47 protein-coding genes and 11 pseudogenes (2 of these 58 running past the window's edge) are annotated in these 57,671 nt (G+C 60.0%); 27 read left to right on the top strand and 31 right to left on the bottom strand.

The window, feature by feature from the left end; genetic code table 11:
- The 8 genes from trbL to ACOIX3_RS28935 all read right to left on the bottom strand — a co-directional run.
- Positions 1–1,122 carry the 5' portion of a P-type conjugative transfer protein TrbL gene (trbL, locus tag ACOIX3_RS28900; RefSeq protein ID WP_420965378.1) on the bottom strand. The gene continues 231 nt to the left of window position 1, outside the view, so 1,122 of the gene's 1,353 nt are visible here — the first part of the coding sequence; its start codon is at positions 1,120–1,122; the stop codon falls past the left edge of the window.
- Positions 1,119–1,442, bottom strand: coding sequence for a putative entry exclusion protein TrbK-alt (gene trbK-alt, locus ACOIX3_RS28905; RefSeq protein WP_420965379.1), 324 nt, complete (start codon positions 1,440–1,442; stop codon positions 1,119–1,121). The genes trbL and trbK-alt overlap by 4 nt, the downstream gene beginning before the upstream one ends.
- 10 nt (positions 1,443–1,452) lie before the next feature.
- Positions 1,453–2,211: a P-type conjugative transfer protein TrbJ gene (gene trbJ, locus ACOIX3_RS28910; RefSeq protein WP_420965380.1), complete on the bottom strand. Its 759-nt coding sequence runs from the start codon at positions 2,209–2,211 to the stop codon at positions 1,453–1,455.
- The gene (gene trbE, locus ACOIX3_RS28915) at positions 2,208–4,646 is read right to left on the bottom strand and encodes a conjugal transfer protein TrbE (RefSeq protein WP_420965381.1); all 2,439 of its coding nucleotides are present in this window, start codon (positions 4,644–4,646) and stop codon (positions 2,208–2,210) included. The genes trbJ and trbE overlap by 4 nt, the downstream gene beginning before the upstream one ends.
- 7 nt (positions 4,647–4,653) lie before the next feature.
- Entirely contained in the window at positions 4,654–4,929 is a 276-nt protein-coding gene (locus tag ACOIX3_RS28920) for a VirB3 family type IV secretion system protein (RefSeq protein ID WP_420965383.1), read from the bottom strand.
- Entirely contained in the window at positions 4,929–5,270 is a 342-nt protein-coding gene (locus ACOIX3_RS28925) for a TrbC/VirB2 family protein (protein ID WP_420965384.1), read from the bottom strand. Before ACOIX3_RS28925 ends, ACOIX3_RS28920 begins: the two co-directional genes overlap by 1 nt.
- A complete protein-coding gene (gene trbB, locus ACOIX3_RS28930) occupies positions 5,267–6,265 on the bottom strand; it encodes a P-type conjugative transfer ATPase TrbB (protein ID WP_420965385.1) in 999 nt (332 codons plus the stop codon). Before trbB ends, ACOIX3_RS28925 begins: the two co-directional genes overlap by 4 nt.
- 442 nt (positions 6,266–6,707) lie before the next feature.
- The gene (locus tag ACOIX3_RS28935; RefSeq protein ID WP_420965386.1) at positions 6,708–7,112 is read right to left on the bottom strand and encodes a recombinase family protein; all 405 of its coding nucleotides are present in this window, start codon (positions 7,110–7,112) and stop codon (positions 6,708–6,710) included.
- Between the two features lie 139 nt (positions 7,113–7,251).
- Between ACOIX3_RS28935 and ACOIX3_RS28940 the strand changes: the two genes are divergently transcribed.
- Positions 7,252–7,710, top strand: coding sequence for a hypothetical protein (locus tag ACOIX3_RS28940; RefSeq protein WP_420965387.1), 459 nt, complete (start codon positions 7,252–7,254; stop codon positions 7,708–7,710).
- A gap of 300 nt (positions 7,711–8,010) precedes the next feature.
- On the opposite strand, the gene ACOIX3_RS28945 is transcribed toward ACOIX3_RS28940, so the two are convergent.
- The 4 genes and pseudogenes from ACOIX3_RS28945 to ACOIX3_RS28960 form a co-directional block, all read right to left on the bottom strand.
- Entirely contained in the window at positions 8,011–8,442 is a 432-nt protein-coding gene (locus ACOIX3_RS28945; RefSeq protein ID WP_420971817.1) for a CopG family transcriptional regulator, read from the bottom strand.
- 160 nt (positions 8,443–8,602) lie between these two features.
- Entirely contained in the window at positions 8,603–9,073 is a 471-nt protein-coding gene (locus ACOIX3_RS28950) for a HEAT repeat domain-containing protein (RefSeq protein ID WP_420965388.1), read from the bottom strand.
- Between the two features lie 284 nt (positions 9,074–9,357).
- Positions 9,358–9,522, bottom strand: a pseudogene (locus tag ACOIX3_RS28955) (4Fe-4S dicluster domain-containing protein); the annotation flags it as partial.
- Between the two features lie 15 nt (positions 9,523–9,537).
- Positions 9,538–11,216 (bottom strand): annotated as a pseudogene (locus ACOIX3_RS28960) (fumarate reductase/succinate dehydrogenase flavoprotein subunit).
- A 599-nt stretch (positions 11,217–11,815) separates the two neighbouring features.
- Here ACOIX3_RS28960 and ACOIX3_RS28965 point away from each other — a divergent pair.
- Positions 11,816–12,076: a hypothetical protein gene (locus ACOIX3_RS28965; RefSeq protein ID WP_420965389.1), complete on the top strand. Its 261-nt coding sequence runs from the start codon at positions 11,816–11,818 to the stop codon at positions 12,074–12,076.
- A gap of 22 nt (positions 12,077–12,098) precedes the next feature.
- Here ACOIX3_RS28965 and ACOIX3_RS28970 read toward each other — a convergent pair whose 3' ends face one another.
- A complete protein-coding gene (locus ACOIX3_RS28970) occupies positions 12,099–12,299 on the bottom strand; it encodes a hypothetical protein (RefSeq protein WP_420965390.1) in 201 nt (66 codons plus the stop codon).
- A gap of 433 nt (positions 12,300–12,732) precedes the next feature.
- On the opposite strand from ACOIX3_RS28970, the gene ACOIX3_RS28975 reads away from it, so the two are divergent.
- A complete protein-coding gene (locus ACOIX3_RS28975; protein WP_420965391.1) occupies positions 12,733–13,848 on the top strand; it encodes an NAD(P)/FAD-dependent oxidoreductase in 1,116 nt (371 codons plus the stop codon).
- Between the two features lie 443 nt (positions 13,849–14,291).
- On the opposite strand, the gene ACOIX3_RS28980 is transcribed toward ACOIX3_RS28975, so the two are convergent.
- Positions 14,292–15,443, bottom strand: coding sequence for an aminotransferase class V-fold PLP-dependent enzyme (locus ACOIX3_RS28980; RefSeq protein ID WP_420965392.1), 1,152 nt, complete (start codon positions 15,441–15,443; stop codon positions 14,292–14,294).
- 607 nt (positions 15,444–16,050) lie between these two features.
- On the opposite strand from ACOIX3_RS28980, the gene ACOIX3_RS28985 reads away from it, so the two are divergent.
- A complete protein-coding gene (locus ACOIX3_RS28985; protein WP_420965393.1) occupies positions 16,051–17,259 on the top strand; it encodes a pyridoxal phosphate-dependent aminotransferase in 1,209 nt (402 codons plus the stop codon).
- Between the two features lie 56 nt (positions 17,260–17,315).
- Here ACOIX3_RS28985 and ACOIX3_RS28990 read toward each other — a convergent pair whose 3' ends face one another.
- Positions 17,316–17,495 (bottom strand): hypothetical protein, encoded by a 180-nt coding sequence (locus ACOIX3_RS28990; protein WP_420965394.1) that lies wholly within the window; start codon positions 17,493–17,495, stop codon positions 17,316–17,318.
- 578 nt (positions 17,496–18,073) lie between these two features.
- On the opposite strand from ACOIX3_RS28990, the gene ACOIX3_RS28995 reads away from it, so the two are divergent.
- From ACOIX3_RS28995 to ACOIX3_RS29015, 5 genes are all read left to right on the top strand, one after another.
- Positions 18,074–18,688, top strand: a complete 615-nt coding sequence (locus ACOIX3_RS28995) for a CDP-alcohol phosphatidyltransferase family protein (protein ID WP_420965395.1) — start codon at positions 18,074–18,076, stop codon at positions 18,686–18,688.
- Positions 18,689–18,727: 39 nt separating this feature from the next.
- Complete coding sequence (locus ACOIX3_RS29000) at positions 18,728–19,885, top strand: PLP-dependent aminotransferase family protein (RefSeq protein WP_420965396.1); 1,158 nt, start codon at positions 18,728–18,730, stop codon at positions 19,883–19,885.
- Between the two features lie 67 nt (positions 19,886–19,952).
- Positions 19,953–20,462: a GNAT family N-acetyltransferase gene (locus ACOIX3_RS29005; protein ID WP_420965397.1), complete on the top strand. Its 510-nt coding sequence runs from the start codon at positions 19,953–19,955 to the stop codon at positions 20,460–20,462.
- A gap of 55 nt (positions 20,463–20,517) precedes the next feature.
- Positions 20,518–21,342 (top strand): class I SAM-dependent methyltransferase, encoded by an 825-nt coding sequence (locus ACOIX3_RS29010; protein WP_420965398.1) that lies wholly within the window; start codon positions 20,518–20,520, stop codon positions 21,340–21,342.
- Between the two features lie 49 nt (positions 21,343–21,391).
- Positions 21,392–22,435 carry a succinylglutamate desuccinylase/aspartoacylase family protein gene (locus tag ACOIX3_RS29015; RefSeq protein ID WP_420965399.1) on the top strand — a complete coding sequence of 348 codons (1,044 nt, stop codon included), beginning with the start codon at positions 21,392–21,394 and terminating at the stop codon, positions 22,433–22,435.
- A 67-nt stretch (positions 22,436–22,502) separates the two neighbouring features.
- Here ACOIX3_RS29015 and ACOIX3_RS29020 read toward each other — a convergent pair.
- The 3 genes and pseudogenes from ACOIX3_RS29020 to ACOIX3_RS29030 all read right to left on the bottom strand — a co-directional run.
- Positions 22,503–23,119, bottom strand: a pseudogene (locus tag ACOIX3_RS29020) (IS630 family transposase); the annotation flags it as partial.
- A gap of 528 nt (positions 23,120–23,647) precedes the next feature.
- On the bottom strand, positions 23,648–23,740 hold the full coding sequence (locus tag ACOIX3_RS29025) for a hypothetical protein (RefSeq protein ID WP_420965400.1): 93 nt from the start codon (positions 23,738–23,740) through the stop codon (positions 23,648–23,650).
- 247 nt (positions 23,741–23,987) lie between these two features.
- Positions 23,988–24,212, bottom strand: a complete 225-nt coding sequence (locus ACOIX3_RS29030) for a hypothetical protein (protein ID WP_420965401.1) — start codon at positions 24,210–24,212, stop codon at positions 23,988–23,990.
- 1,335 nt (positions 24,213–25,547) lie between these two features.
- Here ACOIX3_RS29030 and ACOIX3_RS29035 point away from each other — a divergent pair.
- Complete coding sequence (locus ACOIX3_RS29035) at positions 25,548–26,726, top strand: amidohydrolase family protein (protein WP_420965402.1); 1,179 nt, start codon at positions 25,548–25,550, stop codon at positions 26,724–26,726.
- A 108-nt stretch (positions 26,727–26,834) separates the two neighbouring features.
- On the opposite strand, the pseudogene ACOIX3_RS29040 reads toward ACOIX3_RS29035, so the two are convergent.
- Positions 26,835–27,684 (bottom strand): annotated as a pseudogene (locus ACOIX3_RS29040) (transposase).
- Positions 27,685–28,796: 1,112 nt separating this feature from the next.
- A complete protein-coding gene (locus ACOIX3_RS29045) occupies positions 28,797–28,979 on the bottom strand; it encodes a hypothetical protein (RefSeq protein ID WP_420965403.1) in 183 nt (60 codons plus the stop codon).
- A 1,009-nt stretch (positions 28,980–29,988) separates the two neighbouring features.
- On the opposite strand from ACOIX3_RS29045, the gene ACOIX3_RS29050 reads away from it, so the two are divergent.
- Positions 29,989–31,503 carry a hypothetical protein gene (locus ACOIX3_RS29050; RefSeq protein WP_420965404.1) on the top strand — a complete coding sequence of 505 codons (1,515 nt, stop codon included), beginning with the start codon at positions 29,989–29,991 and terminating at the stop codon, positions 31,501–31,503.
- Positions 31,504–31,805: 302 nt separating this feature from the next.
- Here ACOIX3_RS29050 and ACOIX3_RS29055 read toward each other — a convergent pair whose 3' ends face one another.
- Positions 31,806–31,931 carry a hypothetical protein gene (locus ACOIX3_RS29055; RefSeq protein ID WP_420965405.1) on the bottom strand — a complete coding sequence of 42 codons (126 nt, stop codon included), beginning with the start codon at positions 31,929–31,931 and terminating at the stop codon, positions 31,806–31,808.
- Positions 31,932–32,072: 141 nt separating this feature from the next.
- Here ACOIX3_RS29055 and ACOIX3_RS29060 point away from each other — a divergent pair, with 141 nt between their 5' ends.
- Together ACOIX3_RS29060 and ACOIX3_RS29065 are read left to right on the top strand one after the other, a co-directional pair.
- Positions 32,073–32,711 (top strand): hypothetical protein, encoded by a 639-nt coding sequence (locus ACOIX3_RS29060; protein WP_420965406.1) that lies wholly within the window; start codon positions 32,073–32,075, stop codon positions 32,709–32,711.
- Positions 32,712–32,829: 118 nt separating this feature from the next.
- A pseudogene (locus ACOIX3_RS29065) lies at positions 32,830–33,156 on the top strand (carbohydrate ABC transporter permease); the annotation flags it as partial.
- Here the strand turns inward: ACOIX3_RS29065 and ACOIX3_RS29070 are convergent.
- Complete coding sequence (locus ACOIX3_RS29070; protein WP_420965407.1) at positions 33,079–33,291, bottom strand: hypothetical protein; 213 nt, start codon at positions 33,289–33,291, stop codon at positions 33,079–33,081. The pseudogene ACOIX3_RS29065 and the gene ACOIX3_RS29070 overlap by 78 nt on opposite strands.
- A 55-nt stretch (positions 33,292–33,346) precedes the next feature.
- On the opposite strand from ACOIX3_RS29070, the gene ACOIX3_RS29075 reads away from it, so the two are divergent.
- Positions 33,347–33,964, top strand: a complete 618-nt coding sequence (locus ACOIX3_RS29075) for a carbohydrate ABC transporter permease (RefSeq protein WP_420965408.1) — start codon at positions 33,347–33,349, stop codon at positions 33,962–33,964.
- 72 nt (positions 33,965–34,036) lie between these two features.
- Positions 34,037–35,308 (top strand): extracellular solute-binding protein, encoded by a 1,272-nt coding sequence (locus tag ACOIX3_RS29080; RefSeq protein WP_420965409.1) that lies wholly within the window; start codon positions 34,037–34,039, stop codon positions 35,306–35,308.
- 295 nt (positions 35,309–35,603) lie between these two features.
- Here the strand turns inward: ACOIX3_RS29080 and ACOIX3_RS29085 are convergent.
- A pseudogene (locus ACOIX3_RS29085) lies at positions 35,604–36,624 on the bottom strand (IS110 family transposase).
- A 223-nt stretch (positions 36,625–36,847) separates the two neighbouring features.
- Here ACOIX3_RS29085 and ACOIX3_RS29090 point away from each other — a divergent pair.
- Positions 36,848–37,947: pseudogene (locus ACOIX3_RS29090) on the top strand (IS110 family transposase).
- A gap of 467 nt (positions 37,948–38,414) precedes the next feature.
- Here ACOIX3_RS29090 and ACOIX3_RS29095 read toward each other — a convergent pair.
- The 5 genes and pseudogenes from ACOIX3_RS29095 to ACOIX3_RS29115 all read right to left on the bottom strand — a co-directional run bounded on the left by ACOIX3_RS29095 (position 38,415) and on the right by ACOIX3_RS29115 (position 43,228).
- Entirely contained in the window at positions 38,415–39,488 is a 1,074-nt protein-coding gene (locus ACOIX3_RS29095; protein WP_420965410.1) for a hypothetical protein, read from the bottom strand.
- Between the two features lie 310 nt (positions 39,489–39,798).
- Entirely contained in the window at positions 39,799–41,073 is a 1,275-nt protein-coding gene (locus ACOIX3_RS29100; RefSeq protein WP_420965411.1) for an extracellular solute-binding protein, read from the bottom strand.
- Positions 41,074–41,630: 557 nt separating this feature from the next.
- Positions 41,631–42,309, bottom strand: a pseudogene (locus tag ACOIX3_RS29105) (IS110 family transposase); the annotation flags it as partial.
- Between the two features lie 76 nt (positions 42,310–42,385).
- Positions 42,386–42,748: an IS66 family transposase gene (locus ACOIX3_RS29110; RefSeq protein ID WP_420965412.1), complete on the bottom strand. Its 363-nt coding sequence runs from the start codon at positions 42,746–42,748 to the stop codon at positions 42,386–42,388.
- 57 nt (positions 42,749–42,805) lie between these two features.
- A complete protein-coding gene (locus ACOIX3_RS29115) occupies positions 42,806–43,228 on the bottom strand; it encodes a transposase (RefSeq protein ID WP_420965413.1) in 423 nt (140 codons plus the stop codon).
- Between the two features lie 101 nt (positions 43,229–43,329).
- Here ACOIX3_RS29115 and ACOIX3_RS29120 point away from each other — a divergent pair.
- A pseudogene (locus ACOIX3_RS29120) lies at positions 43,330–43,526 on the top strand (IS630 family transposase); the annotation flags it as partial.
- A gap of 232 nt (positions 43,527–43,758) precedes the next feature.
- Here ACOIX3_RS29120 and ACOIX3_RS29125 read toward each other — a convergent pair.
- Positions 43,759–44,508 (bottom strand): annotated as a pseudogene (locus ACOIX3_RS29125) (IS630 family transposase); the annotation flags it as partial.
- A 339-nt stretch (positions 44,509–44,847) separates the two neighbouring features.
- Here ACOIX3_RS29125 and ACOIX3_RS29130 point away from each other — a divergent pair.
- From ACOIX3_RS29130 to ACOIX3_RS29155, 6 genes are all read left to right on the top strand, one after another.
- A complete protein-coding gene (locus tag ACOIX3_RS29130) occupies positions 44,848–46,026 on the top strand; it encodes an ABC transporter ATP-binding protein (protein WP_420965414.1) in 1,179 nt (392 codons plus the stop codon).
- 38 nt (positions 46,027–46,064) lie between these two features.
- Positions 46,065–46,949 carry a carbohydrate ABC transporter permease gene (locus ACOIX3_RS29135; RefSeq protein WP_420965415.1) on the top strand — a complete coding sequence of 295 codons (885 nt, stop codon included), beginning with the start codon at positions 46,065–46,067 and terminating at the stop codon, positions 46,947–46,949.
- Entirely contained in the window at positions 46,946–47,776 is an 831-nt protein-coding gene (locus ACOIX3_RS29140; RefSeq protein ID WP_420965416.1) for a carbohydrate ABC transporter permease, read from the top strand. Before ACOIX3_RS29135 ends, ACOIX3_RS29140 begins: the two co-directional genes overlap by 4 nt.
- Before the next feature lie 28 nt (positions 47,777–47,804).
- Positions 47,805–48,590, top strand: a complete 786-nt coding sequence (locus ACOIX3_RS29145) for a glycerophosphodiester phosphodiesterase (protein ID WP_420965417.1) — start codon at positions 47,805–47,807, stop codon at positions 48,588–48,590.
- A 70-nt stretch (positions 48,591–48,660) separates the two neighbouring features.
- Positions 48,661–49,419, top strand: a complete 759-nt coding sequence (gene phnF, locus ACOIX3_RS29150) for a phosphonate metabolism transcriptional regulator PhnF (protein WP_420965418.1) — start codon at positions 48,661–48,663, stop codon at positions 49,417–49,419.
- Positions 49,420–49,612: 193 nt separating this feature from the next.
- Positions 49,613–50,884, top strand: a complete 1,272-nt coding sequence (locus ACOIX3_RS29155; protein ID WP_420965419.1) for an extracellular solute-binding protein — start codon at positions 49,613–49,615, stop codon at positions 50,882–50,884.
- A 1,115-nt stretch (positions 50,885–51,999) separates the two neighbouring features.
- On the opposite strand, the pseudogene ACOIX3_RS29160 reads toward ACOIX3_RS29155, so the two are convergent.
- Positions 52,000–52,335: pseudogene (locus tag ACOIX3_RS29160) on the bottom strand (ISNCY family transposase); the annotation flags it as partial.
- Positions 52,336–52,722: 387 nt separating this feature from the next.
- Here ACOIX3_RS29160 and ACOIX3_RS29165 point away from each other — a divergent pair.
- Positions 52,723–52,947, top strand: coding sequence for a hypothetical protein (locus ACOIX3_RS29165; RefSeq protein ID WP_420965420.1), 225 nt, complete (start codon positions 52,723–52,725; stop codon positions 52,945–52,947).
- A 443-nt stretch (positions 52,948–53,390) separates the two neighbouring features.
- On the opposite strand, the gene ACOIX3_RS29170 is transcribed toward ACOIX3_RS29165, so the two are convergent.
- Complete coding sequence (locus tag ACOIX3_RS29170) at positions 53,391–54,893, bottom strand: porin (RefSeq protein WP_420971818.1); 1,503 nt, start codon at positions 54,891–54,893, stop codon at positions 53,391–53,393.
- Between the two features lie 1,103 nt (positions 54,894–55,996).
- Here ACOIX3_RS29170 and ACOIX3_RS29175 point away from each other — a divergent pair.
- The 3 genes from ACOIX3_RS29175 to ACOIX3_RS29185 form a co-directional block, all read left to right on the top strand.
- On the top strand, positions 55,997–56,143 hold the full coding sequence (locus ACOIX3_RS29175; protein WP_420965421.1) for a hypothetical protein: 147 nt from the start codon (positions 55,997–55,999) through the stop codon (positions 56,141–56,143).
- Positions 56,140–57,096 (top strand): alpha-D-ribose 1-methylphosphonate 5-triphosphate diphosphatase, encoded by a 957-nt coding sequence (locus ACOIX3_RS29180; protein WP_420965422.1) that lies wholly within the window; start codon positions 56,140–56,142, stop codon positions 57,094–57,096. Before ACOIX3_RS29175 ends, ACOIX3_RS29180 begins: the two co-directional genes overlap by 4 nt.
- 77 nt (positions 57,097–57,173) lie before the next feature.
- A protein-coding gene (locus tag ACOIX3_RS29185; protein ID WP_420971819.1) for a phosphonate C-P lyase system protein PhnG crosses the window boundary here: on the top strand, positions 57,174–57,671 show its 5' portion. 420 nt of this gene lie beyond the right edge of the window; the window shows 498 of its 918 coding nt (coding positions 1–498); the start codon lies at positions 57,174–57,176; its stop codon lies off the right edge, out of view.

Below are 57,671 nucleotides of genomic sequence, written 5' to 3' on the forward strand. Positions count from 1 at the left end.
AGCACGGGCACCAGAGCTAAAACTCTCCGTCATTGCGCCCGTTGCTCGCGCAGCGGCGCGTCTTGCGGGAGCTGCCGCGTGACTAGCCGCCGCACGGCCTGCGCCACCGAGGCCGGACGCGACGCCGCTAGCCCCGGACCGGCCGGCTGATGCGAGGCTATAGGCGGAGGACATGCCGCCCGCCATCGCCGCACCACCACGCGCGGCGGCCGCAGCACTGGAGCTAGCTCCCCTTCCGGCGAGCCCAAGCGCAGCTCCACCCACCATCGCCGTGCCGGCGACGGCGAGACCTGTGCCGACGGAAGCACCCGCACCAAGCTGCGGCGCCCCTGACACCAGACCGGTGGCGATGCCCGGCCCGAAGATACCGAGCCCGAGCATGGCGAGCGCCGCCAGCACGACGGAGAGCGCCTGCTCGATGGTTGGCTGGCCGCCGGCATAGGCGGTGGTGAACTGGGAGAAGAGCCCGGTACCGATTCCGACGATGACGGCGAGCACCATGACCTTCACGCCTGAGGCGACGACGTTGCCCAGCACCTTTTCCGCGAGGAAGGCGGTCTTGTTGAAAAGCGCGAAGGGAATGAGGATGAAACCGGCGAGCGTCGTCAGCTTGAACTCGAGCAGCGTGACGAACAGCTGCACCGCCAGAATGAAGAAGGCGATCAGCACCAGCAGCCAGGACACCATCAGCACGGCAATCTGGACGAAGTTCGCAAAGAAGCTGGTGAAACCCATCATTTGGCTTGCGGAGTCGAGCAGCGGCTGCCCGGCATCGAGCCCGACCTGCGCGAGCCTGCCGGGCCGCAGGAAGTCCGCCGTCGAGATCGACGAGCCGCCGGCCTTCAGGCCGAGACCTGCGAAGCTATTGAAGATGACGCCTGAGAGCTTAGTGAAGTTGGTGATGATGAAGGCAAAGAAACCGATGTAGAGGGTCTTCTTCACCAGCCGCTGGAGGATGTCCTCGTCTGCGCCCCAGGCCCAGAACACGCCCGCGAGCGTGATGTCGATGACGATCAACGTCGACGACAAATACGTGACCTCGCCTTTGATCAGGCCGAAACCTGAATCAATGTAAGTCGTGAGAGTATTGAGGAAGGTATCGATGACGCCGACGTTGTTCATGGCCGCTTGTCTCCCTGCGTGGCGTTCATCGTCGGCGGAGTGGCCGGCGCGGCCTGCGGCGAAAGTGGCCGCGCCGGCCCGCCGAAGAAGCGCGCGCGGTTCTCCTCCCAAACCGCCTGGCAGTGCGGATCTTCGGCATCCTGGGGGCCAAGCGCGCGGCAGCGTCGCAGCTCGGCCGAGAGATCATCGCGCGCGGAGACAGGAGGAGCGTCGGATATGAGCCGCTCCGCCGGACGTCGATGAATGACGTGCAGCGTGGCGAGGAAAATCACAAACACGATGATCATCGCGCCTGCGCGAAGGATATCCGAGCGCTCCATGGTCGGTGCCTCAGTTGCCGCTGAACATGGTGACGTTGCCCGGTTGGTAGCCGCTGCGTGTCGAGAAGAGCTTGTATTGTTGCTGGCCCTGCGATTCGGTCGCCGTCACGCGCGCCTGCTCCAGCGCGTCCGCCCGTCCCTTCGCGGCGAGCACCGCGACAAGATCGGAGAGCTGCTGGGAATGCAGGGCCAGAAGCTGGTTGCCGGCCTGAGCGGCCTGCAGGGCGCCGCTTGCCGACTGGCTGGCGGTAACCAGCGAGCTCATTGCGCCGGAGTTGGTCGAGATATTGCCGACGACGCCGGCCTGCACCTTCAGGGAGTCCTCGAAGGCGCCTACCGAGTTCTGCCAACGACTTTGGGCCGCGGCAAACATTGTCGCATTGGAGCCCGTGGCCGCCGCCGTGCCGTATGTCGTGGAGTACGCCGTCTGGATGCGCTCGACGTTGAAGGCGATGTTCTGGGCCTGACTCAGCAGTGACTGAGTCCGTGCGACCTGTGCCTGAAGCTGGGTCAGCGTCGACAACGGCAGGTTGGCGAGGTTCTTTCCCTGGTTCACCAGGCTCTGGGCCTGATTGGTCAGCATCTGAATCTGATTATTGATCTGCTGCAGCTCGCGCGCCGCGGTCAGCACGTTCTGGCTGAAGTTGGTGGGGTCGTAGACGATCCACTGCGCGGAGGCCGGCGCCGTCAGAAGCGATGAGATCGGTAGAGCGAGCGAGAGAGCGGTCGCAGCGGCCAAGCCAGCGCGCCGCACTTCAAGAGTCGTCATGATTGCACCTCCAGGTTTGTCAGGTCAGGGATGAGATCGGCGGCCCAGAGGAGCTCGTGATCAGCGAGCCAGGCAGCCGTGAAGTCGTCGCGGCCGTGCTCGGCGAGCAGCCGTTCAATTGCGGCATGGTCGGCCTTGGAGGACGCGGCGCAGAAGGCGAGCGCGACCGGTCCGAGGCCCAGCTCGAAGAGCCGATTGCCGCGACGAGACTGGCAGTAGTAGTCCCGTTTCGGTGTCGCCCGCGCGATGATCTCGATCTGGCGGTCGTTCAACCCAAACCGCTGGTAGATGGCGGTGATCTGCGGTTCGATCGCGCGCTCATTCGGCAGGAAGATCCGCGTCGGACAGCTCTCGACGATTGCGGGTGCGATGTTGCTGCCGTCGATGTCCGAGAGCGATTGGGTGGCGAACACGACGGAAGCATTCTTCTTCCTCAACGTCTTCAGCCATTCGCGAAGCTGCTGGGCGAAGGCCGGATCGTCGAGGACGAGCCACCCCTCGTCGATGATGAGGAGGGTCGGTCGGCCGTCAAGACGCCCCTCGATGCGATGGAAGAGATAGGTAAGGACGGCAGGCGCCGCACCAGCGCCAATCAGGCCCTCGGTCTCGAACGCCTGCACCGACGCAAAGCCGAGCTGCTCGGCCTCCGCGTCGAGCAGGCGGCCGGAGGAGCCGCCGACGCAATAAGGTTGCAGCGCCTGTTTGAGCGCGGTCGATTGCAACAAAACCGTCAGGCCGGTGATCGTTCGCTCCTGCACCGGCGAGGATGCCAGTGACGTCAATGCCGACCAGACGTGCTCCTTCACGGTCGGATCGATGGTGACGCCCTCCTTGGCGAGGATTGCCGTCACCCATTCGGCCGCCCAGGCGCGCTCGGCCGCATCGCCGATACGTGCGAGGGGTTGGAGGGAGACTGAATCTTCGGCGCTGTTGGACAGACTTCCGCCGAGGTCGTGCCAGTCGCCCCCCATGGCAAGCGCCGCCGTGCGGATCGAGCCGCCAAAATCGAAGGCAAAGATCTGGCTCTTCCGGTAGCGCCGGAACTGGATCGCCATCAGCGCCAGCAACACGGATTTGCCGGCGCCGGTCGGGCCGACGATCAGGGTGTGGCCGACGTCGCCGACATGCAGCGAGAAGCGGAACGGCGTCGAGCCTTCAGTCTTGCCGAAGAAGAGCGGGGAGCTGCGGAAATGCTCATCGCGGTCTGGCCCGGCCCAGACTGCTGAGAGCGGAATCATGTGGGCCAGGTTCAATGTCGAGAGCGGCGGCTGGCGGACGTTGGCGTAGGCATGCCCGGGCAGAGAGCCTAGCCAGGCTTCGAGCGCGTTCACCCCTTCCGGCATGCAGGTGAAGTCGCGCCCCTGGATCACCTTCTCGACGAGGCGCAACTTCTCGGTGGCAAGACCGGCGTCCTCATCCCAGACGGTGACGGTCGCGGTGATGTAGGCCTGGCCGACATCGTCGGTACCGAGTTCCTGCAAGGCGAGATCGGCATCGGCGGCCTTGTTCGCCGCATCGCTATCGACCAGTGTCGAGGCCTCGTTGGTCATCACCTCCTTGACGATGGCGGAGATCGACTTTCGCTTGGCAAACCACTGTCGACGGATCTTGGTCAGCAGCTTCACCGCCTCGGTCTTGTCGAGAAGGATCGCGCGCGTCGACCAGCGGTAGGGGAAGGCAAGCCGGTTCAGTTCGTCGAGGATTCCGGGATGGGTCGCGGTTGGAAAACCAACCACGGTGAGCGTGCGAAGGTGGTGGCGGCCGAGGCGCGGCTCGAGGCCCCCGGCAAGCGGCTCGTCCGCAAGCAGCGCGTCAAGATGCATCGGCGTCTCGGGGACGCGGACGCGCTGTTGCCGGGTCGAGATGGTTGAATGCAGATAGGTCAGCGTCTCCCCGTCATCGAGCCACGCCACCTCGGGCATGAACCCTTCGACCAGTTGCAGGACGCGGTTGGTCCGATCGACGAAGCCACGGAGCAACTCGTGAGGGTCGACGCCGCCCTGCGCGCGGCCCTCATAGAGCCAGCCCTCGATGCGCGAGGCGTCCTCGGCCGGCGGGAGCCAGACGAAGGTTAGGAAATAGCGGCTCTCGAAATGCGCGCCGGCCTCCTCGAAAGCATCCCGCCGCTCCAGATCGACCAGCGCTGATGCGGCGTCTGGAAAGGAGTTGTGCGGATAAGTCTGCGCGGCGATGCGCTGGGCCTCGACGAAGATCGCCCAGCCTGAACCGAGACGGCGCAGCGCGTTGTTGAGGCGGGCCGTCACCCCGACCAACTCGGCAGGCGTCGCGCTGTCGAGATCCGGACCCCGGAAGCGCGCCGTGCGCTGGAATGCGCCGTCCTTGTTGAGAACGACGCCGTTCTCGACCAAAGCGGCCCAGGGCAGGAAGTCGGCGAGGCTTGTGGGCCGGTTCCGATATTCGGCGAGGTTCAGCATGCAAGTCTCACACGCGGAGATAGGATGGATAGCGGAGGTGACGTCGAACGACGTCCACGAACTGTGGGTCGCGCTTGGCTGCCCAGACCGCCGCGGCATGGCCCACAGCCCAAAACAGCGCGCCGGGAATCCAGAGGTGGAGGCCGAGCGCTATTGCCGCCGCCAACGTGCCGTTGGCGATCGCAACCGTGCGGGGCGCGCCGCCCATCAGGATCGGGTCGGTGAGCGCGCGATGGACTGGGGCGAAGAAGCCCGGCACCTCGGGATCGACGATCGCGGCCATTAGACCAAGGCTCCGCCGGAGAAGCTGAAGAAGGTCAGGAAGAAGCTCGACGCGGCAAAGGCGATCGACAGGCCGAAAACGATCTGGATCAAACGGCGGAAGCCGCCGGACGTGTCGCCGAACGCTAGCGTCAGGCCGGTCACGGTGATGATGATGACCGACATGATCTTGGCGACCGGACCCTGCACCGACTCCAGGATCTGATTGAGCGGCGTCTCCCACGGCATCGAGGAGCCGGAGGCGTAGGCCGCGGGCGCGACAGCGATGGAGATGAAGGCAATCGCCGCAAGCTCAGTGAAGCGGCGGCGAACGTGACGGATCGCGGGAGGGAACTGGATCATGCTGGGTCCTTGGGAAGTGAGGATTGGCCGCCCGCCCCGGCGGACTGGACGCGGTAATCGCCGGTGGCGGGATCGAGGCCGGCAATGAGAGCGAGTTCGGCGAGGCGGCGTTCGGTGCCGCGGCCGCGCAGCACCGCCACGAGATCGATGGTCTCCGCGATCAGCGCCTTGGGAACGGTGAGGACGGCTTCCTGGATGAGCTGCTCCAGGCGACGAAGCGCGCCCAGCGCCGTGCCGGCGTGAATCGTGCCGATCCCTCCGGGGTGGCCGGTGCCCCAGGCTTTGAGGAGCTCCAAGGCTTCGCTGCCCCGCACCTCACCGACCGGAATCCGGTCGGGGCGTAGGCGCAGGGAGGACCGAACCAGATCGGATAGCGACGCCACGCCATCCTTGGTGCGCAGCGCGACCAGATTCGGAGCGCGGCATTGCAGTTCACGCGTATCCTCGATGAGAACCACGCGATCGGTGGTGCCGGCGATCTCGGCCAGCAGAGCGTTTGTCAGGGTGGTCTTGCCGGTCGAGGTACCGCCGGCGACCAGAATGTTCTTCCGGGCGGCGACGGCTTCGCGGAGCAGGCCCGCCTGCCCGGCCGTCATGATGCCGGCCGCCGCATAATCATCCAGGGTGAAAACCGCGACGGCCGGCTTGCGGATCGCAAAGGTCGGCGCCGCAACGACGGGTGGGAGAAGCCCCTCGAACCTCTCCCCCGTCTCGGGAAGCTCGGCGGAGACGCGCGGCTTCTCGGCATGCACCTCAGCGCCGACATGGTGAGCGACCAGGCGCACGATCCGCTCGCCGTCGGCGGCGGTCATCGTTTGTCCGCTATCCTCCAGCCCGCCGGCCAGCCGGTCGATCCAGAGCCGCCCGTCGGGGTTGAGCATCACCTCGACGATCGAGGGGTCTTCAAGGAAGGTGGCGATTGCGGGGCCGAGCGCGGTGCGTAGCATGCGCGCGCCACGCGAGAACGCTTCCGAATGGAGTGAAGTGCCCGCCACGATCGTCCCCCGTCGACGGCCAGTCGCGACAAGCGATTGGCCAACGGGGATGGATAGAAAAGGCAGGAACTGGCGCAGTTCAACAAGTATTCAGCCGTCGTAGGAAGCGGGCGTAGAGCAGAGAACAAATACTTGCTGTATCGAACGCGTACCGATCGCACCCCGACCACAAAAATCCACCTTGCAATCGCGATTTGGTCAGCGCTCCCGGGTTGAACTTTGACATGCTCCGATGTCAGAGACTTCCATTCGCCGGGTTTGAGTATCGCTTTCGGCCGAGATTTCTCGTCTACGAGCACGCGTTGCAGGCCATAACCGACGGGACCGCCCACCTTAAATCCAAGGCTCGCTAACCGTGATTGGCCCGCATGCACTTTCGCCGAAAGCTCGCGGCTGAACTCCGCTGCCATCACACGCTTTATATTCTTCATGATGTGGGAAATCAGGCTGCCGTCGTTGTCGAATTGCTCGGCGCACTAGGCACCTTTATGCCTGCCTGCTTGCAGATGAACTCATAGTGAGCACTCTCATCGACATCTTGAAAGCGGGCCCACCGGCTAACGTCAAAGACCAGGACATGGCCGAAGTCTGCTGACCCGGACTGCACGTCCTTAATCAACTGCGTCAGTCCCATTCTGTTTTTGATCTGCAGGCCGCTCTCACCTTCGTCGCGATAGGTGCGGACAATTGTCAACTTATTTAGTTGCGCAAAAGTGGCGATCACAACCGCTTGGTTCTCGATGGAATATTTTTGAAGATCGGTGGACATGCGCACGTATTGCGCCGCGCGGCATATCTTTTGGGATAGAGGTAGTCTATCCTTGCGGACGATAAGCTCGTTTGCCATGACGCCGCTCCCGCGCAGCAAATGATTTCTCTACGCTTTTCACCCGAAATAAAGAACCTAGATCGTCATCGACGCCACGGAAAATACTACATGTGAGAGTACAAGGGTTGAGCCACGAATCTCGAATTTGTGAAGTTGCATGAGCGACAATAAACCGGTCCTCAACCCACGCCGCGGATGGCATCCTGGATTGCTCCGCGAGATCGTGCTCGCGACAGCTAGCAAGATGTCGAGCCATGGAATTCCGATTCCGCCGCTCGACTTTTATGAAAAGGTCGCGAACCGGGGCGAAGAGACTATTATTGAGGCCATTGCGGAAGCGATTGCCGCGAGCTATGACGATATCGATACTGTGGTTACGAATATTCGGGGCGCGCGACAGCTTCTTGAGAGATTCGGTGACGAGCTTTTCCTCGCGACCGAGCAGGCGGACGATTCTCTCCTTGCGCGGCTTGCCGCATATCTCGCGTTGGAAGGAACCGACGGGTACAACGAAATCCGCCATCAGTGTGCTTGGGGGGCGCAGGCAACCCTTATTGGGGCACGATGTGGGGCCTCAAACAGAGGATCCGGGATTTCACGCCGGCCTTCGTGCTGAAGGTCTGCATGAAGGGTGATTCCCGCTGGCTGGGGATTGAGTGCCATGCTCCCAACCGGACGCTACCCGAGGACCTCCACACCCGAATTCGAGCCCGGACGATGGTTGTCTCTGGGATTCCTGTCCTCGCCTTCTCTCCGACGGACATTGAAAACGACGCATCTGCGTGCGTTGAGGAGATCGGCTGCGCACTGTCGGTTCTCGCGCAGGAATTGCTTGCGATGCATGGTCTTGAATCGCCACCGGGGCTGGATTTTCGCCCACGCTGCTAGCGATCATCGGATGACTAGGCGGCTATCCTCACGTCCGCTCGCTCTCCTGGACATCCTCCGGGATCTCCTGCCGCAGTTTCGGCCCTCGACTGAGCCGTCGTCCGAGCGCGGCGACGAAATTGTCGTAGCGCGCGCCGGCCTGCGCCCGCGCCGCCTTTGCGGCCGGTTCGGGGAGTGGCGGCGTCGTCGTGACCGAGAACCGGACGAATAAGGCCATGGTCACGACCGAAATCTCCACATCGCGTTCGAGCCGCGCGATGCGGCGATCGACTTGATCGAGACGCTTGCCAATGGCAGCTTCACGCCGTTCATCGGCGTCCGGCGACAAAAAGGACGCAATTGCAGCTTCGGCGATGAGCGACAGCGGCTGCTCGCGCCGGGCGGCATAGGCCGACAGCGTGTTCATGACGTCCGGATCGAGGTAGACCGACATCTGGGCTTTCTTCTTTGGGGCAATCATGCCTGCCTCACAATCCCAGATCGTCGCCGGGATCGAGCGAGGCCTGGCGCGCGACGCCCTGCTCATGTCGTTCATCCGCCTGATCCGCGGGACATCTTCATCGAACTCACCGACGAGGTCCGAAGCGAACTCGTTCTCGAGTGGTTCCTTCTCCACCGTCTCATGATCCAGTTCCGGCTGCCGTCGGCGGTCGGTGGTCTTCAAGGTCGAGCACCGCAAGCCGGCGCACCGATATCGCGGCATCCGGCGGCATCATCGCCGCGGCGGTTGACCGGCCCCAGAGAATCTTGGTGGCGGACATGGAAGGTGACGATGGCGCCAACGGCGTCCCGGACACGGAGCCTGCCAGGTTCTGAATCGCCTTCTGCCGCACCTGCCAGCAGCTGTCGGCGAGTGAGGCGACCAGCGCCGTTGCCGCCGACACTTGGCCGATCCGCCCGATCGCGTCCGCCGCAGCCGCTCTGACCTGCCATTCCCGATCGGAAAGCGCGGCAGCCGCGGCGTGGGCCGCTACGTCGTTCCGCGCAAACGACAATGCGTTGACGGCCGCAAGCCTTACGTCGCCAGCTTCATCCCGGGTTGTAAGGATCAGCGACGGCAGCGTCTCAGTCTTCTTGAGATAGCCGATCACACCGATCGCCTGCACACGCACGGCAGGATCACCGTCACCGCCTCCACCACCACCGGGTCTCGGTAGAAGCCGAGGACCACCACCAGAAGAAGGCGGGCGGTAGGACCGAGCGATGCATCGACCTAGAGCGCCTTGAGCGCTCGAAAGATCGCGGCTCGCACAAAGGCCGAGGAATGTGTTGCCAGCGGCTGCAATACATCATCGGCCGCCGGACACGGAGTTCCGCAAGACTGTCGGCCGCCGCCTGAGCGATGTCTGCCTCCGGATCGAGGACGGCGCCCGTAATACCAGCATTCGTCATGCTTCATATAGGCTTTTCCGGTGAGATCGCTGATCCGGAGCACGTCGAGCGGACAGACATCGACGCAGACGGTGCATCCCTTGTCGGCAATGCATTTGGCGTCATCCACGATGACTGCAACAGTGGTCGGCGTATGGGCAATCGGCATGAGACATTCACTTGTTCAGGCACGCTGTCGGATGCGCTGGCGGTCATAGGCCGAGCGCTCGGATCCATCGATCGGAACGATGTAGGGCGCGACCGGTCGCTTCTCCGTCGTTATTCGACCATCCCGCCTACGCAGGATACTGTGACAGAACCAGTCATCGTCGTTCTTCTCCGGGTATTCCACCCGATGATGGTACAGGCCCCAGCGGCTTTCGGTATGAAACAGCGAGGCCGCCATCTCGGCGCAGTCGACGATCGAGGCGACTTCCAGCGAACGCATCAACTCGTGCGCGTCGCGCACCACCATTGCGCTTTCCATATCGTCGCGGATCTCCGCGAAGCGCGCCTGACCAAGCTTCATCTTCGCCGTCACCTTAGGTGGTTGAAGATAGTCGTTCACGAAGCGCCTTGTCTCGTCTTGTATTCGAGTTGGTTCGGCGGGCTTCCGTCGTCACGCCGTGTCGCCGCAAGTACCCGCTGCGGCTCGCGCACAACGTCAGCCGCGTCGTAATCCGCGAGGTCGATGTTGGCAGCCACTTCCGCCGCGTGCTCGCCCGCCACTGCGCCATTGGTGAAGGCGCCGAGCATGTAATTGTGTGGGCACGCCTACCATGTCCCCGGCCGCATAAAGGCCCGGCACCGTGGTACGCGCGAACTCATCGACATAGACACCGGATGCACTGTGGCCGGAGCAGAATCCGATCTCGGAAATATGCATCTCGATCATGCGCTCGCGGTAGTTGGTGCCGCGATTGTCGTGGAAGCGCCCCCGCGAGGGCCGCTCGACATGATGCAAGACGGCCTCAATCTTTCCGATCGTGTTGCTGTGCAGATGATTGAGCTTCAGGAACACCGGCCCCTTGCCCGATTGCATTTCGTTGTAGAACTCCTGCATCATCTGTCCGGACCAGTAGTCGCATTCGATGAAGCGGTGGCCTTCGCTGTTGGTAGTGTAGGCCCCGAACGGATCGGCTACGTAGGCGCAAGCGGGACCATTGTAATCCTTGATCAGCGGATTGATCTGGTAGCATTCGAGATTCGCGAGCGCGGCACCGGCGTCTATGGCCGTTGCGTAGCCGTCGCCGGAATTGGTGGAATTCTCATAGGTGCCCCAGAGATAAGCCGACTGTGGCAGGCCAAGACGACCCGCCGCGCCGGCGCAGAGAATGATCGTCTTCGCGCGCAACACCAGAACTCGGCGCTGCGCGTATTGACCGCGATCGCGCCGGCGATTTGTCCGTCACGTCTGGTCAACAGGCGCGTCGCCATGTAACGGTTGGCGATCAACACCTTCTCGCGGCGAAGCTGGCGATAAAGCGCCTTCTTGACGTCGAAGTCGCCGTTTTCATTCTTCTGGAACTTGATGCCGAAGCGGTCGAGTTCCTGAATGACATCGAAGCAGCGCGAAGCATATTTGTAGACCGGCGCCTGATCACAGATGCCGTCGTTGGCGATCGTGACTTCCTTGGTGTACTGTTCGGGCGTAGCGTAGCCGGGGATTACAGCGTTGTTCACCCCGTCCATGCCCATCGCGATCGCGCCGGAGCGCTTGACGTTCGCCTTCTCCAGGAGCACGACGCGCGCGCCCGGACTGTGGCGCTTGGCCTTGTAGGCCGCCATCGGACCAGCCGTGCCGCCGCCGATCACCCGCACGTCGCAGACGACCTCCGTCAGACCATTCTTGATCTCATCCATGTCCCGACCTCACACTGACTGCTGCCCGGCAAGCTCGCGCAGCTAGGACCACGGATATCCGGACGCCTCCACTGAGGGCGCGAATAGTACTAGGCATGGCGTTAAAGCCACATCGAAACCCGCCAATTGCCGATACATCGCGCTCCCGGCGCGGGCGGAATCAAGTCGATAATCGACGCCGTTCCCTTTGCTGACATCGATCGTCGGTTGCGGGACAAGCCTTCCCAAGTGACAAGCAAAGCGCTCCTGCTCTGCGTCGTCGAGAAGCCCCCGGTCACGGAAGACGATGACCTTGTGCTCAAGCACGACGCTTTTGATCACAGCGATCGTCTGGTCCGACAAATCGCTCGATGGCTTGATACTCCTGATTTAGGCGCCGATACGCGTGCGCGTTTGACGACATCAGAAAGCGAAATGACTTATCGATTAAAGCCGTTTCACTCATAGTTCCATTCTCCAAGGTTGCGGTTTCTTCGCCGTGCAGCACTATTCAGTTGTGACCGAATGGTGAAGCGTCTGATGGCAGACGCATTGCGCCCTGGTCAACCACCAACGGTAGTAGTTGATCCGGATCAAAGACGCATGTCATTGACTGGTTGATGAACGTCGGCTCAATCAAATATCACCTGCACGTGTTCGACATGGAACATCAACCGCAATCTGCTTTCGCCAGCGGCCCGAATCGATGCGCTGACTTGTTGCTTACGGAGATGCTGCGCGCTCAGATCTGCTTCAGCCATCATCAGCCATCACTCACCGTGCTCATGGAAGCGCGGGAAGCACACTCCGCGTGCGACCGCCAAGCGCGCAAGATTCAAAGGCCTCTGCGCGTCGGGCCGGTCACTTGCCTGCCCTCTTAGCTATCGCAACACTAACGAAGCTTCACGGAGCGAACTCGTTGACATGATCGAGCGCATCGTCGATTCGACCGAACTGCCTGTGCTGGTTGACGGCAATAGCAGCTTCAGGAGTTTCAATAATGCGCATTTCAATAATGCGCGCATCTTGGCACGCAAGCTCAGTCAGCGTGGCGCTCGGTGTTAGCCGTTTCCGAAGATGAACTCGCTTCTTGGCGAGCAACATTCCGTCGCCGATCGCTGAATTCTGTGGCCGACCGCGGGCAGTGAAGAATGGCGGTTATCAGGGGAACATTGGATCAATGATGATTCGGCAAAAAATCCTAGAAACTATCCACGAGGGACCACCATTCGGCGAGAATTGTGACACAGACCCTTGAGAGGACAAGTGCATCCCAAAGCCATCGACACTTGGCCCCGCCCACCATCATGCTGGACCAAAAGCGCTCACGTGGCTGCCGCCGCCTCAGAAGAGGTCATAATTTGCCAGAGTGGCAATTTCTCTGTCTCGACCGGAATGCTTCGGAAGCGGTCGGATTGTGCATTGGCCGTCCAATGCCTCGAGACACGATAGAGCGAGTAGTCACGACCGCGGGGGAGCCCCTCTTTGCCAATAGCTTCTCCTCTAACAAGCGCCCGGCTGGCTGAGGGAGGACTCGATGTTGGTCGCTGTTGTCGGAGCCGGGATCATGGGCGCATCGCTCGCGCTTCATTTCGCAGCGAACGAAATGACGGTACTGTTGTTTGATGGCGCCGTCCCCGGCTCGGGAGCGACGGGATCAAGCTTCGCGTGCCTAAACTTCTTTGCTGGGGCGACGTCGGACTACATGCAGTTCAGGTCCGAAGCCCTTGACTACCACATGGAACTTGCACGCCCGATTGGCCTGGCGGACGCCATTAGAGCAACAGGAACATTGCGGTGGTCAACCGAATCCACACAAAATAGCAAGCTACTACAGGCAGCCAGTATGGCCGAGGGACTGGGCAGGACCGTTGAGTACTTTTCACGAAATGATGCATTGAAGCTTGAGCCCAATCTGAGCATCGTTGGCTCTCCCGAAGTTATTGTGCGGGTTCCTCAAGAGGGATGGCTCGATTGCGCTCATTTCACGAAGCGCATGATCGACGCTGCCGTCGCTACCGGTCTCGCCCACTGCGTCTCTGAAAAATGTACACGGATAGAGCCTCTCAACCAAGGAGCCGTGGTCTGGACTGATCGTACTTGCTATCTTGTCGACACAGTCGTGTTGGCCAGCGGCATTGGAATCAACGCCCTACTCGAAGATCTCGCGTGCGCGCCATTGGTTCATGAGTCGCCCGAGGTGCTTACAAAAATACCGTATTTCGGCCCTCCGATCGAGCACGTTGTCTTTGCCAATCATATTCATTTCCGAGCAAATGGGCCTTCTCTCATCGTCGGCAATGCCGACGATCCCACGGGCGTCAGCGACTCCAGTGTAGAGCTCAAGGTTGCCAGAGAGAATGTCTCGTTAGTAAGGGGCGAGCTCAAAGAGCCCTCCTTTGGGACGTCCATTGTCGCGCAGAGAGGGATCCGCCCCGTTCCCAAAGATGGCTACCCGATCGTCGGGCGACTACCTGGTCAAGAGCAGATATTCATTGCCGTTACGCACGGAGGTGTCACGCTTGCCCCATATGTCGCGCTACTGCTCACCACGGAAATTGCAAGGGAAGGATCATGCGAGGCGCTTGGCGTCTTTCGACCCGAGCGCTTCAATCTGCCGATAGACCAAAACAGAATGCCAAGAATCCAGTAGTTCCTGCTCACAGTCGTTGGAGGCATCTAAATGGGAATCTTGAGCGTTGTGCGATCGCAGCGCGAGCCGCGCGCTCTGTCGTGCGTGCGCCTCACGGAAGCCGGATTGAACGAAGCTGTGGAGTTGTCGCATTTCCAACGGGCTGGCATTGCTCGTCGAGGTAGCGCGTCCCTACGAGGAGGAGTGTGATGCCGACCCGAAAAATGCGCTTGCGGCCGAACTCGTCGGCAAGCGCGCCAGCCCTCGGCAGGGTGAACGCCAGAACGTTTCGCGTGGACCCCATGCATGAGCCCATCGGCGGAATAATACTCCTTCTCTAGCCCTGCTGGCGGCAGGCGGGCCTACTGTTGATGTTGCTTCAACCGGGTCTGGGGACAAAAGCCGAGTCGTTCCCAGCCTCACCGGGTTTCTCCCGGCCATGACACGGCAAGGACCGGCGCGTCTCAGCCCGCCTTCGTGTCGGTGACGACGGCGAGCGCCTCCACCAGGCGGTCGAGATCCGCTTCCTCGGTATAGAGCGCAGGGGTCACGCGGATGCATTGCCCCTTGGCGACACCTGCCCGGCGCACGGTGAGCACCTTGTAGCTGTCCCTGAGCTGCGCGACCACGGCGTCGTTGTCGGCCTTGCTTGTCTTGCCGGCAAGGCGAAAGGACGTAATGGCGCCGTAGGAGCCGGCCTCGTCCGGCGTTAAGATCACGATGTCCTTGAACGACCGGACACGGGTCACCCAGTAGTCGCGCAGATAGCGCAGGCGGGCCTGCTTAGCGGCCGCTCCGATCTCCTGGTGGAGCGCGAGCGCCGCGGGCACCGTCAGCACGGTGGCAAAATTGACCGTGCCTGTGTGTACCCGCGAGCGGATGTCGACCTCCGGGAAGTCCTCGTCGCCCATGTCGCGGTCGATGTCAGCGAGACGCTCCTTTCTGATGTAGAGGAAGCCCACCCCGATCGGCGCACCGATCCACTTATGCAGATTGAAACCTACGAAATCGGCCCCAAGGTCACTTACCTTGAAATCAAGCTGCCCCCAGGAATGGGCCGCGTCGACGATGGTATCGATGCCCTTGGCCTTTGCCATGCGGACAATCTCGGCGACCGGCAAGACGAGGCCCGTCCGGTTGCTGACATGGGTGAGAAGCAGGACCCGCGTCTTCGGGGTTACCTCGAGTGCGCGGGCGTAGGCATCCAGCACGGCCTGCTGGGTCGCTGACTCCGGCACGTTGAACTTGACGACGTCGACGCCACGGCACGCTTTGAGTGCGTTCATCGCATACTGCATCGAATCATAGTCGAGATCAGCGTAGAGCACGGCATCGCCGGGCCTCAACTTGTTGTAGCCGCCGATGAGAAGCTGCAGCGCTTCGGTCGCACCTCGCGTGAGTGCGATTTCGTCGACCGCAGCACCCACGGCCTCCGCCACCTTGGTGCGCACACCCTCGAAATCCCCTGCCGAGCGCTGCCGCACATAACAGGTATTCTCGTAGTTGATCATATCGGTTTGACGGATGAACTCACGCCGCACCGGCTCGGCCATGATCCCCCAATAGCCGTTCTCCAGATTGACCACGTCCGGCGTCACGGCATAGAGCCCGCGCACGGCGCCCCAATAGGCCTTGTCGGTGGCGCGGGCGGCACTGTGGGGGTCCGAGTGAGGCATGTTTCAAACCCGCGTTGCACATCGACATGCTTGCAAATGATAGAAGCCATCGCCAGGAGCAAGTCTAGACTTCCTCGACTCCGAGCATCATAAGAGCCGCAATCCCACCTCAATCACCTAACGACTTACAAACGTTTGCGCCCGGGTCAACTACCAACGTTGGTGATTGACCTAGTGACGGAAGCACATCAAATATTTGACGGATGAGCGTCGGGCTGGGCAAACATCAGCCACAAGGAGTTCAGCATGCAACCTCACTCACAACCTGTTCTTGCCGACGGCCGCGATCGATGCGCTGGCTCCTCGGCTCCAAAATGCTCCGTGCTCAGGTGCGCTCCAACCGCCCCTCTTTCTTCCTCATATATGTGCATGATGGACTTCCGGGCGCAATTCGGAGGTCGCCGGTCTGGATAAGATCAAGTCCCATTAGATACGACGGCGCTTGCCGAACGGAAGAGCGACATCTGTCGAACCAGATCGCGTACCGGCGCCAAGCGGTTGGGATAACATTAACAAACTCGACAATCGGCTCAGGAGGAGCGCGCACATGTTGGCGCAACGGATCTCTTTGCTGTCAGGTTCGGGCACTGCCGCCGCCCGCGAGGCAGCCACAGCAGCTGCCGCGATCGGCCGTCAGATCATCGATCTGGCGGCCGGCGAAGTCATCATCGAGCCGCCATCATCCGTGCGCGAAGGAGCGATTGCCGCGATCAATGCCGGGACGACCCGCTATACCGATTCCATCGGCCTGACGCCGCTCCGGAAGGCTGTAGCCGACAAGCTGTCGGCGGAAACAGGGATCTGCTGGAATACGAATGAGATAGCTCTCACTGCTGGTGCAAAGCAAGGACTGCTCGACGCTGCCCTGGCAGTGCTCGACCCGGGTGACGAGGTTATCATCATTCGCCCCTGCTGGCCAACATTCCCGTCCCAGGTTCTTCTCGCCGGCGCAACGCCTGTGTTCGTTGATGCTCGCTCGCCGACATATGTTCCTGACGTCGGCGCAATCCGCGCCGCTGTGACACCTCACACGAAAGCCATCATCATCAATTCACCCAACAATCCTACCGGCGCGATTTATGGTCGAGCCACCCTTCAGGCTATCGGAGATCTCGCAATTAACTACGAGCTCTGGATCATATCCGACGAATGTTATTCCAGCTTCGTATTCACCGGTGCACGCCATGAGTCGATCGTGATGGCGCACCCCGGAGTACGTTCACGGACGATTTTGGTCAACGCCTTCTCCAAAGAGCTGGCGATCACCGGCTGGCGTCTGGGGTATTTAGCAGCGCCTCCGGAGATCGTTTCCGCGGCCAAGAAGCTGCAGAGCCACACGACCTCGAATGCGAATGTGATCGCACAGCACGCGATCCTGCACCACCTTCAAGTCGGTGACGGCAGATTCGAACGGGAAATGAAAGAGCGCCTATCGTTCGCACGCAATGCCGGTCTCTTCATTCTGTCTGGTCTGCACGACGTGGCCACGCCAGTCGCAAAAGGCTCATTCTTCTTTTATCTTGATCTGAGTAGGCTTATCTCGGCACTGCCGGCCGGAAGTCCTGTCCGATCCACCGACGATATTGCTCGATTGCTTCTGGAGGAAGCCGATGTAGGATCCGTTCCCGGCGGGACCTTCGGCGACGTGAATGGGCTGCGGCTCTCCTTCGGTGCTCCACCAGACCTGCTGGCGTTGGGACTGAAACGCGTCGTCGAGAACCTGAATAGCCTTAAGACGAGGCGGGCGGCGGCCTGAGCTCCCAGATGGAGATATCCAAACTCAATCGCATACCGGCGCTGAATACTGTTGGCTCAAGACAGCGCCTCCACTTGCAACTCGTTCCGAAACCCTTCGTAGAGATGAATGAAATCCCGTTGCTGGAGAACGCGCTGCAGCTCCGATCCGTGGATTTCCGAAGCGACGACCGTCGCGCAGTATCGCCAAAACGCCATGGAATAGTCGTGCGGGCGCCGGTTCGAAAACATCGACATCCAATGTGTCCAGCATCAGCCATTTCGCAACGGCGGTGCCAACTTCGAACCGCTAGCCCAAAATGGGATGGTCGTTGTCAACACCGCCTTTGTCGAGACGACGTGTTCTTCGCGCCAGAAGTTCTCGAAACAACGTTTCGAACTGTCCTATCTACCAAGCAGAGCCTTGCGGCTGATACCACGTTTAAGTCATCGATGAGCGGTTCGGCTATCGAAGTGACTCACGATCGTTTCGCTACCTTCCTCATGAACCTGACGCCCGTAGAAGTCCAGACAAGGTCTCCGTTCGAGACGATTAACCTAGCGCGCTCTTTCGCAGGCGCGTTGCGCGAACATCTAGCGCCGGCAGTTCGTCGAACTGTGAAGAACGGGAGTGGTAAGACCTGTGTCAAGGAAATCCCCGCGCTTCTTGTCCTATATCGAGAGCTGCAGCTTGAGCGGCGGCACGCCGCGAAACCAGATGCTTCGAGACCGATGTTGAAGATGATCCGTGCCTGCCAGAGCAGAGTGCCGCACCGGCGATGGGTAGCGCATTTCCTATGGAACCGTCCATGTCGCTTGCGGCACGGAGGAAGAAGATGATCGGGTATCTGCGTGACTATGCAAATGCCATTACTGCCGTCGCCTATTTGTTTGCCGTCATCGGGCTGTTTTTGGCCTTCAACGGCAAGATAGAACTCGGCGTTGCGGCAATGCTCTGGACCTGGTTTCTGGATCATTGGGACGGGCATGTTGCTCGCAAGACCAGTCACCTTCGCCGTCCAGGTGTGGCGGAGTTCGGAAAGAGCTTTGATGGCTTTGCCGACTTTATTCATGGCGTCGTTTTCCCGGCTGCTATCATTATCCTTGTTGGTCAAGGCACGGCGCTGTCGCTTGTCGCGAGCTTAGTTCTGGTATTGGCGGGCGCGATCAGGCTCAGCTATTTCGAAAATGTAGGACTGACACCGGACGCGCGATTTACCGGAATTCCGGTTTCTTACGATACGCCACTTCTAGCCCTTCTGCTGCTCGCCCGCCCGTTGTTATCAGATGATGTTTTTCCGACGATTATTGCGGCAGCGTTCATCACACTCGCGTTGTTGCACGTAACCACTGCAATCCGCGTCCCAGCCATTCGTGGCACTGGCGTGCCGATCGCGACTGCCTTTGCAGTCGCAGGTTCCGCGGCACTTATTTGGAGTGCCCTTCCTTAACAAGATGCGAGCTTGGCCGCTCCTACAATCGAGATGACAATGAACAAAATTCACGAGCCGGCAGGCCCGATGCGCGACAGATGTCTCGACAAAGACGGGTTGATCCGCCTCAATCTGAACCATCCACCGCCTGTTCCTAAGACATTCGATCGTATTTTCGCGGATGCATTTGAAGATCTCCTCCAGACGATATCGCCATCAAGCCTTGTAGCGACACACCGGTGGAGCGGAACGGAGGAAGATCGATCCATGGGAGCCGAATTCGCTAGTCGGCGGTTGGGTGCCCCTCCTAACATTGACCGTGTGGTTCTCACCCACAGCACGCAGGCCGCGATCCAAATGATACTTCCCGCACTCGTTCCAAAGGGGCGGCACCTGGTGGTCGAACACATGACCTACCCGCCAGTCCGAGCTTTCGCACAACGCTATGGGGTAGCTATCGTTGATGTACCTATAGATGATAACGGCGTCGAACCAAACTCTTTCGAAGTCGTGTGTAGAAATTCAAGGCCGGCGGCAATCTATCTAGTTACCACCTTTCAGAATCCAACGACGATCACAATGTCGATGGATCGTCGAATACAGATTGCCGAAATCGCCAAACGTTACGATGTGCAGATCATTGAAGATGACGTCTATAGTCTTTTGAGTTCGTCTCCTATCAAGCCCATCTCCGCGATCGTTCCGGAGATCTCGTGGTATCTTTTGGGAACAGCAAAAAGCTTCGCCGCAGGACTGAAATTGGCCTTCGTTGTTGCTCCCAATCCTTCTGAAGCTTTTCGGGTCTTTTGGCCCGGCGTTCGCGCTACCTATTGGATGGCAACACCGATTAGCGCGGCGCTGATGTCGAAGTTCATAAGAGGAGGTGACGACTTAGAAATCCTAGCGGCTGTAAAGAAAGAACTTGGGTCGCGACACGAACTACTCAATGAGGTTGTGGGCGATCGTCACTATGTCGCCAATCCAGGCTGCCTTCACGTGTGGTTTCCGCTGACTGAGAAACATCCAAGTGAGGAGGTCGCAATCGCAATGAAGGCAGACGGCGTTCAGGTTGCGGGCAGCAATTCGTATGCATCGCCGGCTTTCCACCCCCCTGAGGCGATCAGAGTTGGTATAGGCAACCCCGAAACACCCGAACTCCTGGAGCGCGCGCTCAAGATAATCCGGAAACACCTTCCATCGGGTTGGAACGATTGAACATGCAAGCAGTGAATGCGGCGTCCGTCTCGCTCGGATTGCTACCTAACCTAAAGGGAGTTCGACGATGCTGATAACAATAGTTGAAAGCCCCTTGGACGCTATTTTGAAACTTCGCCACGAGCTCTTAAGGCCCGACCGAAAACCTGAGGAATTGGTGTCGCAGGCCGACATTTCGGATATGGCCATTCACTTGATAGCGACCATAAATGGCCAGACCGCTGGAATGCTTTCTGCTGGCCCGGAGCCCTGCCCGTTCAATCCCTGCGATAACAGCTGGCGGTTGAGAGGGCTGGCCGTAATCGAGTCTGCGAGGCGACGGGGAGTAGCAACAGCGCTTTTGAAATCTGTCATTGCCAGGTCGCATGCTAAAGGAGCTCGCGCGCTTTGGGGCCTGACAAGGATGGCCGCCGTCGCAACCCATATCCGGCTCGGGTTCGAAACAATTGGCGAGCCATACGAAATTCCGCCGACCGGCCCGCATTGTTCCACTTTTGTGAGGCTGACAGACGCACTGGTCTCGTTGCTTTCACATCCGCAGAGACCCAGAAACGTCGTGGGCAGGCACTGCGTCTAAACGTCATATCGCATCGCACGAGCTCGAATTCCACACACGTCCAGAGGGAGTTGTCATGCAATCCGCTTCGACTAGCAAAAGCCAAGCTCCAATGACCGCCATATATTCGGGTGTAGCTGATCTTTATCAACTATCACGACCAGAATATCCAACCGAGACGGCAAATATGATTGCTGATCGACTTGATAGCCAACTCAGCCATAAGTATTGGGTCGATGTCGGCTCAGGCACAGGGAAATTTACGCGTCTCCTGGCTCAATTTGTTGGCCATAAATTCAGACTATTCGGCGTGGAACCGAACGAGGATATGATCGCGGAAGCAAACAAGATAGAAAATGAAAAAATAGCATATCTAAAATCTCCTGCCGAGGCGCTACCTTTCGCACGTAACTCAGCTGCTGTCGTGAGCTCTGCCGCGTCTGCTCAACTATTCGATCGCCCACGCTATTATAAAGAGGTCGAGCGAGTACTCGCACCAGGTGGCGTTGTCGCCACCGTTTATAACTACGGTCGGTTTGCGGAGAGCAACTTTCTCTCGGAATATCAGAGTCTACATGAAGCTAATGTGCCGGGCTATCGACGCGGAACGCTCGCGAACCAGCACGGCACATTTTCGGAGATGCATTTTGCCGACGAACTCGCGGCTCAATCTGCCTTTAAGCAAGTTGAAGAAAGACGGGTCGAATGGACCCACTTCTACGACCGCGGCAGCATTGAGGCGAGGTTTACATCGACGATCCATTTCAAACAGGCTTTAAAGATTCGACCGCGCGAAGAGCTCATTCACGAGCTTCACACTCTGGTCGACAAGTACATAGGCCCGGACGGACGGTTGGAATTTCCTTTCACAACCTTTGTTATAACGGCGATCAAAGTATAGAATCTTTGTGGTCGATTACTGGTGTACAGTAACAAGGATAGCGATGCAGATGGATAAAAAAAACGAAAGCCAGCTGTCGTCAGAGATTGACGTCAACTCCGACGGCAAGGCCCACGGCTATCTACGCGTTCCTTTTTCCAGCAACGATGCTGGATTTGGGTGGATCCCCGTTCCCGTCGCAGTCGTGAAAAATGGTGAAGGCCCCAGCGTCTTGCTGATGGCAGGCAATCATGGCGATGAATATGAGGGACAAGTGTTACTCATGAAATTGCTACGCAGCATCACTCCCGACGACATCCAAGGCCGGCTGATAATCCTTCCGGGGGTAAACGCTCCGGCTGTCGCAGCTGGGACTCGGGTATCTCCAATTGACAACGGGAACTTAAACCGCCTTTTTCCGGGCGATGCAAACGGCACGCCGACTGAGATGATTGCTCACTACATCGATAGTGTCTTGCTACCGCAGGTCCGTTACTGTTTTGATTTTCATTCGGGCGGCTATTCCTGCGAATACATTCCCACGGCTCATCTGGTTGAGCCCGACGAGCCGGAGCTGCGCAACGAGGCGATTGGCTTTTTGAAAGCATTCGCCATGCCAAACAGTATCCTTATAGCGGGCCTTAAGGGCGGCGACCAGCGGTTGCTCGGTTCATGCCGTCGGCTCGGCGTGGGCCACATGTCGACTGAACTGGGTGGCGCCGGAGCGTTCTCTGTCGATACCTTTCGTGCCGCCGAACGCGGTTTGCCGCGGCTACTTCGGCATGTAGGCCTTTTGAAGGGCAATGGTGAAGAGGAGGCTGCCCCCACTTCGACGTTTTATCGTCGTCAGGCAGCCACCGGCGTTGTTTATGCAACCGCAACCGGCATTTTTGAGGCTCGTTGTAAACTCGGAGAAGACGTCACAGCCGGTGATGTCGCTGGTGTGGTGCATTTTACAGAAACGCCATGGCGGGAGCCCGAGGTTGTTAGATTCAAGCATGGCGGCACCATTATTAGCAAGCGAGCTCCTGGTCGAACAAAAATTGGCGATAATTTGTTCGCGCTTGGGAAGAGGATTGAGATTTCGCAAGCGCGCGATGCGCATTTATCTTGACGGGCACCTAGGCGCCTATTGCAGCCGCCTCTCATGCCCGGAGCAAGTGAAGTCGCGTCGGGCGACGTGTGCCGCGGCGGATTGCCTTGTCGGTGATCAACACAAAGAAGCGCTCCACTTGGTAAAGCCAGGAACTGTAACTGGGAATGAAGTGCATGTGCCGACGCGGTCTGATCGCGAACCAGGCCTTGATCTTCGGCTAATTGCGGGTCCGTACTTGTCAATGATACGGTGGATATCTAGTCCTGTGGGAACCGCTTTATCGATCTCGCGCAGGAGCGATAGGAATTCCTGATGCCGATGACGCGGTTTGACCTGGCGAGGGGCCGTCCCATCAATCACATTCGCGCTGCGAACAACGTGGTGGTCCGTGACGCTTTTAGTCGTGAGGAATCGCTTTGACGTGCCGAAGCCGATGGGCGGTATTGACTGCGTGCGCTCCAGAGCCCCGGCATTGACTCTTCTCATCCGACATAGATCATCAATGCATTGTCGGGCGAGGTCAGATACAGCCCGACGACGTCGCGCAGCTTCTCGATGAAGAAATGATCGTTGGACAGCTTGACGCCTTCAGAGCGATCTGGTTGCAAGCTGAACCTTCGGAAATAACGCTTTACCGCTAGTCTTGGAGATGCCAGTTTCGGCAGCCACGGAGCGAACGCTGAAGTAGACCCCATCCGTGGGACCACGGGGATCAATCTCGTAGTTGGATTCTCGTCCGCTCCGATCTCCTGATATCACGCTGCGAACAGCACTGTCTGCAGACCTGGTTCGGCCGCTCGATCGCAAGACCGCGCAGCAGATAGGGGTAACTCTTGTGCCCCGGCGCCGGCTTCGTGGTGCGCGGATTCGGCCCGAGCGCTTGCGGTTGACCGCATGGCCCCCGGCCCGCAGCATCGCCGTCATCGGCCGGGGGGAACCGAGAAACGGCCAGGTGGTAAACAGCTCGTCGATCCGCCGCAACAACGCCGGATCGTCATCATCATTCGCGGTCGCAGCCGCTAGATGCCGAAGCGGGCGATTCCCAGCCGCTGGCACTGCCGGCGCACCGACAGTTCACCATGGCCGCGGTCAACGAGCGCGCGGCGGTTCGGCGTGCCCATCTTCCGGACCTCTTCGCTAAAAATTCCGCTCCACGATCAACTGGCCAATCTGGCGTGCAGCTTCTCGATCTCGCGCGCGTGGCCGCCCCCGGCATCGCCGCTGCCGCTTTCAAAGGCCCCGCGCAGCCTGCTCCAGCAGCTGCTCCTTCCAGGCATAAATCTGGTTCGGATGAACCTGATAACGCTGCGCCAGATCAGCCACCGTCGCATGCTCGCGCGACGCCTCCGCGCGATCTTCACCTTTAGCGCCGCGTCAATCTTCCGTCTCGTCCTCTGCGTCATTCTCCGCTCCGTCTGTTGCGACGGAACGGCCCAAAATCCAATTAGGCAACCGGTCCGATTTCCTGGAGGCGCGCATTGTTGAAGTTCGGGAAGCCGCAATCGCCGTCAACGAGTACGGGCAGTTCGGTCGAGTACACGGTGCGCTCGAGTACCTCAAAGAGCTGGCTTCATGAAAGTTCGTTCGCATAGCGGTAGGCATGGTAGCAGGCAAATGACCGGCGCGACGCGCATAGGCCTTTGAAGCCTGCGCGTCTGACTCGCACCGGAGACCGCATCATGATAACCAAGGAGGGCTCGTGGCTGAAGCAGATCTGAGCGCGCTGCATTTCTGCAACCGACAAGTCAGGATCGATCAGGTCCGTTAGCGAGGAGAGATCTTCGTTGACGTTCATGCCGAATTCCTTCGCAGGCGCGTTTCACCTGCCCACCTTCGTCGAACCCCAAGTGGCATGCTTCCTTGGTCTAAATCAACTGGCAGTGTTGGTAGTTTACCGGGAGCATGTTGTTGCATTTCGCTATAGCGTCCACAAAGTCGAGTACCACTTACCTCGCCAACGCTGGATATATTTCCATTCAACCGGAAGCCGCTCACGACCGTCACCGACCCAAAAGGGCTTGCGGCCAAACTCGTCGGCAAGCGTGCCAACCGTCACATGGGTGCTTCCGAACGCGAGAATGTTTCACATGGCTGGCACCCGATTTGCGCTCAACGACGCTTCTGTCGCCAGAGCAAGTCTAGATGTCGGGACGTGCTCAACCTTGAGCACAGCGAGAGCTGCAAATACAGAATCAATCTTGCCTGGGGTGACTTACGGATCTTTGCGTCCCGTTCAACTACCAACGTTAGCAATTGATCGAGACGACAGACATGTGACAATTATTGCTGGAACCTAACTTGCAGGGAATTCGGTATGCAGCATCAACCAACCTCTCTGCTCGCTAACGATCCGATCGACGGCGCAGAATCGTTGCCTGCAGTGCTGCGCGCTCAGATCTGCTCCAATGACTACTCGACACTGTCTTGGCCGTACTTATCACACCGCCTCAGCAGCCGCGGCTATGCGTAATTGCACCCGCTAGACTCTGGTTTGAGACCGATAGCGAAGATATGCGCGAGGAGAGTTTCCCGCCCGAGGGGCGCGCCCTTCCCGCGGTAGCTTAATCTCCGAGGCAAGGCGATGATCGGCGATCTGCGTGACTATGCAAAATACCATCAGGGACCCACCTATCAGTTTGTCGTCATTGGCCTGTTGGTAGCCTTGAACTGCCGCCAGTAATCGGTCTCGGCTGGGGATTGGGGCTGGCGTAGTGGTGACGGGCAAGGCGGCTGTGGCGCACACTTCTCCCTTTGAGCAACGCGGGAGGCGGCGCATGAAATTCTTCTGTTGACTGGATGTCAGCATGGACGAGAGGGCGATTGCCCAGACGTAGCATGATCTACACTTTTGGAGAAATTGACATGCCCAGACGAGGCACGATACCGGCCATGCTGCGTCGGACGAGATTCATACGCCCTGGGACGTTTTTGATGACCTCGGGCAACTTTACCAGTTTCGCCCCCGGGGTACCCGCCGCGCATCGCAGAGCTATTGACGCCCCTGCTCCGGGGCTAGCGGCACCTCGACAGCAACGGATCCGTTGAGATGTCTTAAGGGGCCCCGATGATGACAGCACATTGCGCCTAGATTGTCGGCGGATTTCATCGCTCTATAAGGGTGGAAATCAGAATGCGGTTCGTATTGAGCGGCGCAACATTGATCGACGGATTTGGAGGCAAGCCCATTCCGAACGCCGCTGTCATCGTGGAGGACGGCTGCATAATTGCCGTCTGCTCTGCAGGTGAGTTGGGTGATCAGGCCGAAGCGCGATTTATAGACCTGACTGGGAAGTATCTTTTGCCAGGTTTCATTAATGCTCACGACCACCTGACATTAAAACGCCTTCGTGGCTCGCTGACAGATCGCGCGACTGCCGATGATGCGCTGGCGATCACGCGAGCAATCCGAAACGCACTGGTCAACTTGCGAGAGGGCATAACCACTGTTCGCGACGCGGGTGCAGCCAGAGGATTGTCGCTGTCGCTCAAGGCTGCACTTGCAAGCTCGGAGATCGTCGCCCCTCGCATTCTTGCCGTCGGTCAGGGCCTTACCGAAACGGCGGGCTACGTGCACGAGATTTTTATTGAGGTGGATAGTCCTCTTGAGGCAAAGAAAGCCGCCGGAAAGATGATTAAGCGCGGGGCTGACTTCATCAAGTGCATGGCGAGCATCGAATGGAACCTTGATGAAGGCGAGCCACTAAGCGCGGTCAATATGGACGTCGCAACGATGAAGGCTGCTTTCGACCTTGCGCACCACCATAACCGCCGATGCATGGCGCACGCGCTTTGCGACGAAGCGATCGTCAATGCCGTCCAGGCTGGCGCTGACACCATCGAACACGGCGTATTCCTAAGCGCTGCGACCGCAAGGAATATGTCAAAACGGGGCGTTGGCCTCGTACCCACACTTAGTGGCTATAAGGAGCTCCAAAATGACTGGGGCCGAGGTAAGGGCATCAGGCGTCACAGCGCCAAGCTCGCCGAGCACTACAAAATGGGCTTTCGACATGCCCTTGAGGCAGGAGTGACGCTCGCCTTTGGTTCGGACACCCTGGGAAATCTGATCGATGAGTGCCGTACGATGGAGGAATGGGGGATGACCCCAATGCAATGCATTGAAGCGGTCACCCGGAACGCCGCAATCCTATTAGGCATCGATGATCAAGTGGGGACTATTGCTGCGAGAAGAGCGGCCGACCTCGTCGTTCTTAGTGCTGACCCGATATCAAATATCGCGGCCCTTGGCGAAGTGGAGATCGTCGTTAAGTCGGGTCGCTTAGTAGATCCGGCAATGTTGCCGATATAGTCCCCGGGCCATTTAGACGAGATGCAACAGCTACTGGATCCAGCCTGTTCTACGGAGATGTCCCGATCGCTGTTGAACTACGTCGGGCCGACGTTGCTGGAATGAATGTTACGCGGCCCTCCTGACGTGGCAACGGGCTTGATCGTCATGCGATCGTGGTGAGCGTGAAGGGCCGCACGCAGAACCGGCAAGTGCTTATGCACATTCAATCGTCGGAAGCCCTTGTTGGCCTCGATCATGCCGGCTGCGACCCATCGTAAGGCCATACCGGCATCCCGCCAGCGCTCGATGTTGGGCGTGACGCGACGAATGGCGCCCATCATGTTCTCGGCGATGTTGGTACAGGCGAGCGATCGACGAATCTCCGTCGGCAGCTTCAACCGGACGACAGTCAGGATTTCGTCGAGGCCTTCGAGGATGCTGGCCGCTACGCCGGGCCATTGCCGGTCGAGTCGGCGCGCGATATTGCGGATCAATTGTTCAGCTTTGTCGGCGTCATCGAACTCCCAGGCCTGGCGCACCACCCGACGGGTGGCCGCATGATGCTCTTTCGGCAGGCGTTCCATGATGTTGCGCGCCTTGCGGATCTGGCAGCGCTGGATCGCAGCGGCCGGGCCGAAGATGCGGCGGATCGCCTTCGACAACGCCTTCGCGCCTCGGCGATGAACAGTCTTGGCACCGTCGGGTCGAGCCCGCGCGAGACCAGGCGGGCGCTCGACCTCGATCTTGCCGCCGTGGAACCCGATCCGTCCCCGCGTTCGGCCCCAACGGTGCGCCCGCCGCGCCGCGTCGCGACCATGGCGCGGGCCACAGGCCGCCGTGACATCCGCCTCCTTCATCGCGCCGAGCGCCTCGATCCCTACCGCAAGATAGAACCGATCGAAACTGCCCGCACTTCTGAACGCTTCGTCCACAGCCCCGGTCGCCGGCGAACCGGCCGGTTGATATCTCTCGTCATGGCGTTGCGCTCCTTTGTGGAATCAGCACCCCGAGCCTACCGGCTCAAGGTGGGGCAACGCCGCACCAACCTCTTCAGAACTTCAACAGAACCCGGGACATTCCAATATTCTACGGCTGATTGGCCCGAGATCCACTACGGCTCGGATCCCGCGCCCTATTCTTCTTTTCCCAACCACATTTGCCGCCAGCATGTCTTCGATGGCGCTGGCTACCTGGTTTCCTGTGACGATGCTGACATAATCGGGAGTATCGAGGGTCGGCACGGCCTATTACGGTGTAGCCCGCGCGCTCGGTGCCAGTCGGAGTTTCCTTTTGTTGCGGATCGCGTTGCCAGGGGCCTGCGAGCCTACGTCGCCACTGCACCAGCGCGTGCTTTCGTCCGATGGATAATCCGAGCGACCTCACGTCTTACTTTCTCTGGCAGTGCCCTACGGCGATCTCCATTGATGGATGCGCGACCTTCGACCGGATCGGCCACGGTCCGTTCGCGATGGCGTTATCATCAGCCTAACGTCGCGGGCTTGTGAGAGAGCTTGCAGGCGGTGTATCAGGGCAATCACACTCCACCTGACAAGGTGCATCAGCGCTGGCTTGACAAATTGTGCTTGCGCAACCGACTAACGGGCTGGCCGCGGTCGACACGACGATCGACCCAGACAAGCGCTATCTGTCGCCGGGGCGTCTTACGCAGGCAAACGTAGCTCCGTTCGCCGCCGAGAGGCTGGCGCGTACTGGTCAACTAGCCATCGACACAGATATGCGCGTGCCCGCGCCTACAAGCCCTCATTAATAAACCTCCTTGAAATTTTGGCGTTCAGTTCGACGGAGCCGTGTCGTGCCCCGACAAGGCCGCGATTGGACCGGAGACAGGCCTCAAGCAGAGATAGATCCGTACCTCACTTCACTGAGATGTGTAGATGCAGCGCTTCACTGGGCCGCCTGGCGAAGCGTGAAGGCGCCGCGCCAGCGCGCGCCCGGGTGAGTCGTCCAGCCAGTCACGGCCGAACTGCGGCGCAAGTTCACATTGGCGTTTGGCCAGGCCGCGCCGCTGCAACTCGGGAAGACGATGTGCATTGAACTCCAGATAGGATCCCGGAATGATCCAGTTGATCAGGAAAGGATACCGCGGTATCGGTCCTTCAGGAGCACGCCGCCGTCCCACGAGCCCTCCCGTAGCTTGAACACGACCTCCAGATATTCCTCGGCCCACTCATACCGCTCATCGTGCGCGGTGAGCCGTTCGAGCCCGAAATTGCGGGCGGCGCTCTCCAGGTCGAGGTGACGATGTTCCAAGCTTCACGGCCTTTGCTGATATAGTCGGGCGTCTAGGCACGGCGTGCAAATTCGAACGGAAGGGCCTTGAGCGCCGAGCTCGTGAAGGCGAGATCGAGATGCTCGGTGTTGACGGCTAACGCGGAGAGCAGCACCGACGCGTCGTTGCTCGGAATCTGGAGACCTTCGCGCGCATTGACGGTGTAGTCGCCGCCGACCGGCCCATAGACCCCACGATACCTGTGAAGAAAATCGCGTCGAACAGCCCTGCCTCCAACGTCTCGGCAATTTTGATCCAGAGGTTGACGTCATCAAAAGCCATCTGCCGCGCATCAGGATGACGCCAGAGCCCATGCTGGATATGCGGAAACCGTATTCATTACGAGAGCATTGAATGCGCACACTCATGCGGTGCCCTCCGCGACGCGCAGTCAACTCTTTTACCTAAAAAGACACACTTTGCGTTCAGTTCAACTACCAACGTTAGTAGTGCACCTAAAATGAGAAGCATGCCACTTATTGCCTGATGCTAGCGCGTGCTGATGATCGTCACCGGCATAATGACAACCCGCAAACTGTTCTCGTCAATAGCCCTGATCCCCTGCGCTGACTCGTCGGCTGCAGAAAAGCCGCTCTGTCAGGTCTGCTCCAATCGCGACTTCTCCTCGTTCACGGAAGGGCGGGTTTGCAGCCTCACGAAGACCAATGGTGCACCCAATCTTGGGCCAAGTCGGGACAGATTGGCACTTCTTCCGTTGCGGACATGCACAAGGACCTGCATCACTCTGGTGTCCCACCCATGGCTACGCAATTGAGCCCTCAGTTGCGCTTGGACCGGCGAGTCCAGCAGTGGGCGTTGTGCGAACACCTGATGCTCCATGGCACGAGCCCGCAACTATGACGAGCCGAGGGGAGAGCGGCGCTGTTCAAACGATTTCCTGCGCAGCTCGAGATTGGAGATCGCCTGATTCAGGTCTCCCAATCAAATCGAGGCAACGATTGGCTTGTTGAAACGAAGAAGGAGAAAGCGTTGAATGTCTTTGATCCCACAAATTTCGGTAATGACAAAAACGTAACCGCGACCTCCGCTGATTGGGTCTATAGACGCATCGGCGTTCAACCGATCATCAATTGTACAGGCACTCGGACAAACTATGGTGGTAGCAACCCCAGCCCTCGGGTCATGGATGCAATTTCGGCCGCTTCACGGCACTTTGTTGATCTTGATGAACTTGCAGAAGCGGCAGGCGCCTATATTGCTAAGCTAACGGGCGCGCAATGGGGGATAGTTTCTGCAGGTAGTACGGCCGCTCTCGCACTCGCGACTGCTGCTTGCATTGCAGGAAATGACCCCGAGGCGATGCTACGTCTGCCTCACACCCACGATCTTTCCTCCGACGCAATTATCATCAAATCACACAGATTTCCATACGATACCGCCATCCGCCACGTTGGAGGGACTATTGTCGAGGTTGCGGATCAGTGCGAGCTGACAAATGCACTGTCAAACAGACCGGCGATAATATGTGTTCTCGGACGTGCAGAGGCGGCCGGATTCATCAGACTAGAGAACCTTCGCGACCAAGCTCCGAATATTCCCATAGTTGTTGATGCAGCCAGCCTTGCTCCTACCAGCCCGGACATATGGCTCGCGCGCGGCGCCGATCTCGTCATCTACTCTGGGGGAAAATGCATTCGAGGTCCACAATCCACCGGATTTCTCATTGGACGGGAAGATTTGTGCCGCGCGGCTTGGCTAAATGGACCACCTCACCATGCTGTTGGCCGAGCGATGAAAGTCGGAAAGGAGGAGATCGTCGGCGCACTCACCGCGTTGGAAGACTGGCTGTCAAACGGATCACGCGACATTGATCAGTATAATTCCCTTCTCAAGATAATTGTCGAGCAGTTGCGCGATGTTCCAATAGCCGCCCATATCGACAGACCCGATGGGACGATCGTCCCCAGACTTTCCCTCTCCTGGACTAATGACGTCGCACTAACGGGAGCATACATTTGCGGATTTGCGTTTGATCGGTATCGCGTAAAGCTGCAAGATTTCTGGGCCACCGCCTCTTCGTTGTTGATTGACCCTTTAAACATCCAATCAGCTGCTGAGGCCGAGATAGTAGGTCTTTCTATTGCAGAGGCCTTTCGAAGGTCACCATTGCGCTCCGTCGGTAACCAAAATGTTCCAAAAGTTCACTCCAACTTGTCCGGGACATGGAAAGTAGAGATCAGCTATTTGGCCACGCAAGCGCGGCATACCTTCGAGTTAACACAGCTACCAGACGGTACAATCGAGGGGCTTCATCACGGGCGATTTGGATCATCGCCAATACTGGGACGCATATTGGGATCGGATGTCTCCCTTTCCTCGAAAATGGAGAATGATCCAATGAATATATTCTTCCAGTTTCACGGAGTTATTGAGGGTAATTCACTCGCGGGAGCAGTTTCCACCGGTGCCGCCGCCGACGAATACGCAAGCCCCAGCTTTCGCTCTCAATTTGGAGCGGCTACATGGACCGCTGTTCGTATTTGAACACTGCAAGCGCTAACATAAGCGGCGCGCTGTGCTTCGCCGTCGGTTACGACGTCAAGGCCTGCGCGCTCCTGCTCGTAGATGGCGAGCAGCGCCGCATCCGCACGCGCTTCGTCGCGCACGTCGGTCACCGGCCGCCAGGGCTCGGCACCGAAACGAAAAACCTAATCCTTGCGCAACAGCCAATTATGCTTCGCATAGGAGCTAACGATTTGCGTGCTGAGCGGAAACAGAATGTGGCCGGCGGACGTGCCAGGGCGGGCAAATTTGTCATATGGCGGGGGCGACTCCATGGTCGAACCTTAATTCAAATGCGGCAAGAGGGCTTGAACGTCGTCATGGCTCATCGGCTGCAGCGCAGCTTCCGGCGTGACGCGCGGCGTCGCAACGGAACGCGGATGCTCGATCATCGTCTGCATGATGCGCACAGTGTTCTCGCGGGATTAGGTGTACCAGCCGGTCAAAACGCTGCTCCGCGCTCCCGGCCGCGCTTGCGACCAACGCCCGGTCCGGCGCTAATGCGAACCGCAGGAAGCACAATGCCGCGGCTTGACGCGCGGGGATCGCACGTGAAGACCACGCCAGTGGGTCCTCTTGCCGGCAAGCTAGTCCGCCGCGAAGGCATCGGCCAGGGAACAGCGCCGATTCTGAAGCGGCCGCCCGCCCGCCTCTGTACACCTTCAAGCATATTGTTTGATGTTGCGCGCATCCCGACCGAGTCGGCACCGAACGCCCGCGGCTGCGTCATGTACACCATGCCCATGCCGACCCCGCCGCGGCCGCGCAGGATCTGCAACGCCGCTAATCCCTCCAGCGCGTCAAAGGCGACAGCACGCTGGTCCTCGGCCACCCGGCCGCCCAGCGCGATGATCAAGGCCTGGAATGTCCAGGCGTCTCCGAAATCGAAGATGCCGCCGACAAGAGCGTTGATGATGCCGGTTGCGCGCAAGCTCAATCAATCCGGGCCATTCCTGCTTCAAGGCGCTCGGATCGGCGCCGATGGGCGCCGCGAGCAAGTATCTGGGCCGGCCGTCGTCCTGCAGCTCGCCCTGTTCTTCCTGCCGGTGATCGCCGTCTTCGTCATCGCGCTCACCGACTGGCAGTTCGGGACGCGGACGCTCGCCTTCGTCGGTCTCGCCGATCTCCGCAGGTCTTCGCCGACGAGGCCTTCAGGGCCTCGCTCGTCAATACGATCGTCTATGTGCTGATCGTCGTGCCGGGCACCATCGTCCTCGGGCTCCTCATCGCGCTCCTGATCAAAAAGCGGCAGGTCCTGCCGCGCTTTCTACCGCGCCGTTCACTTCCTGCCCTTCCGCGCTCTCCGCCATGGCCATCGCCTGGGAGGCGCTGCTGCATCCGACCATCGGCCTCGTCAACCAGACGCTCGCCGCCCTCGGCCTGCCAACCGCCGACTGGCTGCGCGACGAGACGACCGTCCTGCCGGTGCTCGCCGTCATCGGCATCTGGCAGAATCTCGGCTTCGCCATGGTGTTATTCCTCGCCGGCCTCAAGAGCATTCCCCAGGACCTCTACGATGCTGCCGAAGTCGACGGCGCCGATCACTGGTTCGACCGCCTACACACCGTCACCCTGCCGCTGCTTGGGCCGGTGGCGATGTTCGTCGTCATCGTCGTGGCGCTCCGGGCCTTCGAGGCCTTCGACACCATCCAGATCCTCACCCGCGGCGGCCCCGGCCACGCCTCCGAACTGTTGCTTTATATCCTCTATAGGGAAAGCTTCGAGGATCTGCGCACTGGATATGGCGCCGCCATCGCAGTCATTCGCCATCGTCGTGACGCCGACTCTCGTTCAGGCGCGCGTCATGGAGGAAGGTGCATTACCAATGACCATCACCAGTTCGATCAACCGCCTGTCGCCGCCGGCAGCCATTCTTCGTCATGCGGTACTGCTCGCCGCCGGAGCGCTCATTCTTGTGCCCTTCGTGTGGATGGTGTCGCTGTCGATCAAGTCGCCGTGCGAACTCTTCCGGGCGAGTTTCTCCTTCTGGCCCGCCCAGTTCTATGGCATCGAGAACTACACCAGGGCGCTGACCGAAGCGCCGCTGCCACGCTACATGGGCAACGGCCTCATCGTCTGCGCGATGATCCTGATGCTGCAGATCCTCGTCCGCGCCCCGTGCGCGTACGCGCTCGCCAAGCTGCGCTTTCCGGGTCGCGATTTGCTCTTCGGCCTGGTGCTAATCGGCCTTCTTTTGCCTGATCAGGTGCTGTCCCTGCCGCTGCCGGCGGTCATCGCCTTTTCAATCTTCTCCGTTGTCAGCCACTGGAACGAGCTGTTCTGGCCGCTGATCGTGGTGCACTCGGAAAGTCTGATGCCGCCGCCGCTCGGGATCATGGCATTCAGGAACGAAGAGGTCGGCAACGACTATGGGCCTCTCATGGCCGCCGCCGCAATCGTCGTCCTCCCCCTCGTCGTCGCCTTCCTCGCCGCTCAGAAATAGTTCGTCGAGGAATGACAGGGGGAGCAGTTAAGTGAAGAAGCTGAAGATCATCCTGCCAACAAAAGGTCCATCATGAACCTGATCACCCGACGCAATTTACTGAAAGCTCTTTTGGCCGTCTTGATCATCATGGCAAAAAAATCCGTACGCGCGCAGTCACCCCTCAGTCTCCGATCCTCCTATGCCACCAGCGCCTTCGATGTGCTAATGGTGCGCGCCGCCGAGATATTCGCCGAGCGCGGCACCACAACCATATCGTTCCTGAAACCAACACCGGTCAACAGTGATGAACTGTTGAAGCAGACGCTGCTACGGGCAGTCACTAGCGACCTGCCGGACATCTCGTTTCCAGCCAAGAACCATGCGTTGCGGCTGGTCAGCGGCCGCATCGCGCAGCCGCTCGAAGATCTGGCCGCCGCTGACGAGAGCTGGGCAAGCTTCAACCCCGCGTTAGCGATCAGGCGCATCGGTGAGGTTGATGGCCGCCTTTATGGCGTGCCGTTCCAGATCTCAGTGCCGGTGTGCATGGTGAACATCGCCCTCGCCCAGCGCGCCGGTGTGGATCCGAATGCGCTGCCCCAGGACTGGTCGGGCCTGCTCGATCTCGCCAAGCGAATAACCGCGCTTGGCGGCGGCCTCGTTGGCGGGTTCTTCGATCTCGGCGCCGCATGGACCTTCCAGGCGCTTATCACAGCGCAAGGCGGACAGATGGCGACGCCGGACGGGCGCGACGTCGCGTTCGACGGGCCGGTGGGCACGGCAGCGATGGAGGTCCTGCGCGGTTTTGGCGACGCTGGTATGGTCGACATGACACAGGCCCAGGCGCTCCAGGCGTTTGGCGCCGGCACGATTGGCGTGCTCGCCACCTCCAACAACGTGCTGATCGGCCTGGAGAAACAGGCCGCGGGTCGGTTCGCGATTGCCACCGTCCCGTGGCCGCTCACCGCCCCCAATGGTCGTGTGCCAGCCGGCGGAAGAATGGGTGTCATTTTCAGCAAGAACCGCGAGCGGCAGACGGCGGCCTGGACTTTCCTTAGGTTCATGTCGAGTCCAGAAATCCAGACGCTTGTGGTGAAGGCCACGGGCGCAATCCCAGTCGATCCGGAAGCGGTCAGAGGCGCCGAATTACTTGGCGACTTCTACGCGCAGCATCCCAATCATCAGGCGGGATTGGTACGGAGCCGGCAGCTCGTGGGTTGGTACAGCTATCCAGGCGACAATACGGTGCAGATCACCGACCTCATGATCGACCATTTGCGTCAGGTGGCGACACTGAAGGCCGCACCCGGCGAGACGCTGAAGACCATGACGCAAGCGGTTCGGGCCCTCCTGCCGCGCACATGATAACCTCACAAGACTCGACGAAGGTGTGAGATGCAGTCCAGATTTATCGTAAGACCGTCGTCTAATAGCGGCATTTGCAAGCGCTTTTTTTGCACGGGACGTTGTTTGCCGGGAGCATGGTCGTCTACGCGGTCGGCATAAAGCCGCCGCATCATGGGGCTTCGCGGGATAGTCCTTCCAATATATGTCACGCTCGCTCCGAGCAACCTCGTGGTGCAACGGTCTTAACGGAATGGACCAGCCTACGTCCCGGCAGGGACGCCTCGTCACAGCATGGGCGCTTTCGAGTTCGTTGTCAGGCGGTAGCTGCCACCCTGTCGAAGAGTTCGCCGGAGCGTAGCATTGCATGCATGATGACGGCGAGCTTGCGGGCAATGGCAACAGCGGCGCGTTTGAAGCCGATCTTCTCGCGTAGTTTCATGCCCCAGCTGCGCAGATCGCCGTCTGTGTGGCTGCGGGTCAGGATTACCACCGCGGCTTCATAGAGGAGCGAGCGGACATGGATATCTCCGCGTCGGGAGATATGGCCGTCATAGTCGACCTCACCCGACTGATAGCGCCGCGTGGTCAGCCCCAGCCAGGCGCCGACCAAGCGCGAATGTTTGAAATTCGCTGGATCCTCGACGGCGGTCAGGTAGGCGGTGGCGGTGATCGCACTGACGCCGGGGATCGACATCAACAGCTGGCATTGCTGGCTCCGGCGTGCCTCCGCGAGGAGCTGCCGGCCCAGTTCGGCCGCCTGGCTGCGTAGGCTTCGCCATGCCTCGAGCAAGGTCAGGATGATCCGGGCGAGAGCGGCATTGTCGGCGACAGGGAGCGAACATACGCCTCGAATTTACCGCCCATGCCGCGTGGCACGATGAGTCCGAACGTCTTCATGAGCCCGCGGACTTGGTTCGCGACGTCAAGCGTCGCTCGCAAGAGCTTCGTTCGAGCCGCGACCAAAGTCCGCGAGAGCATGCTGTCGAAACCCTTCACCCGCACTTCGCGGAAGAAGCCAACCTCCGCCAAATGCGCGAGTCCGTCGGCATCGTTGGCGTCGGTCTTGTTGGCTGCCATTTCGAGCGCGGCTTTCGCGTGACGGGCGTCAACGCAGATCGCCGGCAGCCCTTCCGCAGTGAGGGCATGAAGGAACCAGACGGACAGCGGTCCGGTCTCAAACACCACTCGCTTGGCCGCGGGGCGTGTTTGCGGATCAGTGCTGCAAGAACTTGTGGATCCGAGACGCACTTGCCGCGCCAGACACGCTCGCCGCCGCGCCGAATAGATACCGCCGTCTCTTTCAGAGAGACGTCGAGGCCGATATACTCTTCCATGGCTGTTCTCCATCAGATGCTTGGGCCCGGCTTCCGTCGTGAGCCCGTACTTCCATCTTATCGGGGAATAGCCACCAGCATCCATCGTCTGAAGGCCTGGGGCATCGTTCCCGCGATTACCCTATGTGTGTTCGTCTCTGCCGATGCGGTGGCTCGCGCTACACTCCACGTCCGAGGGTTGCTCGGGCGGTCCGAGCCGATCCTAATCACAGGAGGACGAGCCGTGGCGGATCATAGAGAAGCATTTGTCGGAATCGACGTCCGAAGCTGAGGAACGCCATCGAGATCATGGAGGCAGGCGGGGAAGGAGAGGTTCGCTCCTTCGGTGAAATCGAGGCGGCGGCGACCAGCATGCGGCGGGTCATTGATCGGATCGCCAGCCGGTTTGATCGTGTGCATTTCTGTTACGAGGCCGGTCCGACAGGCTATGGCTTGTATCGCCTGATCCGATCTTTCGGCCACGAATGTACCGTGGTTGCGCCATCGCTGATCCCGAGGAAGCCGGGCGATGGCGTGAAGGCGAACCGCCGGGACGCCGTTTCTCTCGCCCGGCTGCTGCGCGCGGGTGAGTTAACGGCAGTATGGATTCCCGATGAAAGCCACAAAGCGACGCGAGATCTCGTCCGCGCCCGAGCCGCGGCGGGTCGAGACGCTGCGGGTCCACCGCCAACAGGTGAGCGCCTTCATGCTTAATGGACGCGCCTATCCTTGCAAGAAGGGCTGGATTTGCGCCGTCTGCGCTGGCTTCAGGAACAGCAGTTCGATCACCCCGCGCATCAGATCGCGCTCCAAGAGATGCTCGAGGCGGTTCGCATCTGCAGTGAGCGGGTCGAACGTCTGGAACGCACGATCGAAGAGTTCGTCCCGGCCTGGTCTCTGGAACCGCACGTGCGGGCGCTGCAGGCATTGCCAGGGATCGATCTGATCGTCGCGGTGACATTCGCGACTGAGGTTGGTGACGTGAACCGTTTTAAGAGTCCGCGTCAACTCATGGGCTATCTCGGCCTGGTGCCGGGCGAGCGATCGACCGGAGAGACCGTCAGGCGCGGTGGCATCACCAAAGCCGGTAACAGCTGTGTCCGCCAGATGCTGGTCGAGAGCGCCTGGACCTATCGTCACCCGCCCAAGGTCGGAAAGAGGAAGCTATACCGGCTTGAGCAGATATCCCCGACGGTGCGGTAGATCGCATGGAAGGCGCAGAGCCGCCTGACGACCCACTACCGGAAGCTGGCCGGGCATGGCAAGCGAACGACAGTGTTCCGCACGGCAATCGCCCGTGCGGTCGCAAGGCAGGTGCACGCAGCTGATCAAGTACCATTCTGATCGCGCATGGGCGGAGGGGGGACCACGCCACGGCAGAGGGAACGCCCGTCAGACGCTTTGTGGCCGGCAAGAGCGCCGACGCCCACAGTAGTAGGAGCAGACCTCGGACGCACAATCGGGAATGCGGTATCGAACCCTTGATCACCGACGTCCTTCAGTTCCGCCTCCACCCCTGCGTGATCAACAGCATGAACAGCCGATCCGCGATCGGTCGAGCTTCTGCGTTCCGAGACTGACAACGGACATCAGAGCGTTCAGCGGCCACCTACCGGATGAAGGGGCAGTCTGCGAGCGTGCATGATCACTGGTGGCCGGCCCGGCAGTGCGAGCAAGAGGGAAGCGGCCTGCGAGAGCGCTCCCCGGAAATCCGTGTCTCAAACTGACGATAGTCGAGGACGCCGAAGTGTTTCCAAGATTCGGTGAAACTCCCGGTCCGTTCGATAAATCCTTCGATCCCTTCTCTGCGGTCAGATTCGGTGCTTCTGGCGGAAGATTTCGGTGCCCTTCACCAAAGAACTGATCTTGCCGAACGCGGCCTCTCGCGCCAGATGCCACATGCCGCAATCGGAGGCGGGATGGAGCCGATCTGGCGGCACAACCCTAGCGGCCGCATCCAGGCGACGGGCGATGTGTTCCGGGGTTTCGACCGCTTCCGTGCCGAGGTTGAGAAGCCCGAGGATCACGTGCTTGGCCCCGCAATGGCGGAGAAGGTCGGGCTGGTGCCCGGGCTGCTCGTATTCGATGCTGATGGCGTCCACCCGGGCGCAGCTAGCGATCAGTTGCAGAACATCGGCGTAACTTTCGTTGGGCGTCTTCGTCTCGTGGAAATAGGCATAGCCGTAACAGACGTGGATGGCCACGGGCGCACGCAGGCCAGCGGTGACCCGTTCGATGGCGGCGGCACCAAACCGACGGCACCGGCTGAAACTGGAGGTCAAGGACGGCTCATCGATTTGAAGCAGGTCTGCGCCGGCTGAGTCGAGGGCGCGCAGCTCGGCGTTCAAGGCGTCAGCGAGCGCGGAGATCGCCTTTTCCTCGTCGTGATAGTAGTCGTCGATCATCTTGGCGTAGGAAGTGAGAGGACCGATGACCGTCACCTTGACAGGCTTTTTGGTGTGGCGCTTGGCGAAAATCAGTTCGTCGACGCTGAGCGGCCCAGGCCATTCGACCGGTCCGACGATTCGCGGAACCTCGCTGCGGACGCGCTCCAATTGTTCAGCGCGGTCCCGACGCGGCGGCGAGACGGCCTCCTCGTTGTTTGTCTTACGAATACCAAGCGTATCAGCGTCAACCCCCTTGAGCCTGGAATAGAAATACCGGTCATAGGCGGGGCGCAGAGCCTCCCCGTCCGTGAGAAGGTCAAGTCCCGCGCGCTCCTGCTCGTAGATTGCCAGCAGCGCCGCGTCCCGACGGGCGGCGTCGAGATGCGGCGGAGCAATCCGCCAAGCGCTGCCGTCCAGATTGAAGCTCTTATCGCGGTTGACGAGCCATTCGGGCTTGGCGTAGCTCCCGACGATCTGGGTGGTAAGAGGAGCCAACATTCGGACCCAACTCCATTGTTTGAGGTTGCAGGCGACCTCGCTCGCGGCAAAAGCCGGTCGGGGTGGGGCCGGCGTAACTGAGGATGACTACGAAAAAGCGCCAGTCGCGATCCATCGCGTACTGGATGACCCGGGCCGGGCAACTTGGGTAATGCTAGTCTGATCGTTCCTTTTGGCACTGAACTCTGCGTCGTACGCAAACCAGATCGCGATTCCTTCAGTTCGGCGCTCCACTTGATCGAGACTGGGACACCGAATCGCTCTGCGCGTGGGTGCCCATACCGACCGCACGTGGGCACGCCGCTCGCGCTCAGTTCGCCGCCGCCTTGCAGGGCGGCAACATGGCAGAGACGGCGGCGGCAAGCTTCGGAATGGTCTCTCGGGCCGAAGCCTTGCCGGTCACGATCGTGTCCACGTGGTCCTGGATGACCGAAGTGATCTTCAGCCCGTTGGGACCAGGCCACATGTACCAGTCAGTCAGCCTGCTCATCTGGCCAAGGGCTACCGCCTGATTGGGATGGCTTTTGTAGAAAGACCCGAGCAATGCCGGATCCTCGGCTGCGCGCTGGCTGATCGGGAGCAAGCCGCTATTCTGGACCATGATGGTCTGGGCTGCCGGACCGGTGGCAAACTTGACGTAGTCCCAAGCCGCTTGCTCCTTCTCCGGATCGGACGTGGAGACGATGACCATGTGCCCGCCGGCGGGCAGCTTGCCATCGGCTGACGTCATCGGAAACGGCAGGGTTCGATATTCAAAGGCCGTTTTGATCTGCGTCTCGAGGCGCGAAATCGAGGCGCTGGAAGCGGCGGATATACCGATCGTTCCGGAGGAGAAGGCCTGCAGAACCTGCTGCCATGACATCGCCGGCATTCCTTTGTCATGAAACAGCTGGAGGGTTTCGAGCGCCCACCGTCCCTCTGGACTGTCAAAGCCGATGCCGCAGCCATGCGGCGCCTCCATTCGTCCACCGGCCCCGCGAATGAGGGCTTGGAGCGTCCAGTTGCTGTACGCGTCGTACTGGAAGGTGAAGCCCGCCAGCTTGGAGTCGAGGGCGGAGATTTTCTGCCCGAGGTCGGCGATCCCGTTCCAGTCGGAGGGGAAGTTATCCATGGACCCGCCGGCGCGGCGCACGAGATCGACATTCACATGCAGCACTGGGACGGCCAGCCCGAAGGGCACACCGTACTGCCGGCCGGCGACGGCGCCAAGTGACAGGATCGACGAGTAATAGCCAAGTTTCGACCACCCGCCCTCCTTCTGAACTAACTGGTCCAACGGCACGGCGAGGCCGCGTTCGGCGACGAGGCCCGCGTGGCTCAAGCCGACGAAGGCGATATCGGGTGCCCCGCCCGTGAGCTTGGATTTGAGGAGGTCGTTGACCACGTCGTCAAAGCTTGCCAGCGGCGCGCGCATCTTGATGCGGACGTCGGGATGCTCGGCCTCAAAGCGCCTGGCGATTTCCTCCAGCGCGGGTTTGAAGTTGCTCGGCAGTGAATAAGAAACGGTGAGCACCGGCTCAGCATTCGCGGCGGGCGAGCATAGCAGAGTCACCATTATGGCGCCGACGCAGCCAGTCTTTGTCATAGGCTATATCTCCAAGGCAAATGCGTGACATTCTGTAGGCCCAAGCTGGGACTTCTCCTCCGAAGATAACGTTCCGTATTTGATGCGCCGATGTCGGTTCATTGAAAAGGAACTGACAGTTTTCGGATGAATTTGACAAACGTACCTTTCAGACGAACAAATATTCGGGGGGAGGTCATCAGGAGAAGCGGAGGTCGGGCTCCGGACGCTGAAGATCGTGTCCACGAGCGGGGCTTAATGGAAACGATCGCGTTGGATGGAAGGGCTGCCCGAGATTATCGAGGCGAGATGGCGCCCGACACGCCGACGCAAGTTTTATACGCTCAAAGCGAAGCAGCGGCTGGTTGCCGAGAGTTATGAGTCAGGGTCCGTCGGTGGCGCTGGTGGCGCGCTCGCTTTAGTCATACGTGCGCCCCCTCAATCAGCACCGGTGATCGTGTCCCGGTCGAGCAGCGTAGAGTCCTCGATTCAGCTTTGACTGACTCGATTCCTGTCTCGTGACCGTGCACCATACTCTCCGGTTGACCTTCTCACACTCTCACGGTCCCTGCCGCGAACTACTTCGCCGCAGCCGGAGCCCGATAGGTTCCGCCTCTCGCCATCAATGCCCAGACGATGCGCGCCATCTTGTTAGCGAGGGCGACGATCACCAGCATGGGCGGCTTGAGGGCAAGCATGCGCGCAAGCCAAGGATCCAGCCTTTGCGCATTGCCCAGCGCACGGCCGCGCTCGCGCCGATGATCAGCAGTCGTCGCAGGGTTCGTTCGCCCATACGTGACGTCTTGCCGAGCTTCTGCTTGCCTCCGGTGGAGGCGCTGCAGCGGGGTAAGCCCCAGCCATGCCTCAAAGTCGCGTCCCCTCTTGAAGGCCTGGGCTGTCGGCGCCAGGGCAACGAGCACCGTAGCCGTGATCGGCCCAATTCCTGGGATCGTCACTAGCCGCTTCGCTTCGGCATCTTCCTTGGCACGCCGGGCGAGTTCTCGGTCGAACAGCGCCACCTTCTCGTTCAGGAATCGCACTGCTCGACGAGCAGCCGTAGGATCGGTCTAGCCAACTCAGGAATGTCCGTATCATGGCCGATGATCGCGGAAACGAGTTTGGCAACATGGGAGGGACCTTGCGCCGCTACCACCCCAAATTCGGTCAGATGGCCGCGGCCTGTTGCTCCTCGCTCTTCACCGCCACGAAACGCATCGTCGGCCGCTGGGCGGCTTCGCAGATTGCTTCCGCATCGGCGGCAATGCACGAGCGTCCATGACCCTTGCAGTCGAGCAACTTCGGTCAGTCGGTCATAACCCTCATAGGCATCGCATTACAGGAAGCGTCCGCTGAAGCCATCCAGGAACTTCTCAGCGAAGGCACCGCTGCGACCGGGGGCATATCGGAACAGCACGATCGGCGGACTTGGGCCGCTGTGGCCGCGGTCATCGGAGACAACCGCCCAGAAGTAGCCTTTCTTTGTTTGGCCGCGCCCGGGATCGAGTACCGGCACCGTGGTTTCGTCCATGAACAGGCGATCCGCCATGGCCAGGCGGCGGCGCATGTGGTCCGCGATCGGTTGAAGATGGAAGCAGGCGCGGCCGGACCAGTTGCCCAGTGTCGCCCGATCAAGCCGGATTCCCTGGCGCGCATAGATCTCGGCCTGACGGTAAAATGGCGTATGGTCGTCGGCCACTGCGGAAGTCGATCGGCCGCGTTGCAACGTAAATCTTCAGATCAGCACCGGCCGCAATCATCGTGATGCTCGCAGCACGCGGATCAGCCGGGACAGTTGCTCGGCATCAATGGCCGTATCCGTCCGCAGCACGATATCACCGATCGCGATCTCAAGCTTTATTGCCGGAGCCTGATGCTCCTCCAACGCACCTCCCACCACCAGCGGCGCGAATGTCGGCTGCGACGCCTCGCACGCCGGCAACAGGCCTCGCTGTCGAAAGCGCCGTCGCCAGTCGTAGATCTGCCAGCGCGTAGCTCCGTACTTGCGCGCTACCTCGGACATCTCGGCACCAGGTAACAGGCTCTCGGCGACGATCCGAGTTCTCTCAGCTTCCGAACGCACACGGCGCCCCGACGGCCCTTCAAGAACCTCCAGCCGGCTCACCGACCCTGCCGATGAGCCGTCCAAATGGACGTCCTTTTTGCTGTCCAATCCCATCCCGAACCTCCGTCCAAGCCGGAGGCTTCTTCGCACAGCTATCCAGATCCCGAAGCAAGGGTTTCGGCTAAGCGCTTACCGTGAGGGGCGTCAACCCCATCAACTACGCCACCCACAAGACACCGAAGATCAAAGCGTGGCTCGCCCGCCGGCCTCCGTCAGACAGTTCGAAACCGACATCCGCACCTTCATCGACCCGCACAACAGAAACCCGAAGCCCTTCAAATGGACCAAGTCCGCAGACCAGATTTTGGCTTCTGTCAAACGCTTCGGTCACAAAGCCCAACCGACTTTGTAGTTCGCGACAGGGACCGTGAGAGTGTGAGAAGGTCACCCGACAGGAATGGGAAAACCAGATCATGGATACGCGCCTCGAGCACGCGAAGTTGAATTGGACCCGTTCCGCGAACTCCCATACGGGCCAGCGGCATGTGACAGCCGCAACAAGAGGCCGGACACATGTCAGCACCCGACCACGCTCCGCACTCTTCGAAAGATTCTTCTTGCACCAACGGGGTGCGTCCACACATATCCATGACGATATGATATCGAGGCCTTCAGGAACTTGAGCATCGATCTCTTTTTAAAAACTCCAAGAAGGAGACAGCTCGGTGGCGCTTGTAACATTTTCCGATGACGAACCCGGAGGCGACATCGAGCGCGGCAAACAGCGAGGTTCTGCCATGCCGCACATAGCTATGCGTACGCCGTTCTGGCACGCCAGGCATCATCGGCGAGACCCGGTTGCTCGCGGTCAAGTGCCTGAATCTGGCTTTACTCATCGATGCTGAGGACCAGGGCTCGGTTCGGTGGGGATAGGTGAAGGCCGACAATATCGCGTGCCTTGTCGACGAACAGTGGATCGCTCGACAACTTGAACGTCTGACTACGGTGCGGCTGCAAGCCGAACGCCGACCACATTCGGCGGATCGTGGTATGGGATAAGCCGGTTTCCGCAGCCATGTCCGCTCGATTACCTCAGCAACCTGATCGTCGTTGATGGTTCGAGGACGGCCAGGGCGGGCTTCGTCAAGCAGGCCATCACAGCGATCCTTCAAAAATCGGCGGCGCCACTTACCAACGGTGTGTTCGTGGAGGCCGAGCTCGGCAGCCACAGACTTGCTTGGCAATCCATCCGCGCATCGCAGGATCGCGCGGCATCGCTCAGATAGCAACCGGGCAACACGATGACTACGAACTTGCCTCTCCGAGTACGTCCGCTCCTGCTGACTCAGCACCAACGGCGCAATCGGCCGGCCTCTTATACCTGCATTCGCCACAAGCGCTCTCCTTCAGAGGTCCCAGCGCTCTTTATGTGACGAACTTGCATTCCAGATGACTAGTCTGGCATCTTCGAATGATCGGCAGCGAGCAGGCCCGCCCCGGATGCAATGCTGGGCGTGCTGAAATGAACGAATGCGGCGGATTATTGTCGCGAGCCCTCCGCGCAAATCCGAGAGAGCGACGCTCTATTCGCCAATGTCCTCAACAATGGTATGACTGGCAGGGTCATACCCGTTCTGTCAGCGCGGCTTCATCGAGACTCGGTAGGGAGGGCGAGGTCCCTCAGCTAACGCGCACCAGGATGGAGGGCCGGGCTTCGAGGAAGACGTTGGCACATGAGCGACATCCACCTTCATCAGATCACCAAATCTTTTGGCCAAACGCCCGTGCTTCGGGGTGTTTCCCTTGCGATCAAGGGTGGGGAGTTCGTGACCCTGCTGGGGCCGTCGGGGTGCGGTAAGTCGACGCTTCTAAGGATCTTGGCAGGGTTGGAAGTCCAAGATGGCGGGTCGGTTAAGATCGGCGAGCGCTTGGTCGATGGCGTACGGCCGAAGTTGCGCGATGTGGCCATGGTGTTCCAGTCCTATGCGCTTTATCCCCACATGACGGTTGCCGCCAACATGGCCCTGCCGCTCCGGATGCGGCAATTGAATGCTTGGCAGAGGTTGCCGATGCTGGGATGGGTCTTGCCGGGTACCCGGCGCTTGTCGGCCGAGATCGAGGCGGAAGTCGGCCGCACCGCGAAAGCGCTCGGCATCGGCCATCTGCTTTCCCGAAAACCCGGGCAGCTTTCCGGCGGGCAGCGCCAACGCGTCGCCGTGGGCCGTGCTATGGTCCGCCATCCGGCCGTCTTCCTAATGGACGAACCGCTTAGTAATCTTGACGCCGAGCTCCGAAGCCAGATGCGCGCCGAGCTCAAGGACCTCCACCGCCGCCTAGGCGTCACCTTCGTCTACGTCACACACGACCAGGCCGAGGCGATGACGCTCTCTGATCGCGTTGCGGTGATGCTCGACGGCGAGTTTATCCAGGTCGCCCCACCCCAAGAGATCTATGCCGACCCCGATGATCGCCGTGTCGCCGAATTCGTCGGAAGCCCCAAGATCAACCTTCTCGAGACGGTAGTGCGCGAGCAGGACTCAGTTGACGCTGTCGGCACCAGCTTCCAGCTTGTTTCCGATGCGCAGCCTGGGACGGCGCTCGCACTCGGCATCCGCCCGGAGGCCTTCCACCTCTCAGAGTGCGGCGGCGCCAATGCTCTGACCGGGGCAGTCCGGCTCGTGGAGCACATGGGCTCCGATCTTTTCGTGCACCTTGACCTGCCCGGCCGAGATCATCCGGTTGTCGCCCGGCTCGCAGCAGAGCGGGCGCCTCACATCGCGCTCGGCCAAAGGCTACATTTGCGCGTGAACCCCGACCGCATTCTGGTCTTTGGCGTCGACGGCAAGAGACTCAGACCGACCGGATTGGCGGAGACGTGCAAAGTCACCCCCATCCGGCAATTCGCCCTGTGAATGTAGTCGGTTCCACCCCGCCGCGCCCCGCTCAGGACTTGCGCCGGCTTCGCCTCGTCGACGGCATCGCGGCCTATGCGCTCGCCGGCCCGGCGATCCTGCTTCTTTTCGGGCTATTCTTTGCGCCTGTGATCGCTGTCTTCGTCATCGCACTGACCGATTGGCAGTTCGGCGCGCGCACGTTCGCATTTATCGGAATTGCGAACTTCCGCGAGGTCTTCGCCGACCAGGGATTTCGCGCCTCACTATTCAACACCATCCTCTATATTCTCATCGTCGTACCCTGTACCGTAATGCTCGGCCTTGCCATCGCGCTGCTGATCGAGAGTGGGCGATCGCTACGTACCCTCTACCGCGCCGTTCACTTCCTACCCTTCATGGCGACGCTGGCCGCTATGGCGATCGCGTGGGAAGCCCTGCTCCATCCGACCATCGGGCTCGTCAACCAGACCTTCTCTGCGATGGGGTTGCCGACTGCCAACTGGCTGCGTGACGAGGCAACGGCCTTGCCGGTGCTCGCGGTCATTGGGATCTGGCAGAACCTCGGCTTCGCTATGGTCCTCTTTCTCGCAGGGCTAAAGTCGATCCCCCGCGACCTCTATGACGCTGCCGAAATCGACGGCGCCGATCTCTTGCTCGACCGTTTCCGCACGGTCACTCTTCCGATGCTCAGTCCGGTCTCAATGTTCGTCGTGATCGTCGTGGCGCTTCGTGCCCTCCAGGCCTTCGACACCATCAAAGTTCTGACTCAGGGCGGTCCGGGCCACGCCTCCGAGGTGCTGCTCTACACCCTCTACCGCGAGAGCTTCGAATATCTGCGCACCGGCTACGGGGCCGCCGTTGCTGTAGTCTTCCTTCTCGTCGTTGTAGCGTTGACGCTCATTCAAGCCCGCATCATGGACAAGAGGGTGCACTATCAATGAACCGCCTCTCGTTTCCCACCGCAATCGTACGGCACGCCGTTTTGCTGATTACGTCTGCCCTCATCCTGGTCCCCTTCATCTGGATGGTTAGCCTGTCGCTGAAGCCGCCAGGCGAGATCTTCCGCGAACACTTCTCGTTGCTCCCCGAGCAATGGTACGCCGTCCAGAATTACGGCAAGGCGCTAACCTCCTCGCCGCTGCCGCGCTACTTGGGAAACGGCGTCTTGGTCTGTGCCGCGATTCTGGCGTTGCAGATCCTAACGTGCGCCCCCTGCGCGTATGCTCTCGCCAAGCTGCGCTTTCCCGGCCGCGACCTCATTTTCGGTATCGTTCTGATTTGCCTCCTCCTTCCGCACCAAGTGTTGTCGCTGCCGCTGTTCATCTTCGGCTACGAGCTCGGCATCCTCAACACCTATGCGGCGTTGATCTTTCCTTATTTGGTCTCGCCGTTTGGCATCTTCCTCTTCCGCCAGGTGTTCAAGGCCATTCCCGACGACGTGGTCCATGCCGCCCGTCTTGATGGACTTTCGGAACTGGCCATCGTCTGGAAGGTAATGGTACCGATGGCCTTGCCAGCGGTAATAGCATTCTCGATCTTCTCCGTTGTCGGCCACTGGAACGACCTCTTCTGGCCGCAGATCGCAGTGCGCTCAGAGAGCCTGATGCCGCCGCCACTCGGGATCATGGCTTTCGCCAACGAGGAGGCCGGTAATGACTACGGTCCCCTTATGGCCGCCGCTACAATCGTCGTCTTCCCCCTCATCGTCGCCTTCCTCGTGGCCCAGAAGTGGTTCGTCGAGGGAATGACAGGGGGAGCGGTCAAGTGAATGTGGCTATTTCGGAAAGGACTAGGCAATGGTTGGCGCATTATTGAAATCGGGCGGAACGCCTGCTGGCGCTTTTTGGGCAGCGCCGCCCGAATTGGGTACGTTTCGGATTATCGGTCACAGGGGGGCGCCGGAATACGTACTAGAGAACACGGCCGCGTCTTTCCGCCACGCCTTGGCGTCAGGCGCCGATGGAGTGGAGACCGACGTGCAACTGACCGCTGACGGGACCATCGTGTGCCTGCACGATGACCACCTGCTGCGGGTCGCTGGCTTTCCCGATGCGATCAAGGAGCTCGATATCCAAGCGGCGCGGCGGCTCTTTCCGGCGCTGCTTGGCTTCAACGACTTTCTGGAGATGACCCACGGTCAACCGGTCATTGTCGATTTGAAACACGCCACCGCCGCCGAAGTGGACATCTACGTCGGACGGTGCGAAACACTTGGCGCAATCGACCGCATCCTCTTCACCGCCTATACGGCGGAGATCGCGAAGGCGATCCGGCGCCGATCGGCGCAGGCGACCATCGGTGTCTTCTTTCCCGATGGTGGGGCAGGGCTCGATCTCGCCGTTTCGCTTGACGCCCGTTGGATCCGCGTCCTGCCCGCGGATTATGAACACCCTACTATCAATGCCATTCGCCGCGCCGGTCTTGGGACCATTGCGGTCGCCTCGCCGCGATCGAGCTTCCAGACCGCGACTGACATCGAAGCGCTCGTCGCGATCGCGCGCCTTGGAATTGATGCCGTTATCACCGACCGGCCCGACCTTGCCAGGAATCCAGGGCTTGCATCGGACCGTGCTCCGGTTTGATGTGCGGAGGGCTGGATCTCGCCAGGTTCTTGGCGCAGAATCCCAATATGCTGCAGGCCCGAGATCGACGATGATCGCGCACGACCAGGATCGACCATCTTCCCTCTATGCTAGGCGCGGCGCGACCTCGCTGTGGCGGATCGTCGTCGAGTCGATCCGCAGGGACATTATCGGCGGGACGTACAAGCCGGGCGAACGCTTGCCCACCGAAACTGAGCTGGCGGCGATCTTCGGCGTTCACCGCAACACCGTGCGCCGCGCCTTCGCAGTGCTCAAAGAGCGCGATTATGTGCGGATCGAGCAGGGTCGCGGTACCTTCGTCAAGGAACGCATCGTCCGCCACCGATTGGGCCCTAACACCCGCCTGACCACGTCCCTGCGTGACCTAGACCGGGTCGGCGAGCGTCGCTTCGTCCGGTCGGTGCGGGTCCGCCCCGACAAAGACTTGGCGCGCGATCTTCGCCTGCCCCAGGGCCAGTTCGCGCGCAGGGTCGACACATTGAGTGTGATCGACGGAATCGCTACCTGGGTTGCATCGAGCTATTTCCCGCTGCCTCGGTTTGAGGGGATCGAGGCGTTCATTGAGGGGACCGGTAGTTTCACTGAATCCTGGAAACACTTCGGCATCCTCGAATATCAGCGCTTTGAGGCACGGATTTCCGCTGGTCCACTCTCGCAAGCCGATTCCCTTCTGCTCGGCCTGCCGCGCCGACAACCGGTGATCATGATCACCAACATCAATGTGGACGTCGAGGGCATTCCCATCGTGGTCTCCAGGACCCGAGTGGCCCCACAACACATGGAATTGGTCATTCGTTTTAGCGAGTGATCAACTGAGGCGCTGGGGCGGCGGCGTGTTGCGAAAGGTGCGTATGTCAAACTCGTCCCTAAAGTGTCAGTTCTGCTTCAGCGAATCGACATCTGCGCATCAGATGAGTCGAGCTCATCTTCGCGGCCAGAATACGCGCCGTTGCTTCCAGAATGAAACATCCGTCCCTGCACGTTTTCCCCGGAGATGTTGTATGACAAAGACTGCCTGCATCGGTGCCGCTATCTTGACTCTGCTTGGCCCGGCCGCCTCTCACGCCGAGACGGCGCTTGAAGTTTCTTATGCATTGCCAAGTAGCTACAAGACGACGCAGGAGGAAATCGCGAGGCGCTTCGAGGCCGAGCATCCGGGCGTCCGCATCCACCTGCGCGCGCCGCTCGCAACATACGACGACGTCGTCAATGAACTGCTGAAGTCCCGGCTTACCGGCGGAGCACCTGACATCGCGTTCATTGGCATGAATCACGTCGGCTTGCTTGCGGAGCGTGGCCTCGCCGTGCCGCTAGACCGCTTCGTTCATGATCATGGCGGATCGCCGACGCTCGGCTATTATCCGTCAATCCTGCGGCTCGGCGCGGTTGCAGGCCGTCAGTACGGCGTCCCCTTCGCGATCTCGCTCCCAGTGTTGCACGTGAATGCAGATCTCGTACGTCGAGCCGGCGGGTCAATCGAAGCTTTCCCCTCCAACTGGAACGCGATCGCCGAACTCGGGCAGAAAATATCGTCGCTCGATCCCAAGCTGACTGGCTTCACCTTCCAATACGATTCCTGGGGCAACTGGACACTCCAGGGCCTTATTGGCGGCGCCGGCGGGCGAATGGACGCGCCGAACGGCTGCGGGATCGGCTTCGACAGTTCCGAGGGGCGATGGGCGCTCGAAACCCTGCAACTGTTTCATGACAAAGGCATGCAGGCGATGTCATGGCAGCAGGTTCTGCAGGCCTTCTCCTCCGGAACGATCGGGATTTCCGCTGCATCCGGCGCCTCGACGGTGCGCAACGAGGCGCAGATCAAAACGGCCTTTGAATATCGAACCCTGCCGTTTCCGGTAACGTCGGCCGACGGCAATCTGCCCGCGGGCGGGACCATGCTCGTTGTTACCACGCCCCATCCAGAGAAGCAGGAGGCGGCTTGGGAATACGTCAAGTTTGCCACTGGTCCGGCAGCCCAGACCATGATGGCCCAGAATACCGGCTATGTTCCGGTCAGCCAGCGCGCGGTAGACGATCCGGCGCTGCTCGGGTCTTTCTACAAGAGCCACCCAAATCAGGCGACGGCCCTCGCCCAAATGGGCAAACTGACCAACTGGTATATGTGGCCGGGCCGGAATGGGCTGAAAATCTCTTCCGTCATACAGAACCATGTCGACGCGATCGTCACCGGCAAGTCCGGTGCCGGAGAGATCATGCCGAAACTTGCCGCCGCGGTCAGCGCCTTGTTGCCACCATGCAAGGGGACAAACTGAGGCGCGTCATTGCGCCGGAGCGTATCAGGCAAGACTACGCATGACGAGCGTTAGATATGACCATCTCCAGGTAAACGGTGCCCGTCTGCTGTGTGCCTTGGCCGGCGAGGATACCGCCCGGGCAATCATCGTAGTCCACGGCGGGAGGGGCTCGTCGGATCACCGGCTGGATTTCGCGCCTTTCCTTCCGCTCGCCGACCGCTTTCGCGTTGTCGCCTATGACCAACGTGGGTACGCGCCGGTCAGAACCGGCGGTACTCATCACCTTCGATCAATTAGTCGAGGATCTGGAGACGGTACGAAAGCTTGTCGCTGGCGACCAGCCGGTTGCGGTGGTTGGCTTTTCGTTCGGGGGCATGGGTCGCCCTCACTCATACTCTTAAATATCCGGAAGGCGTTTCGCATCTCGCGCTCGTGGGAACGGCCGCAGCCACCATTCGAGGCCTACTCTAGTTTCTGTCGCGAAACGCCCGTATTGGGGGGCGCCGATCCAAGTTATGCCGATAGATTGGGCACAAAATGAGGGAGAGCGCCGGGACCGCAAGCTCTAGACAAGATGATTTTTGGGTTGGTTTCAGGTATTGCGCGCCGGCCGTCAGCTTGAGATGCGCTGAGCCGTGGCCACTTTGAGTGACCGGCGCAGGCGCACGGGTCTATCAAGCAGCTTTTCGCCTGCGCGACGATCGCGCCATCAGCATTGCCGCGATCCTCATGAGATTGTTGGCAAGCACAGCGGCACCGACCCCACAATTCAAAGCGGTCGCGTCCCTCGGCGAGACAGCGCTTCATGCCGCGGCCCCGGAACTGCACCGAGATGCCTCAATGCCGTCGCGAAAGCGCTGACCGTTCTTGAAGACCGCGCTCTTCTCGTACGCTTCACGTCGTCTCGTTCTCTTGCCGCCACGCTGCGGATGCAGACCACCTTGACGCCGGCGTGCTTGCACGAGCCCAGGTTCTGCTCGCTGAAGAAGCCACGATCCGAGCCCTACAGCTGCGGGGTACGGCCAAAGGCTTGCCTGTGGCGCTGGAGGGAAGATGCCACGTCAACCTCGTCGGACGGATTGCCTTTCAGCACCTCGTATCGCGTGATCAGGCCCTCCGCGCTTTCAGCGAGACAGACTATGTGTCCGACAATACGCTCTCAGCGTTTCGTTTATGAACACAGAATCATTGTCGGTATCGATGCCCTGGAGCGAAAACTGCAGCTGTCGCCGAAGTGCTCAGGAGCGTTTGCTCGCGCACCAGCAGCGGCGCACACTCCGTCCAACCGGTGGCAATATCCGTAAGCACCAGCGTCTGGATAAAACTGCCGCGCGCCGAGGGTCCGCTGTGGGCAACCAAATCGGCTTCGACAAAGCCCGGCACCGGATCCTCCCAGTCGGCCGACGTCCGTACCGGGATGACCGTCGCAACGTGCTTGCCACCGGCCGACGGCGTTGGCGCCCGCCCTCCTGTCGGATCTTGCCGTGCGCGGACATGCCGCTGCGCTTGGACAACGCAATCGCGTTGCCCACATGCCCACAGCAACAGCAGAAGAAGAAAAGCAGGTTCAAGTTGCGATTCCAGATTGACCACGCGGCTTGACCGATGCCAGAGAACCAGCCGGCCAGAACGCCTCGCCGCTGGGCGAGATCAAATCGGAGAGGTGGGCGACATCGTCTCGGAATCCACGGGCGACTTCATATCGGTACGCCTGGGCGACTTCGTCGGAATCCGCAGGAAGTCGGGTGACCGTCGCGCGATAGGCCGCTGACGGGCGTGCACATGCAGACGCGGGAGGAGCAGCACAACCACACCTGACCTGGAAAGCTCCCACGCGTCGTCGCTGTGCTTGGTACTTGAGCCAGGATCCCGATCAGATCGATGCTGAAGCCAGGCTGTTCCTCGGCCATCTATTTGCGCAAGCTCCCGAACTCGCCACGGCGGCCGAGTTGGCGAAGCGGTTTGTGTCCCTTCTCAGTGGTAGCGACATTGCCGAGCTCGATGAAGGGATCACGCAAGCAGGCAACAGCGAGCTCAAGAGCTTCGCCAACGGCATCGCGCGCGACATCGATGCGGTCTGAGCGGCAATAACTACCTTCCGGACAACCAGTCCGGTCGAAGGCCAGATCAGCAGGATCAAAGCCATCAAACGACAAATGTATGGCCACGCAAGCTATCCGTTATTGCGTCGACGCGTCCTCCTGGCTGCCTGAGAACGACCGGGCAACCTATCCAACCCCGATCGCTCATGCTGCACCAAACATGCGGAAGAACCCAAACAGGCTGAGAGAACCCAGATTGCCGCGCTATAATCAGCGAGCGATCGGCACTCGTACAGCAAATGGTTGGGAACGTGTTCGAAATTTCAGAGTCACACCAAAAAGGCCTCCAACAGATATGTTGGAGGCTTCCTCGGAGAGGTGAGCAGCACGGCGCAGCCTACTGGCAAAGGCTGCCTCCGGACTTTTGTGGCTTTGTCAAAGGGCACAGCTTGTCCTATGCTTCGGTTAGATGACAGGAGAGTTCACCAACTTCGCTGAACGCGCAGGAGCATGCTCAGCCCGCTCTGGTCCTTCAGCTGATAGACTGCACCCGGCTTCGCGACGCCTGACTGCGGCGGCAGCGTTACAGTGCTTCCGCTCCCGTACTTCTGGTCGAGCATAGTGTACGCTAACTCGGCGTGGAAGCTTAGGTTCTGAACCGGGGTCCAGATCGTGCGAGTGCCAACAATCGCGTAGTTGAAGTCGGGGTTACAGCCAGTGAGGCCAATCGAGAGCGCGAAGGTAGTCACGAATGCGCCGCAGATATAGCCCTTGGCTGTGCTGTTATAGCGCACAGCAGCCCATGCACCGTAGACGCTGGTGTTCCAGTGTGGATCCCAGTTGTGGGTGTAGCCACCATTGAAGCCATAAGTCGTGGTAAGCTCCTGGCCTGCACCGGTCACGAACACAGAATCAGACACACCGCCAATGCCGAGACTTTGGTAAGCACCCGCCATGCCTGTACCACCGTACATTGCGAAACTGGTCGGCAGATAGTCTTGGAAGTTGTAGCGGCTTGCGCCATTCGTATACACGCCTGTCACGTTGATCGTGTCGCCCGGACCGGTCGGGATGTTCTTGACCGACAATGCGAGTTGACCAGCCCAGCCCCACTTGTCGCCCGGATGATCGGTCACTTCGGTGGCACCATAGTATGCGGCATGGTTGTCATGAGCGGCGGCCGACGCCTGAAAGAGGCCCCATGCCTGGTCAACGCGTAACATCGCGACGAGGTCTGGGGCTCGCGAACCGCCGATGTCGTTGGCACCGTACACACCGGTGGCGAGACCAGCGGCCGTCGTGTCGCTCACGTTCCAGATGTTGGTCGTGTAATTGGCGACCTGATCTTGGGCAGAGAACGAAGCCGTAATGCCCTGACCGAAGTCGGCTGTATACGTGAATTGGTTCACGGGATCCCAAGCGCCGCTGCCTGGCAGTTCGGTAAGATTCGCAGGATACTCGGCCCACGGCGTGGAGAAAGGTGAGGTCGCCTTACCCATCGTGAATCCAGCGAACTGGATGAATGCGTAGAACACACCGAGTGTGCCGCCTGCGACAGAATCACCGGAGTACGTCGTGGCGCCACCAGTGAGACCCGCGCCGACACCGGTGTAACCACCCGCAGTCCAGGTAAACGCGCCCTCGAAGTAGGTTCGAAGTCCGCCGTACTCAGTCGTGGTGCGCGTATCGATGCTAAGGGCTTCGCGGGCACGTGTGCTGTAATAGTTGCTCAGGCGGTTGTTAGCACCGCCCACGCCGTTCACACGACTTGGCGAGATCGTGTTCGTGGCTAGGGCTACCTCAGCACGCGCGTACCCCCCGAGTTTGATACAGGTATCGGTGCCTGGGATGTAGTAGAATCCAGCACCATACGGCGTGCAGACCTTCACGTACTCGATCGGCTTCGCCTTGACCGGAAGGTCAGCTGCTTGTGCTGCACCCAGGGCGATGAAGCTTGCCGCTGACGTCAGTACGACCTCCCAAATCGCCCTCCCGTAGCGCGCACTCTCATCATAAATTGCTCCAATCAGGACAGAGGACGGCTGAACATCGGCCAATCTAGCGCCTGAGTTCGACCGCTCCGCGCGACCGAGCCGGGAGGCGTGATCCGCCTTCTCGTTCGAGATGAACCCGATTACTTCTTTTAGCACTTAAGTCTCCATTCAAAAGCACACAAGCATTGACAGCTTGTTTTCGTCAGCATCCCAGTTGAACGAGACTGAGATGCCGAAGCGCTTGGCCAACGCCACGAGGATGTCTCGCAGGATCGACCACACATCTGCGGGTATACGTCGAGTTGACGGGTTCGATTAGCGCCTCTGACTACGAAGATGAGCCCAACGTCTGATGCGCCGACGTCATTTCGCTGAAGCGGAACTGACATTTTACGGACGAATTTGAAATATGTACCTTTTAGGCGACACGGCTGGTCCCACCGCCTCTGCTGTTCACAAGCTGCGAGAGAGGATCACGCGAATCCGCCGCTCAAATCGGTGATACTTGAGGACAACAAAGTTGCTTCGCATATCAAAACGGAAGATCGACGGATGCGAGCTGTGGATCCCGGGTGAGATCCGGCACTTCGACTTCGCAAGCTCTGAAGAGATTTCGCTCCTGAGTGGTTTGTCCCGTCAAGAAGAGTCCGCTGAGCACTTGTCACGCTCAAGGCTCGCCGGAGAAAGCGACGTGAAGCGTGAGTGACCTAACGAGGCTTGTACCGAAGAATGACGTACTCGGAACGCCAGATTAAATTTGCGATTTCAAAGGAACAGCTGAACATCGAGACCGATGTCGTAAGGCCATTCGGAACCGATCGCCGCTCTGGGCTGACATCGCGTTGTAGTGCCCCGCAGGCCGCTTCGTCACCCGAGAATGCAAAACATAGTCTCCCTAATTGAAGATATTAGTACAAGTTCGTCAGAGTAACACGATTTGTCATCGGCTGTCTCTCACCGCTCGCCGAGCACTGCTAAAACCAAAGCGGAGTTCAAAACTAGGAAAGAGGCGACCTCCGATGGGTCAATCGGCGAATTCTGCAAGTCAAACAAGTCAAATACGACACAGCCTCTTTCAGCGCAGCGAAGTGCTCTTGACGAACGCGATGATCGTGACCCGGTCGGCGTGTTTCAACGGAACGGTCCAGATTTTCAACGGGCTGATCGCCGACATCGCGACCAGAAGCACGAGCGCACGAGGCGCGCTCGACTTCGAAGGTGAACATTTGCTGCTGGTTTGATCGACGTCCACACCGACCACCTCGAAAAGCAGATTCTGCCGCGCGCCGGTATGAGCTGGGATCCGTTGGGAGCTGCCATTGCCCATGACATTCAGCTTTGTGCGGCGGGCACCACGACGGTGTTCGATTCTCTGATCGTTGGGGCGATGGGCAACCCGGAGCGACGGCGCCTGCTGCCCCTGATGCTGCAAGGGCTTGGCGAAGCGCGCCGGCACGGCCTGCTCAGGGCCGACCATCTGCTTCATCTGCGCTGCGATGCTCGCGAGCGCGACCTGATTGATCTTTTCCTTTCCTATGCCGATCGGCCCGACCTTCGATTCGTGACTATCATGGATGATGGGCCAAGGCGGGACCCGAAGCGGTTCCGCCATCTTGAGCGGCGCAAGAATACGCCTGAGGCAGAAATCGAGACTGCGATTGCCGCCGTGGCAACCACAGAGGACTGCACTGAGGACAATCGGCGATGCCTCGTCGCTCACTGTCGCGCGCGCGGCGTGCCCTTCGCTAGCCATGACGACACCACTGTCGCCCATATCGCTGAAGCCGTTGGATATGGACTCTCCATTTCCGAATTTCCAATCACCTTGGAGGCAGCGAAAGCCGCGCGCGCCGCCGGCATGACCATCATCGTTGGGGGACCCAACCTCGTCGCAGGGCGCTCACATACTGGCAACGTCTCGGTGCGGGAGCTCGCGCAGGAGGGCCTCATGGACATCCTCTGTTCAGACTACATCCCTGCGAGCATTCTACGTGGCATTTGGCACTTGGCGAGCCAATCCGATCTAAGTCTCCCCGAGGCTGTCGCACTCGCAAGCGAGCGGCCAGCGCAAACCTTTGGGCTTTTCGACCGCGGCGAGATTGCGGTGGGCAAACGCGCCGACCTCATTCGCGTAGCCGATCGAGCCGGTCCCGTCGTCCGAGCGGTGTGGACGACGGGGAGCCAGGTGCTCTGAGTGCTTGAGAACGCGAAATGAATGTGTCCGCGACGCAAACTGTTCTGAGCGCTCAGCAATGCACCCGTCAAGACTGGATGACGCTGCTTGCGAAGGCGCCGATCGTAGAACTGGATCGACACTGGGCAGCGATCGCCCGCCCAAATTTCCAGTGGATTCGCCGTCCGGAATATGGCGCGGCGAAGCTGCGGGGCGCAGTCGGGCGCACCGGCGCAGTATTCAATATCGGCGAGACGACCGTGACGCGCTGTACGCTTCAAATCGAGACCGGCGAGATCGGTATCGTTACCATCCTGACCAGTGACGATCCCCTGCAAGGTTTTCTACAGAACGTCACCGCTCGGGGTCCAGCGCAGCGCAGCGACACGAACCGCGTCCGCGCGGCTAGATCCGGTTTGTCCCTCACAACTGCTCCAGGAGCGCGTAATCCGCCGCAATATGCTCACGCCCAGCCAGTCCGTGGGGCGGAGCACCAGCCCGCTGCGGCCGTGGAGCGAGATTGTTGGGTCCAAAGCCCCGACGTAGCATTCGGACGGTGTGCGCAGAAACAACGGCGCAGAATGAGCATAATCACG

It is taken from the genome of Bradyrhizobium sp. B120, from assembly GCF_049075665.1.
GTDB lineage: Bacteria > Pseudomonadota > Alphaproteobacteria > Rhizobiales > Xanthobacteraceae > Bradyrhizobium.

What these genes read in the sequence shown, in the direction of transcription:
- ACOIX3_RS28985 (WP_420965393.1), top strand. Translation starts at nt 16,051, where the DNA reads ATGTTGGCGCAACGGATCTCTTTGCTGTCAGGTTCGGGCACTGCCGCC.
- ACOIX3_RS28975 (WP_420965391.1), top strand. Translation starts at nt 12,733, where the DNA reads ATGTTGGTCGCTGTTGTCGGAGCCGGGATCATGGGCGCATCGCTCGCG.
- ACOIX3_RS29015 (WP_420965399.1), top strand. Translation starts at nt 21,392, where the DNA reads ATGGATAAAAAAAACGAAAGCCAGCTGTCGTCAGAGATTGACGTCAAC.
- ACOIX3_RS28940 (WP_420965387.1), top strand. Translation starts at nt 7,252, where the DNA reads ATGAGCGACAATAAACCGGTCCTCAACCCACGCCGCGGATGGCATCCT.
- ACOIX3_RS28945 (WP_420971817.1), bottom strand. Translation starts at nt 8,442, where the DNA reads ATGATTGCCCCAAAGAAGAAAGCCCAGATGTCGGTCTACCTCGATCCG.
- ACOIX3_RS29115 (WP_420965413.1), bottom strand. Translation starts at nt 43,228, where the DNA reads ATGGGATTGGACAGCAAAAAGGACGTCCATTTGGACGGCTCATCGGCA.
- trbK-alt (WP_420965379.1), bottom strand. Translation starts at nt 1,442, where the DNA reads ATGGAGCGCTCGGATATCCTTCGCGCAGGCGCGATGATCATCGTGTTT.
- ACOIX3_RS29075 (WP_420965408.1), top strand. Translation starts at nt 33,347, where the DNA reads ATGACCATCACCAGTTCGATCAACCGCCTGTCGCCGCCGGCAGCCATT.
- ACOIX3_RS29145 (WP_420965417.1), top strand. Translation starts at nt 47,805, where the DNA reads ATGGTTGGCGCATTATTGAAATCGGGCGGAACGCCTGCTGGCGCTTTT.
- ACOIX3_RS29070 (WP_420965407.1), bottom strand. Translation starts at nt 33,291, where the DNA reads ATGGCGAATGACTGCGATGGCGGCGCCATATCCAGTGCGCAGATCCTC.
- ACOIX3_RS29000 (WP_420965396.1), top strand. Translation starts at nt 18,728, where the DNA reads ATGAACAAAATTCACGAGCCGGCAGGCCCGATGCGCGACAGATGTCTC.
- ACOIX3_RS29130 (WP_420965414.1), top strand. Translation starts at nt 44,848, where the DNA reads ATGAGCGACATCCACCTTCATCAGATCACCAAATCTTTTGGCCAAACG.
- phnF (WP_420965418.1), top strand. Translation starts at nt 48,661, where the DNA reads ATGATCGCGCACGACCAGGATCGACCATCTTCCCTCTATGCTAGGCGC.
- ACOIX3_RS29010 (WP_420965398.1), top strand. Translation starts at nt 20,518, where the DNA reads ATGCAATCCGCTTCGACTAGCAAAAGCCAAGCTCCAATGACCGCCATA.
- ACOIX3_RS28990 (WP_420965394.1), bottom strand. Translation starts at nt 17,495, where the DNA reads ATGTCGATGTTTTCGAACCGGCGCCCGCACGACTATTCCATGGCGTTT.
- ACOIX3_RS29155 (WP_420965419.1), top strand. Translation starts at nt 49,613, where the DNA reads ATGACAAAGACTGCCTGCATCGGTGCCGCTATCTTGACTCTGCTTGGC.
- ACOIX3_RS29100 (WP_420965411.1), bottom strand. Translation starts at nt 41,073, where the DNA reads ATGACAAAGACTGGCTGCGTCGGCGCCATAATGGTGACTCTGCTATGC.
- ACOIX3_RS28935 (WP_420965386.1), bottom strand. Translation starts at nt 7,112, where the DNA reads ATGGCAAACGAGCTTATCGTCCGCAAGGATAGACTACCTCTATCCCAA.
- ACOIX3_RS29005 (WP_420965397.1), top strand. Translation starts at nt 19,953, where the DNA reads ATGCTGATAACAATAGTTGAAAGCCCCTTGGACGCTATTTTGAAACTT.
- ACOIX3_RS29035 (WP_420965402.1), top strand. Translation starts at nt 25,548, where the DNA reads ATGCGGTTCGTATTGAGCGGCGCAACATTGATCGACGGATTTGGAGGC.
- ACOIX3_RS29030 (WP_420965401.1), bottom strand. Translation starts at nt 24,212, where the DNA reads ATGAACGTCAACGAAGATCTCTCCTCGCTAACGGACCTGATCGATCCT.
- ACOIX3_RS28965 (WP_420965389.1), top strand. Translation starts at nt 11,816, where the DNA reads ATGAACGTCGGCTCAATCAAATATCACCTGCACGTGTTCGACATGGAA.
- ACOIX3_RS28920 (WP_420965383.1), bottom strand. Translation starts at nt 4,929, where the DNA reads ATGGCCGCGATCGTCGATCCCGAGGTGCCGGGCTTCTTCGCCCCAGTC.
- ACOIX3_RS29080 (WP_420965409.1), top strand. Translation starts at nt 34,037, where the DNA reads ATGAACCTGATCACCCGACGCAATTTACTGAAAGCTCTTTTGGCCGTC.
- trbE (WP_420965381.1), bottom strand. Translation starts at nt 4,646, where the DNA reads ATGCTGAACCTCGCCGAATATCGGAACCGGCCCACAAGCCTCGCCGAC.
- ACOIX3_RS28995 (WP_420965395.1), top strand. Translation starts at nt 18,074, where the DNA reads ATGATCGGGTATCTGCGTGACTATGCAAATGCCATTACTGCCGTCGCC.
- trbJ (WP_420965380.1), bottom strand. Translation starts at nt 2,211, where the DNA reads ATGACGACTCTTGAAGTGCGGCGCGCTGGCTTGGCCGCTGCGACCGCT.
- ACOIX3_RS28925 (WP_420965384.1), bottom strand. Translation starts at nt 5,270, where the DNA reads ATGATCCAGTTCCCTCCCGCGATCCGTCACGTTCGCCGCCGCTTCACT.
- ACOIX3_RS28970 (WP_420965390.1), bottom strand. Translation starts at nt 12,299, where the DNA reads ATGTTGCTCGCCAAGAAGCGAGTTCATCTTCGGAAACGGCTAACACCG.
- ACOIX3_RS29140 (WP_420965416.1), top strand. Translation starts at nt 46,946, where the DNA reads ATGAACCGCCTCTCGTTTCCCACCGCAATCGTACGGCACGCCGTTTTG.
- ACOIX3_RS29095 (WP_420965410.1), bottom strand. Translation starts at nt 39,488, where the DNA reads ATGTTGGCTCCTCTTACCACCCAGATCGTCGGGAGCTACGCCAAGCCC.